The following is a 57,671-nucleotide window of genomic DNA, read 5'->3' on the forward strand; positions in this document are numbered from 1 at the left end:
GAGCCGACCTACTTCTGGCGGCTCCGCGAGGGCGAGTCGGCCCCCTCGATCACCCAGCGCCGCAAGGAGCCCCAGGCCATCCGCGACCGCGTCACCGCGGTGAGCATGGTCAGCGACTACCTCGGCCAGCAGTCGGAGCCCGAGTTCGCCGAATACAAGCGCCAGTACGACGACCGGGTGCTCCGCGACGATCTGCGGCTCTTCCTGCGGGTGCTGCCCGACGCGACGGCGGAGTTCCACGAGGCGTTCCTCGAAGCGACCAACCGCTACCTGGACACCATCGACCGGAAGATCGTCATGGCGCTTCCGACGGATCTGCGTGTCCAGTGGATCCTGGTGCGCAAGCGAGCCATGCCCGAGCTGATCGCCCTGCTGGCCTCACAGCGCCGCAAGGACCCGATCGAGGTGTCCGGCGCGTTCCGCAAGTACGCGAGCTTCCGCACCCTCGAGGAAAGCGGCCTTGAGCTGCCCAAGGCGGCGTTGCGCATCGACGGCGACCTCGATCTGCGCGCCCCGCTGCGCTCGGTGACCTGGGAGAACGGCAAGCTGCTGCTGTCCGGAGACGCCTGGATCGACAAGATCGACATGTCCGGCAGACGCAGCAGTCTCAAGATGATCCAGCTCAAGCGTGAGGGCTCCCGCCGGCGGATGTTCCTGTCCGCCAGGAACGTCTACCACCCCGAGTGCACCACCGACTCCGACCAGAAGCGCTACAACTACGACTGGGCCGGCTGGGAACTCGAACTGGACCCGGCCAAGCTGCGCAGGGGCGGCTCCTGGCACGAAGGTCTGTGGCACGTCGGCATCAACGTCTACGCCTCGGGGCTGGTACGCCGTAGTGGCATCTGGGCTCGCGGCGGTTCCGCCGCGAACTTCCCGCCCTACCAGTGGCTCGACTCCGACTTCCGACTGCTGCCGACCGTCGAGCGCGGCGCGTTCAAGCTGCGTGTCGAGAAGGTCCGCGCCCTCATCACCGACCGTCGGCTGACGGACGACGCGGTGGAGATCAGCGGTGAGATACGCGTCGCGCTGCGGTCCGACGAGACCGTGGCACTGCGGCTCACCAGCCCGAAGAGCGGCGAGGTCCGGAAGTACCCCGTCGACATGACGACGGACGCGGGACGAACCACGTTCCAGGTGCGGGTACCGATGGCCGACGTGGCCCTGCTGGCCAGCGACACCGTCGACGAACAGGCACAGCCGGAGCGCCGGCTGTGGAGCACGGCCCTGCTGGCCGTCGCCGAGGACGGTACGGAGCGCCAGTTCAGCAGCGTCGTGCGGGAAGGTCTGGAGGATCTCAGCTTCGACCTGCCGACGTCCTTCGGCGAGGCCGGTGCCCACCGGGAGATCGCCCTGGTCTCCGGTCACAACGGCTATCTGAAGATCATCGGCCGGACCCGCCGCGCCACGATCACCGAGATCGGGCTGGCGGACGGCCGGATCGTCGTCAAGGGCCGCGCCAGCCGCAGGCTGGCCGGTGCCGACCTCGTGCTCAAGGCCGCCAACCGCTACGACGAGCGCGTGGCCGCGGTGAACTGGCAGGGCGGCGACGGCACCTTCTCCGTGTCGTTCGACCCGTCCCTCATGGGTGGTTCGGGCCAGGTGCCGCTCAAGGCGGGGCGCTGGAACCTGCTGCTGCGCGTCCAGGACACCACCGTTCCCGACGCCGAGTTCGTCGTCGACCGGCTCGCCTTCCCCCATTTCCCGCTCCAGGCCGAACTGGGCGGGCGCCGTTACTGGTTCGAGAACCGCTGGGGCGATTTCCCCCAGCTGAACTGCCGCTCCGAGCTCAGCGACCTGGAGCGCGGCCCGTACCGCCAGCAACAGCTTCGCACCGAGGTCTACGACGCCGGGTGCCAAGAACCGCTGCGGGACCAGGTCTTCTTCCTCAGTTACAACGGCAAGCAGTACTCGGACAGCCCGCGCGCCATGCACGACGAACTGCTGCGGCGCGGCAGCGACATGAAGTTCCTGTGGGCCGTGCGCGACGGCCAGGTCATCCTGCCCCCGACGGCCGAGAAGGTCCGCATGTGGGGCAGGGAGTGGTTCGAAGCCCTCGCCACGTCGCGCTACATCGTCACCAACGGGCACCTGCCCGAGTGGGTGGTCCGCCGCCCCGGCCAGATCATCGTGCAGACGTGGCACGGCACCATGCTCAAGAAGATCGGCCACGACATCGAGACGCTGTACTTCGACCGCGAGTACCAGAACCGTCTGGCGCTGGAGGCGAAGAACTGGAGCCTGCTCGTCTCGTCCAACCGCTTCTCCACGCCCATTCTCAAGCGCGCGTTCTCCTTCGACGGGGAGATCCTCGAGGCCGGGTACCCGCGCAACGACTATCTGTACTCGCCGGACCGCGAGAAGATCGCGGAGAAGGTGCGCGAGACCCTGGGTGTGCCGGCGGACAAGAAGATCGTGCTGTACGCGCCGACCTGGCGCGACGACCAGTCGCACAGCGCCGGTCAGTATCTGTTCGATCTGCGCATCGAGCTGGACGACGCCCGGCGGCGCCTGGGCGACGACCACGTCCTGCTGATCCGCCGGCACTCCAACGTGGTCGACGCGGTACCCGGCGCGGGCAACGGCTTCGTATGGGACGCCTCGGAGTACCCGGACATCGCCGATCTGTACCTGGCCGCGGACATCCTGATCACCGACTACTCGTCCGTGATGTTCGACTACGCCCATCTGAAGCGCCCGATGCTCTTCTTCACGTACGACCTGGAGCACTACCGGGACAAGCTGCGGGGCTTCTACTTCGACTTCGAGAAGGACTCCCCCGGCCCGCTGATCTTCACCTCCAGGGAACTCGTCACGGCGATACGTGACATCGACACGGTCTCCGCCGAGTACGCGGACCGGTTCGAGCGGTTCCACCACCTCTTCTGCGACCTCGACGACGGCAACGCGTCGGCGCGGGTCGTGGACCGGATGCTGGAGCAGGCCCGGGAACTCTGAGCGGGACGACGGAGGGGGCCGGGTCCGGCGGGAGAACGACTCCGCCGGGCCCGGCCCCCTCTCCGTGCCGGTCCACTGTCCGGGCCCGCTCCCGGTCCTCGCGCTAACCCAGCTGCCGCAGCAGCCGTCTGACGGGCCGTACCATCCCCACCAGGACCCGCCTGGCGCGGGCGTTCCACGGCCGCCCGGACCGCGCCGGCACGACCTCGGGGGCCGCCTCGGGGGCCGGGACGGCCGCGGGATTCGGCACAGCCGGAGGACGTGGGGAGGCCACGGGACGCGGAACCAGCGTGGTGAGCGCCGTCAGCTCCTCCACGCGTCCCTGGGAGATCAGCAGACAGCGCAGCCGCGACAGCGGAGGCAGTTTCTCGACGAGCTCGCGCGGCATGTGGTCGGCGAGCAGTTCTGCGGCCAGCTTCACGTGCAAGGACCGCGTCTCGTCGGGCAGTTTCGCGAACGCCCCCTTGAAACGGCCGAGTACCTCCAGGGTGAGCCACCGCTCCAGAAGCAGGTTGCGCCGCTCACCGGGCGGAACGTGATCCGCCACGATGTCCAGGACGTTGCGCACGTTGTCGTAGAACGGCGCCGGGGCGGGCGGCTGCTTCGTCAGATGCGCGAACCCCTCGTGATGGACGAGGTAGTAGCAGTCGTAGTCGGCGACGACGGAGATCGCGCGGGCGCGCAGGTACGCGGGGACGACGAAGACCTGCTCCTCGGCCAGCCTCACCCCCTCCGCGAATCGCAGACGGTGCTCCTCGACGAAGGAACGCCGGAAGAGTTTGTGGGCGGTGAGCGTCCAAATGGCGTGAGTGGTGAAAATATCACCCGATTCGACGTTCCGCCGGAAAGGGGTGACCGGCGCCTTACGTCCCACTCCCTTGATTCTGCCCATCACGACGTCCGAGTCGTTTCGCTCGGCGACCGCCACCATGCGTTCCAACGCCTCGACGCCGAAATAGTCGTCGGGGTCCGCGAAGAACAGGAATTCCCCTTCGGCCAGCTCGATCCCCCGGTTGCGCGGCTGTCCAGGAGCCCCCGAATTCTCCTGATGCACCACCCGGACACGCTCCGGATACTTCTCCGACCAGCGGTCCAGCAACTCCGAACTACCGTCGGTCGAACCGTCGTCCACCGCGACTATCTCGATGTGCTCGAATCCGATCGACTGGTTCACGATGGATGTCAAGCAAGTGTCGAGGTGATCGGCGGTGTTGTAGATCGAAATGATGACCGAGACCTTCGGGCCCCGTTTGGAGCCTAAACCCATCTTCCCCCCACATCACGCTGTCACTGCAAAGGCGGAGGTGGCGTCGAGACACCTCCGCCTTGTCGATTCACCCATCATATTCACAGGGGCTCGGATAAAATCCGACTTTTCCCGCAATCGACAAAAGTGACCATGGTAACAGCGGAATTGAACAGGAAAGGGAACCTAGAACGGCTCGAAGTCGTCGAAGTCTCGCTGTGCCTCGTCCCGTTCGGCCTGTCGGTCCCGGCGGCGCTGCACCGCGGGACGCTGCTCCTCGAAGCGGTGGTCCTCACCGCGCCGGCCCAGCATCTCCGCGCCGGCCATCACCGTCGGCTCCCAGTCGAAGACGACCGCGTTGTCCTCGGGGCCGATGGCGACGCCGTCGCCCGTGCGGGCGCCCGCCTTCATCAGCTCCTCCTCGACACCGAGGCGGCCCAGCCGGTCGGCGAGGTAGCCCACGGCCTCGTCGTTGTTGAAGTCGGTCTGCCGCACCCAGCGCTCCGGCTTCTCGCCGCGCACCCGGTACAGCGGCTCGCCGTCGATCTCCTCGCGGCTGACCGTGAAGCCCGCGTCGTCCACGGCCTTGGGCCGGATGACGATGCGCGTCGCCTCCTCCTTCGGCCGCGCGGCCCGCGCCCGGCCGACCAACTCACCGAGCGCGAACGACAGTTCCCGCAGTCCGGTGTGCGCGACCGCCGACACCTCGAAGACGCGGTAGCCGCGCGCCTCCAGGTCGGGCCGCACCATCTCGGCGAGGTCCCTGCCGTCCGGCACGTCGATCTTGTTGAGGACGACCACCCGCGGGCGGTCGCCGAGGCCGCCGTACTGCTTCAGCTCCGCCTCGATGACGTCGAGGTCGGAGACCGGGTCGCGCTCGGACTCCAGGGTGGCCGTGTCCAGCACGTGCACCAGCACGCTGCACCGCTCCACGTGCCGCAGGAACTCCAGGCCGAGGCCCCGGCCCTGGCTGGCGCCCGGGATCAGACCCGGCACGTCGGCGACCGTATAGACGGTCGAACCCGCCGTGACCACACCGAGGTTGGGGACGAGCGTCGTGAACGGGTAGTCCGCGATCTTCGGCTTGGCCGCGGACAGCACGGAGATCAGCGACGACTTGCCGGCGCTCGGATAACCGACCAGCGCCACGTCGGCGACGGTCTTCAGCTCCAGCACCACGTCCTGGAGGTCACCGGGCTCGCCGAGCAGCGCGAAGCCGGGCGCCTTGCGGCGGGCGGAGGCCAGCGCCGCGTTGCCGAGCCCGCCCCGGCCGCCCTGCGCGGCCACGAACGACGTGCCGTGTCCGACCAGGTCGGCGAGCACGTTGCCCGCCCGGTCGAAGACGACCGTGCCGTCCGGCACCGGCAGCACCAGGTCCTGGCCGTCCTTGCCGGCGCGGTTGCCGCCCTCGCCGGGCTTGCCGTTGGTGGCCTTGCGGTGCGGGGAGTGGTGGTAGTCGAGCAGCGTGGTCACCGACTGGTCGACGGTGAGGATCACATCGCCGCCGCGCCCGCCGTTGCCGCCGTCGGGCCCGCCGAGCGGCTTGAACTTCTCGCGGTGGACGGAGGCACAGCCGTGACCTCCGTTACCCGCGGCGACATGCAGCTCGACGCGGTCCACGAAGGTGGTCATGGTGGGGTGCCTCCAGTGAAGTACGGGTGTTTCCTACGTAACACGCGAAAGGCGGACCCGCCTTCCCGACCGGGAAGTGAGGTCCGCCTCGCGAAGACTCGTCCGGGTCAGCCGACCGGAACGATGTTCACGACCTTGCGGCCACGGTGGGTACCGAACTCCACCGCGCCCGGCTGGAGGGCGAACAGCGTGTCGTCGCCGCCACGGCCGACGCCGGAGCCCGGGTGGAAGTGGGTGCCGCGCTGACGGACCAGGATCTCACCCGCGTTGACGACCTGACCGCCGAAGCGCTTCACGCCGAGCCGCTGGGCGTTGGAGTCGCGACCGTTCCGGGTGGACGATGCGCCCTTCTTGTGTGCCATTTCTCCTCAGTCCCTTACTTCGCAGCCGCGGGGATCTCAGTGACCTTGATCGCCGTGTACTGCTGGCGGTGGCCCTGACGACGGCGGTAGCCCGTCTTGTTCTTGTAGCGCAGAATGTCGATCTTCTGGCCCTTGTGGTGGTCCACGACCTCGGCCTGGACCTTGATGCCGGCCAGCACCCACGGGTCGCTGGTCACAGCGTCGCCGTCGACAACGAGCAGGGTCGAGAGCTCGACCGTGTCGCCAACCTTGGCGGTGGAAATCTTGTCAACCTCAACGATGTCGCCGACAGCAACCTTGTGCTGGCGACCACCGCTGCGCACGATGGCGTACACGCGGATCTCTCTTTCGCTCGGAACGGCACCCCCGCAGGCCAGCCACCCGGACGAATGCGCGAGCGACCTCTCCCGGCCAACCGTGTGCCCGGGAGGAAGAGGTTTACGGGAATGTGGCGTGCTCGAAGGACACGCCGACGGTCAAGGTTACGGGGCGGTGGCCGAGGGGGTCAAACCGGGCCGCGTCCCGCGGGAGTGCGGCCGGTCGCGGGGACCGGCCGCACTCCCCGGTGCGTCAGCTCTCGTCGGCGGAGGCGGAGCCCGCTGACACGGTCTTCTTCGCCGCCGACTTGGCGGTGGCCGTCTTCTTGACCGCCGCCTTCTTGGCCGTCGTCTTCTTCGCGACCGTCTTCTTGGCGGTCGCGGTCTTCTTGGTGGCGGCCTTCTTCGCCGTGGCCTTCTTGGCGGTCTTGCGGGCCGCCTTCTTGGCTGGGGCGGACGCCTCCGCCGGCTCCTCCTCCACCGTCTGCGCGGGGGCCTCCGCCTCCGGCGCGGCCGCGGGGAGGACCACGACGGCCGTCTCCTCGGAGGCGGTCGGCGCGGTGGCCTTGCGCACGGCGCGGCGGCGCGGGCGGGCCGGGGCGGCGCTCTCGGCGGGCGCCTCCTCGGCCGGGGCCTGCGCCTCGGCGGCGGGCTGGACGGCCGGCTCGGCGGGAGCCGGCGCGGTCTCGGCGACCGTCACCACGGCCGCCTCGGCGCCCGCGGGGGACCCGGCCGGCGCGGACACCTTGCGGGTGGCGCGACGGCGCGTACGGCCCTTGGGCGCGGCCTCGTCGGCCGCCGGGGCCGCGGCCTCGTCCGGCTCGGGCGCCGCGACCACGGCGTCCTCGACGGCGACGGGCTCGGCCTGTGCCTCGGTGGCGGGCACCGGCGTGACCGGACGCTCGGCCTCCGCGCGGGCACCGTCCTGCGCGGCCGGCGCGTCCGCCACGGCGGCGGCCGGGGGCTGCGCGGTCTCCGGGCGCGTGGCACCGCGGGGCGCGCCCGCGGGGGCGGAGGCCCGGCGGCTCGCCCGGCGGCGCGTACGACCGCGTACGGCCGCGGCCTCCGCCTCGGCGACGCTGCTGTACAGCTCCTCGTCCGGCGCGAACTCCGGCGCGGCCAGGGCCATGGGCTCGGCCACCGCGGCGGCGACCTCGGCCTCGCTCTCGGCCTCCTCCTCGGCGGTCTCCGCGACGGCGGTCTCCACCGCCTCGTGGGCCTCGTGCTCGTGGACGTGCCCGTCGCCACCGCGGCCGCGCTTCTTGCGCTTGCCGCCGCCCGCGGCGGACGGCTGTTCCATGTGGACGATGACACCGCGGCCGTTGCAGTGGACGCAGGTCTCGGAGAAGGACTCCAGCAGTCCCTGGCCGACACGCTTGCGGGTCATCTGCACCAGACCCAGCGAGGTCACCTCGGCCACCTGGTGCTTCGTACGGTCCCGGCCCAGGCATTCCAGCAGGCGCCGCAGCACCAGGTCCCGGTTGGACTCCAGCACCATGTCGATGAAGTCGATGACGATGATGCCGCCGAGGTCGCGCAGCCGCAGCTGGCGCACGATCTCCTCGGCCGCCTCCAGGTTGTTCCTGGTGACCGTCTCCTCCAGGTTGCCGCCCTGGCCGGTGAACTTGCCGGTGTTGACGTCGATGACGACCATCGCCTCGGTCCGGTCGATGACCAGCGAACCGCCGCTGGGCAGCCAGACCTTGCGGTCGAGCGCCTTGGCGAGCTGCTCGTCGATCCGGTACGTGGCGAAGACGTCGACCTCGCTGGTCCAGCGCTGGAGCCGGTCGGCCAGGTCGGGCGCGACGTGCGAGACGTATCCGTGGACGGTGCCCCAGGCCTCGTCACCGCTGACGATGACCTTGGAGAAGTCCTCGTTGAAGATGTCGCGCACGACCCGGACGGTCATGTCCGGCTCGCCGTAGAGCAGCGAGGGCGCGCTGGAGCCGCCGCCGTTGCGCGACTTCTTCCTGATGTCCTCCCACTGCCCCTGGAGCCGCTCGACGTCCCGGCGCAGCTCCTCCTCGCTCGCACCCTCGGCGGCGGTGCGCACGATGACGCCCGCGTCCTCGGGGACGATCTTCTTGAGGATGGTCTTCAGCCGCGCGCGCTCGGTGTCGGGCAGCTTGCGGCTGATGCCGGTCATGGAGCCCTCGGGCACGTACACGAGGTAGCGGCCCGGGAGGGAGACCTGGCTGGTCAGACGGGCGCCCTTGTGGCCGATCGGGTCCTTGGTCACCTGGACGAGCACGGACTGGCCGGACTTGAGGGCGGACTCGATGCGGCGCGGCCCGTTGGCCATGCCGAGCGCCTCGAAGTTGACCTCGCCGGCGTACAGGACGGCGTTGCGGCCCTTGCCGATGTCGATGAAGGCGGCCTCCATCGACGGCAGCACGTTCTGCACCTTGCCGAGGTAGACGTTGCCGACGTACGAGGTCGACTGCTCCTTGTTGACGTAGTGCTCGACGAGCACGCCGTCCTCGAGGACGCCGATCTGGGTGCGGTCGCCGTGCTGGCGCACGACCATCACGCGCTCGACGGCCTCGCGGCGGGCCAGGAACTCGGCCTCGGTGATGATCGGAACACGTCGGCGGCCCTGCTCGCGGCCCTCGCGGCGGCGCTGCTTCTTGGCCTCCAGGCGGGTCGAGCCCTTGATGGACTGCACCTCGTCGGACGGCTCGGCGGCCTTGCGGGGCTCGCGGACCTTGACGACCGTGCGCTCCGGGTCGCCGTCGCCGGGCTCGGCCTCGGTGGAGGAGTCACCGGCGCGGCGGCGGCGCCGACGGCGGCGACGGCTGCCGGCGCTGGATCCGCCGGCCTCGTCGCGGGCCTCCTCGGCGTCGTCCTCCTCCTGTTCGGCGGTGTCCTCGGCGTCCTGCGCGGCCTGTTCGGCGGCGAACTCGTCGGAGTCGTCGGCACCCTCGCCGTCGGCAGCGTCACCGCGGCGACGGCGACGGCCGCCCCGGCGGCGACGGCGGCGCGAGCCGGTCTCCTCGGAGTCGTCCCCGTCGGCGGAGTCGACCATGGAGTCCTCGGTGTCCTCGGACTCCTCGGTGTCCTCCGGCTCCTCGTCGTCCTCGACGTCCCCGGTGTCACCGGCGGCCCCGGTGTCCTCCGTCTCGTCCTCGGCGGCGGGCTCGACGGGCCGCTCGTCCTCGAAGGCGGCGCCCCGGCGGCGACGGCGGCGGCGCGCGCCCGTCTCGGGCTCGGCCTGCTCCTCCTCGACCGGCTCGACGGCGGGTTCGGCCCCGGCGGCCTCGGCCGCGGCCTCGGCGGCCGCGCGCTCGGGGGTCTGGAACCTCGGTTCGGTGAACACGGGGGCCTGGAAGACGGCCACGGCGGGCCGCGCGGGGCGGCGCGGTCCCTCGTCCTCGGCGTCCCGGGCGGATTCGGGCCGGGTGCGCTCGGGCTCGGAGAACCCGGACGCGGCCTGGCGTACGACCCGGCGGCGGCTGCGGCGCGGGGCAGCGCCCTCGCCGTCGGCCTCGGCGACGGGCGCGGGCACGACCGCGACGGGCTCGTCGGCGGCGACGGGCTGCGCGGTCACGGCCTCGGCCACCGTCTCGGCCGCGGTGTCGGGGGCGCCGACGGGCGCGGCGACGCGGCGCGTGGCACGACGGCGGGTCCGTCGGGGGGCGCCGTCCTCGACAACCTCGACGGGAGCGGCCTCGGCGGCCGTGACGTCGGTGGTGCCGGTGTCGGCGACCGCCACGGCGGGGGCCTCGGGCTCGGCGACGCTCACGGCGGCCTCGGGCGCGGACACCCGACGGGTGGCACGACGACGCGTACGCGGCGCGGGCTCCGGCTCCTCGGCCACGGCAGGGACCTCGGCGGCGACGGTCTCCGGTACGGGCTTCGCCTCCTCGGCGGGCGCGACGGCCGCGGTCTCGCTCACCGCGGTCTCGGCGGCCTGCGGCGCACCGGCGGGCGCGGACGCCCGGCGCGTGGCACGACGACGCGTACGCGGCGCGGGCTCCTCGACGACGGCCGGGGCCTCGGGTTCCGGGTCCTCTACGGACACGGTCACCACGGCCTCGTCCGTCTCCGGCGCGGCAGCGGCGGGCGCGGACACGCGGCGGGTCGCACGGCGGCGCGTACGGGCCGGTGCCGGTTCCTCGACGACGGCCGGGGCCTCGGACGGCTCCTCGGACGGGGACGTGTCCCCGGTCCCGGCGGCCACGGTCCCGACGGGCGCGGCGACCACGGTCTCGGCCACCGCGGTCTCGGCGGCCTGCGGCGCACCGGCGGGCGCGGACGCCCGGCGTGTGGCACGACGACGCGTGCGCGGCGCGGGCTCCTCGGCGACGGCCGGGGCCTCGGCGGCGACGGTCTCCGGCTGCGCGGCCTCCACCGCCTCCTCGGTCTCCTCCGTGAGGAGCACCTCGGCGGGTTCCGCGACCGCCACGGCGGGCGCGGTGACCTCGGCCGCGGCCTCGGCGCCCACGGGCGGACCCGCGGGCCGGGACGCGGCACGGCGACGCCTGCGCGGCGGCAGGGTGTCGCTGGGAGTGTTGAGTTCGGAACCCTCTGCGGGTTCGGTCGGTTCGAGCATGCGGGCGTTTCTCCCGTCAGGCTCCCGGGCGCCGCACCTGGTCCGGCACCGATCACCTAGACCGGCCGCCGTTGACGTCCGCGGCCCGCGCGATGCGCGATGGCCGCCGTCCGGGGCGCGGGCGCCACACGGGAGCTCTCTGTGTCCTGTCTCGCCGGTTCCGTACGCCATGTCGCGCACGGCCTGGCGAAAGTCTTCTGGTCGGTGCGCTGCCCGACCCAGGTGGCTCCCGAGTCCGAGGGCGGCGCTTTCGACGTGTCCTTACGCGGAACCTTCCGGCACCGGCGCCGTCGCGGCGGCCGTGACGACCGTGTGGGGCTCGGTCTCACCTGCCTCGCGGTCGGGCGCGAGCGGGTCGGTCACCGTGCCGGTCTCTTCATCGAGCAGCCCCTGCGCCAGCCTGGTCACCGCTGCGGGGACCGGCGGCGCCAGGTCGGCCACGGCGCGGAGACCGGACAGGACGTCGTCGGGTCGTACGGCAGGCGTCACGTGCCGAACAACCAGCCGCAGTATCGCACAGGGCTGGTCGGTCGGCCTATCAGCCGTCGAACTGTGTGTTTCTTCCCCGGTGAGACCGCGCAGACTCGCGACGGCGGAACGGGCGTCGAAACTGCGGACGCCGTTCTTGGTCGTGCGCTGCACCTCGACCGTGTCGGCCTCGTTGAAGGCCGCCACCGCGCGCTCGGCGTCGGCGGGGTCGACGCCGGCCAGCCGCAGCTCCCAGACGGAAGCGGTGAGCCGGTCGGCGAGGCCCGAGGTCCGTGCCTCGACGGCGTCGACGACGTCGAGCCCGGGGGGCAGCGACTCGTCGAGGAGGACGCGCAGCGCCTCCGGGTCGCGGGGCCGGGCGAGGGCGATCTCCAGGTACTCCGCCTCACTGCCCGTGCCGGTGGGTGCGGCATTGGCGTACGACACCTTCGGGTGCGGCGTGAATCCGGCCGAGTACGCCATCGGTACCTCGGCACGGCGCAACGCACGCTCGAAGGCGCGCTGGAAGTCACGGTGGCTGGTGAACCGGAGGCGGCCGCGCTTGGTGTAGCGCAGTCGGATGCGCTGCACCGCGGGTGCGGGCGGCGGGCCTTCGGGCTGTCGCTTGCCCAGTGTCGTCAGTCCTTAGTGAGTGCGGTCGTACTGCCATCAAGAGTACGTGTGCGGCGGCCTCCCGGTTCCCGGCCGACGAGAGCTCCCGGTCGTACCGGTGGGCGAACAGGGCACGGCGGACGTCGGCGCGGGCCTGCCGTACGCTCGCGCGGGCGGTGTCCGGCGCCTGCCGCGCGGTCCGGCCCACGGCGCGCGGCGGCGGCCGCGGGACGCAGGACGGTGGCCCGCACGGCGTGTCCGACGGGGGTGAGGACGAACCGGTACGCCCCGCGCGCGGGCTCGGCGACGGTCCACCGCAGAAGGGTCCCGAGGAACCGTCCGGCCGCGCGCGAGACGTGCCCGGCGATCCGCCAGGCGTGCCCGAGCGCCGTCCCGGTCTCGCGCGCGAGCAGCACGAGCAGCAGGCCGAGGGGTCCGAGGACCCGGCGCCACAGCACGCGCGCGGGCAGCACGAGCAGGACGCGCGCGAGCCAGTACAGGACGTGGCCGACACCGGTGACGACAAGGCCCGCGCACCGGGCCAGGGCCCGGCCGGCGGGTGCGAGGAGCCAGGTGCGCAGCAGCCGCGCGGGGACCACGAACAGCGTCAGCGCCCCGTGCCCGGCCGGGGTGAGCACACGCGCGTACAGCCACGCGAGACCGCCGCCGATGCCCTGCGCGAGCCGGACCAGACCGGCGCCGACCCTCCGCCCGAGCCACGCCAGGGCGGCACGAACCCTGCGCGCGAGCCACGCCAGGGCGGCGCCGGTCCCGCGCGCGAGCCGCGCGAGGGCGTGGCCCGGCGGGGTCGGCGCGTGCCGGTACGACCATCGCAGGGGGACGACGAGGAGAACGTGCCCGAGCAGGGCGAGTGCCGTGCCGGCGGGCACGAGGACGTACCGCCACACGGCGCGCGCGGGCCGCGCCGGCAGGGCCCGGCCGAGCCGCGGCAGGGCGCGTCCCAGGGGCCGCAGCGCCGCGGCGGCCAGGAACCGTCCGGTCACCACCAGCGCGTCCCACACCAGCCGTACCGGCACCACCAGCACGAGCGCGACGATCCGTACCGGCAGGCGCACCGCGACGACCAGGCACCCCTCCGGCCGCGCACGCCGCTGCGGCGCCTTCTCCCGCTCCATGTCCATCAGGACGCCCGAGCCCCCGTCCGTATCCGGCGCCCGGGCAGGAGGCGCCTGGCGAAAGGCTAGGTCACGCGGGCGGTGTAGCTAGGTCAAGCGGGCCGTGCAGGTGTCCGGGTAGCGCTCGGTGAACTTGACCGCCCACACCAACAGGGCGATGGGGACGACCCAGTTGAACCAGTCGCTCTGCGCGGGCAGGCGGATCGCGAGGTACGTCGAGAGGGCCATGAGGACGAACACCGCGCCCCAGGCGGTGGTGAGCACCACGTTGATGTGCTTGAAGACCGGTGAGTCCCACACCTCGGGCGGCGTCTGGCGGCGGGCGTACTGCGCGGTGAACGGATCGAACAGCAGCGAGCCGAACGCGACGGCGGCCACGACGGCGCTCGAGAGGACCTGCGCGTACGTCTCCAGCCAGATGAGCTCGTGGCGGTCCAGGGCGAGCGCGAGGACCGAGAGCACGGCGAAGAAGACGATGCCCGCCATGTCGAGGAGGTTGAGCCGCCCGTGCGCGACGTCCTGCCCGGACAGGCCGATCGAGGCGACCAGGGCGGCCAGCGCCGCGTACTCCCAGGTGCTGGGGCTCGCGACGACACCGAAGATGATCCACGGCACGAACGAGAGGAAGACGCCCGCGCCGCTGACCCTTCTGCGGGCCGGTGCCCTCGCCGCCGTCTGCTGTCCCATGGGAGGTCCTCCCAGCGCTTGTCGCGAGCGGCCCCTCCTCCATCGTGCCGTGACCGCGGACGGGCCGCACGCGGTCCGGAGTGCGTACCGCCGGGGGCGCTCCTACGGTGGGGAAAGGGCGTTCGGAAGGGGTGCGTGGACCGGGGAGCCTTCATGACGTATCGGTTCAGCAGGAACGACCAGTTCGACTACGAGATCCTGCTCGCGCTCGGCTCGGCCTGGCGGCAGGGCGCGGACGTCGGGCGAGGTGCTGTCCACCGCGGCCGGCGTCGCCGACGGGGACGGCCGGGCCTGGTGCACGGCCTGGGCCGAACTGGCCGACCGTACGGGGGAAATGGCCGGCCGCTGCGCCGCGGGGGGCCGTACGGTCAGCGCCCACGACGGCTGGCTGCGGGCCGCCGGATACCTCGGAACCGCCCTCGTCGGCGTCGACGCGTTCGACGAACCCGAGGCGCGGATCGCGGAGTTGTTCCCCCGCCACCGGGAGTACCTGGACCGCTTCCTGGCCGCCTGGGACCCGCCCGCCGAGCGGCTGTCCATCCCGTACGAGGACACGACCCTGCCGGGCTACCTGGTCTCGCCGCCCGGCGGCCAGGAGCCGCGTCCGGTGCTCGTCGTCAACAACGGCAGCGACGGGCCGCTCAGTTCGGTCTGGACCCTGCTCGCCGCGCCCGCCGTGCAACGCGGCTACCGGGCGCTGCTGTTCGACGGCCCCGGCCAGCAGTCGATGCTGTTCGAGCGGGGTGTCCCGTTCCGGCCCGACTGGGAGCGGGTGATCACCCCGGTCGTGGACTTCCTGCTCGCCCGTGCCGACGTCGATCCCCGGCGCCTCGCGCCGGCCGGCATCAGCCAGGGCGGCTACTGGGTGCCGCGCGCCCTCGCCTTCGAGCACCGCTTCGCCGCCGCGGTGGCCGACCCGGGTGTCGTGGCCGTGGCCGACAGCTGGTGGCACACCATGGGCCCGGACCTGCGCGCCCTGTGGGAGTCCGGCGACCGCGCGGCCTTCGACCAGGTCGTCGGCGCGGCCCTGGACGAGGACCCGGCGCCGGCCACCACCTGGCGATGGCGCGCCGAGCCGTACGGGATCGACTCGCCGTTCGACCTGCTCACGGAGGTGTCCCGGTACGACGTCACCCCGGTCGTGGACCGGATCACCACCCCGCTGCTCGTCACGGACCCGGAGGGCGAGCACTTCTGGCCGGGTGCCTCACGGCGGCTGTACGACGCCCTGCCCGGCCCGAAGCGGCTGGTCCCGTTCACCGAGGCGGAGGGGGCGCATCTGCACTGCGAGCCGATGGGCCGGGCGTTGTTCGAGCAGCGGGTCTTCGACTGGCTGGACGAGGTCCTGGAGCGGGCGGCGCGGAACTCCCCCTCCAGGACCGCCGGTTCGGTCCCGCCCGTGTGAACACCGGTACGGCGCTCAGACCTTGGGCGCGCTCCGCGGGGATCCGCCGGCGTGGGCGCCCTGTTGCCGGGTCCGGTACTTGGAGGAGACCTGGCCGATCAGCTCCCAGAAGCACACCAGCGCGGTGATCGGCGGGATGCCGAGCATCACGAACGCGAGGAGCGAGCGCGAGGAGTGGCTGACGCACAGCGCGACCGCCATCGCCGAGGCCGAGAGGATGACGCCCCAGGAGCGGCGTGCGCTGCGCCGCTGGACGGTGGCGCGCAGGATCGACAGGGCCGCGACGAACCACGGCCCGTACACGGTCAGCGGCCACCACTGGGCCAGCCCGCCGGGCAGCACCGACTCGGCGATCGTGCGGAGTTGGCCGTAGGAGTAGGTGATGGACCAGGCCAGCATGGACGCCGCGCACACCGCGATCGAGGCGATGAGGACGGTGACGTGGGTGATGCGCTGACCGCCGTCAAGGAAGTGCGAGTCGGCGCGCGTCCGGCGCCGGTTCGCCCTGCGGTGCGGGGGCCGTTCCAGGGGGACGGTGTCCGGCTGGCGTTCCGTCGCCGCGGACAGCATGTGGGCCAGCTCCTCGTCCAGGTCCCAGCTGCTCGGCGCGACGTCCGGCGCCGGGTCGGTCCAGGACTGCTGGGTCGGGAAGGTGACGGTGCCGTAGGAGGGCGTGCCGTAGGAAGGCGTGCCGTACGAGGGCGTTCCGTAGGTGGGTGTGCCGTACGAGGGCGTGCCGTACGGGGGCTGGCTCAGCGTTTCGTAGGAGGGCTGGCTGAGCGTTTCGTGTTCCGGTCTCAGGGCGTACTGGAGGTGGTAGTAATTCGCTTCTTCATTGTTCCTGTCCATCAGAAAAATTCCCTCCGTGCCCTCGTTCAGGATGTTCCGTCTGAAGCACGGGTTCCGGGAGGTGCCACCGATGCGCGACCGAACGCGCCGTACGACTCGCGGGCCGCCCGCAGATATTCGGTTTCCATGTCCCTGATCTTGTCGAGAAAATCGTCGAGCAGGTCCGAGCAGTCGCCGGGACGCACTCCACCGCCGGTCAACGGGGTCTCGATGCCGACCGGAGGCCGATTCATGGCTCCGTACCCTTCTTTCCCAGTCACGGTCACATAACGAGCGCCGTACGGGGGTAGATGTCGGGCGTTCGGGGGATTGGATCCCCCGAAAGGGTTGTCCGGAGCGTCGAACAGAATATTTGACCACTGAGCTGATGAAACGGCACGGCGATCCGATCCGGTGGTTCCGGACGACTCTTGACCGTGTCGATTCCGACGCGTCGGACTTTCCCCGGGCCGGGGCGGGACCCCCCTGCTGAAACGTTACATCCGTGCCGGGCCCCATCGGGTCCGCGGCGTCGCACGACAGGGTGCCGAACACGTTTCCGACGTGGGGTGGGCGCGTCGGGCCGGGGGGCGGCGCGCGCACGGTGTCCGTACGGGGCGTACGGGGCGGGGTGTCGGCACCGGGCCGTGCACGCGGCCTCACGCGCACCCGCACCCTCACCCGCCGCCTGCGAACTGCGGCGCCGCACCCTCACCCGCCTCCTACGAACGGCGGGACCGCACCCTCATCGGTCATCATCGGTCCGCGTACAGGGACTCCAAGTCGCCGGAGAGTGCGGCGCGTACGCGGCGGGTGGTGTCGTCGACCAGCACCTCGGACTCGTCGTCGAGCAGCGCGGTCATGGTCTTCTCGGCGACGTCGCTCGCGAGGATCTTCGGGGCGTCGACGGCCGAGGCGAGGTCGGTGTCGACGTACCCGGCGTGCACACCGACGACCAGCGTGCCCTGCTCGCGCAGCGCCATCCGGAAGGCGTTGGTCAGCGACCACTGGGCCGACTTGGACGCCGCGTAGCTCGGGAACTGCCGGTTGGCCACCCAGGAGGCCACGGACAGCATGGTGACCAGCGCTCCCCCGCCGTTGGCGGCCAGCACGGGCGCGAACGCGCGTGAGACGGCCCAGGTGCCGAAGTAGTTGACCTCCATCTCGCGCCGGGCCCCGTCGAACGACCCCTCCAGGAGGGACGGCCCGCCGGTGACCCCGGCGTTGTTGACGACGACGGAGACGTCTGCGGCGGTAAGGGCGGCCTCGGCCACCTGCTTCTCGTCGGTGACGTCGAGGGGCAGCGGCACGAGCCGGGGGTCACGTACGGTCTCCGGATCCCGCACCCCCGCGTACACCTTGGTGGCACCGTGCGCGAGCAGCGCGTCGGCGAAGGCCGACCCGATACCGCGATTGGCCCCGGTCACGAGCGCGACCGAACCGTTGATGTCCATGCCCGACCTCCCCACGAGGCGGATACGACCCCACCCTCCGACGCTAACGCGCCCCCACCGCACCCTCCACCGGACGCCTGCCTCCACCTCGATATCGCTAGGACGATTCCGCGGCCTCCGCTGCGCGGCGGTACCACTCTTGAGCCTCGTCATCGTCACCGTGTCGGGTCAGCCGATCCCCGAGCTTGACCATGGCGGGCGGAGATCCACGGTCGGCGGCGTGCCGGTAGACCACGTGGGCGCCATCCTGGTCACCGGCGCGATCGAGGGCGAGCCCGAGGTTGAACAGCTGAAGCCCGGCCCTGCGAGGCGCCAGCTTGGACAGATACTGCTGCTCGACAGCCTCCAACCCGTCCCGGCGGTAGGCCCTGAGCAGCAGGTTCGTCGCACTTCGGGTACCCAGCGGGGTGGAGAACCAGGCAAACGGAAAACCGACGAGGACCGCCAGAACCGCAACCGTCCAAGCCACCCAGACCGGTGCACCCACCACCGACCGACTCCACCCGGTGACAGCTCCAAGAACAAGCACCACCGGCACTCCCGCGGAGACCACGAAGAGCAGCACAAGCGAACGCCGACTCCACCCATAAGCCACGCCAAAAGATGAACACGCCCAACACCGGGCCACAAGGCCCGGTACCAGATGCCCGTCTGTGTCTGGGCCGACGACAGCACCATCGCGATGGTCCTCTTCACCGGACAGATGAGCCAAACCGTGCCCCACCCCGACTTCGCGGCACTCGACCAGCGACTGCTCGCCCTGCGCGCCGTCGCCGAAGTGAAGAAGTAACCGACGGAACACCGCTGCCCCGGTCTGGCCGGTGATGTCACCGATCGAGCGAGCTCTCGGCAACCGATCGCGCTGCCTGATCCGCAGCACACAGGAACTGATGGGCCGGCGTCACCAGTTCACCCGGGATCGGCTCGATGCCACGCACTCGAACCGCCACGACGTCGATCACCACGGGAGAGTGAAGGGGCTTGATCTCGACCAGCCGCCACCGGAAAGGCCGGGGAACGTCCTTGGCCGGTAGCTCCGTCGTCGCCAAACTGACCCATCGATCGTAGACAGTGGGATAAACACGCACGTCAGCGCCGCACAGGCGGCAAGTCGGCGGCTCCACGAACGTGACGTCGTCGGGGTCGAACTCAGGTCGGGGCGCCGCCGTCGCGCCCTCTTCCTCTGCCATGTCATTGGCGAGCCGATTCCAACAGCCGTCGCACAACACGGCCATGAGATCAATGCGCCCTCGGCTACGGACCGCAGGCCCGGCCTCCCCGCAGCGCTGGCACATGCGCTCGTCACGATCGCTGGTCGCCCCCATGAGTTCGAGTGTGAGTGAGTCCGAGCAAGTCGCAATAGAGCGCGATTTGGCCTTGTTCGAAGGTCCAACTCGCCTGTTCTACCCGGGTCGACGGCAAGCGGGCGGCTCTGATCGTTGCGGCGGGATCACGGTTCGGCCCATACGACGGCCGCGCCCGCACCGTGGCTCCGCGGTGTGATCAGATCGGTCCGTACCAGCAGGCAGCGGCTCGGGGAGGAGCCGCGAGGGAGGGGAAAACGTGATGCCCGCCGTCGCCAGAGAGACCACACGGCCGTGCCCGGAATGCGGCACCGAGATCCGCGGCGACAGCCGGTTCACCGTCTGGTGCGCCGCCTGCGACTGGAACGTGGCCCCCGAGGAGCCACAGCCGGACATGGGACGGCTGGAGCGAGCTGAGCGCGCCCTGGCCCAACGGCATGGCGAGCAGTTGCTTGCCGAGATACTGAGCGGGCGGGAAACACGCCCGCGGCGTGACGCCTCGGCGATGGCGGCCACCGCGCTCGCTCTGACCGTGCACGGCGTCACCCTCGCGTTCGCCGTCGGTGGTGTCTGGTGCGTGGTGGCGGCCTGGGGTGGCCTCGGCATGGTGGCGGGGCTGGTGTTCCTGGTGCTGGCCTGTGTGCTCGCCCCGAGGGTTCGCCGTCTGCCCGACGACCGGCCCGTGCTGTTCCGAGCCGACGCGCCCGAACTCTTCGCCCTGGTGGACGAGGTGGCGCGGACGGTCGGCACCCGAAGCGTGCACGCGATCGCCGTGGACGGGAGCATCAACGCCGGTGTCATGACGTACGGTGTGCGCGGCCGGCGGCTGCTGGTACTGGGCCTGCCGCTGTGGGAGGTCCTGACGCCCGGGGAGCGGATCGCGCTGCTCGGCCACGAGCTGGCCCACTACGCCAACGGCGACACGCGCAACGGCCTGGTGGTGGGCACAGCGGTGCGAACCCTGTCCCTCTGGCACCACACCCTCCAGCCGCTTCCGCACCCGTCCGCGATCGAGATGGTCGTCAATGCCTCCTACGTGCTGCCACGCCTGCTGGTCCGGGGGGCGCTGGCACTGCTCGTCCGGCTGACATCGCGGGCCGGGATACGGGCCGAGTACCTCGCCGACCGGCTGGCCGCCCGCACCGCTTCCACGCAGGCGGCGGTGGGCCTCATGGACCGGTTGCTCATCGCCGAGGCGCTAGGCGTCCTGCTGCGCACCGAGGCCAACCGCGCCGCCCTCGGTGGGTGGAGGGCCAGCCGGGAGGCCGAGGCCCGGACCGACGAACTGTGGGGGCTGCTGACCGCGTACGCGGCGTCCGTCCCGGAACACGAGTACGAACGGCGGCGGCGCGCCGGAGCCCGGCGCGGGCACCAGGTCGACACCACCCACCCGCCGACCCATCTACGGCGCGCCTGCCTGCTCGTCGGTGAGCCCGAGGCAGCCGCAGTGGTACCGGAGACCCGCCGGACGGAGCTGATCGCCACGGAACTGGCCACGGCCCGCACCGAGGTGGCCCGACGCCTGCTGCGCGACGGCCTCACAGACTGAGGCCATGACGAGCCGACGCCCTCAGGACTACTCCACTTCGATGCCGAAGTCCTGGAGGAGATGCTCCAGGCCGCCCGTGTAGCCCTTCCCGCCGAGCACGAAGTCCCAGTCGCCAGTGGCCCTACGTCTGAATGAGCCGAGTACCAAGGCCGTTTCACCGACGCGACCGTCGGAGACGTCCAGGCGACCGAGTTCGGTCATCGACGGATCGAGCAGGCGAATGCAGGCATCGGTGAATCCGGAAAGATCGGCGTTCGGGTTGGTTTCCGGGTCCACAGCCGCTACCAGAACGAATCGATCAGCACCCTCCGGCAGCGCGTCGAAGGTAACGCGAATGGCGGCCCTGTCCGGTGCAGACGCCGGCATCGCGCGCACCGAACCATCCGGGGTCTGCGGGTTGTTGAAAAAGACGAAATGGTCTTCGCTGAGGACTCGATTGCCATGGCAGACGAGGGCGCAGACGTCCAACGCCACGTTGCCGGACCACGTCATGCCCAACACGTTGTAGTCATCGGACGAAGTCGTGGGACGGGACGGTGCCGGCTGTGCGTGGGCAGGTTGGCCGCCCTCCCCCAGTCGTCCGCGAAGCCCGTGCCGGTGCAGCAGGTCGACGAGTTCACGGCCCGAGATCAGCTCCAGCGGCTTGCCGCGGGCGAAGGTGTGTGAGCCCGGGCCGAAGCCCGAAGTCGTCACCAGAACCCCCTTGTTGGCGCCGACGTCGTGGACCGTGCCGTACAAGTCGCGCACCGCGGTGGGTGGCACGGTGTTGCGGTAACGCTTCACCTGCACGACGATTTTGCCGCCCCGGATGGGGGCGGGGTCCATCGCGTCGACATCAACACCGCCGTCGTTCGAGCGCTGCGTGGTAACAGCCTGCATCCCCATTGCTCGGAACAGGTCGGCGACGAGGGATTCGAAGGCGATCGGGTCCATGTCGTACAGGTCCGGCTCCTCGTCACCACCTCCGTGGGTGACAACCTGGTTGCCGACGTCCTGCGGCTGCCGGCTCGGCCGTAGAGAGGTGAGCTGGTCAGGCCGGGGTGTGAGTTGTCCCCGCAGCGCGTCCGTGAGGCAACTGGTCGGGTCCACCTGTTCCAGATGCAGCCCGGTGAAGGTCGCCCGCTGTGCCATGACGGTGGCCAGGAAAATGTGGGCCTGCCTGCCCGTCGCGGGATCGGGAGCGTCCACGAAGCCGTTCAGTACCACCGAGTCGAGAATGCCGAACTCGTCCGCCCCGAAGAGCTGGTGCAGCACCAACAGCACGCTCTGTGCCAGCACCTCTCGGTACAAGGCGCGCCGCTGTGTCACGGGGCGCGCCGTCTCCTTGTCCTGGTCCTGGGCCGGTACGTACCTCACCGACTTCGCTTCCGGGACGACGTCGTACCCGGGCATCTCCCAGTCCAGCACCAACTGCCGCGCCGCCGCGTCGAAGGCCGCCGCCACCTGTCGGGGAAACCCTTCAGGCCATGCGGTCGACGAGTAGAGAGCAGCCGAGAAGTACTCGACCACGGCTTCGGGGTCGCCCCGCCTGACGCCCGCAATCGCCTCGGTGATGCCATCGTTGTGCCGTCGCACTTCAGCTCGCTGCGCTTCAGCCCTCTGGTCATGGTCCCGCTGGGCGGCGGCCAACCGCTGCAGTCGCTGTGTCTCCGCAGCCTGCGCCGCATGCCAGTCGTGCTCAAAGCGGGTCCGCGCCTCTGCCTGCGCTTGCGCACGCCGATTGGCCGTCCAGCCGCTCTGCGCCTGGTACTGGTTCGGATCAGGCATACGCACCGGCCACGCGAGCCGGCCAGGGTCGAACGGCGGAATCTCAGCCACGCGCGTCAACGACGAGACCCTGAACACCGGCGCCCGGCAACCCGTGGTCAGGACTCCCTGCAAGGTCGCGACCTGTGCGTCCAGCTCTGCCGTCCGTTGCCTGGCCGCTGCCTGCCGGTACTCCCGGTGCCCCTGAGCCGCACGTCGCTCGTAGTCCCGCGCTTGTCGCGCTTCTTCCCGACGTCGCCTCTGCTCGACCTCGATCTGCCGCTGGTACTGGCGCTGCGCTTCAGCCCAAGTGTTGACGAAACCAGCAGAGCGACGACTCATACGCTCAAGCCCTCCCCAGGACGTCGGCAGCGCCGACCAAGCTCTGGCTGTCCCCACAACCAGTTACGACAAACCGACTTTATCCAGCAATCACAGTCCTGGATATCAACTTGCCAAAGGCAACTGGAATCGATGCCCCATGCAGATCATCAGCGGGAAACAGCAAGGCGAGGGGCGCGCCGCGGTGCTGCCTGCATCGCCATCAATACGGCAAGAGCCCCTCCGAACCGAAGGGGCTCCAAGCCTGCGCCTCAACCACCCGGTACGAGCGCCTCGCCCACCTCAGTGGGAGTGAGCGCTCGGTGTCGGCGCCGTGTTTCTTGGATGTGGGTGTCCATCTGGAGCTATAGCAAAACAGCTCCACATCTAACCTGTACGCTCCGCGACCATGAAGACGTACGACATCGAGAGCGAGTGGAGCGCCTCGGACCTGGCTCTCCTGGAGGACCTGAAGCGGGCGGAGGCTCTGCTCCCCGAGGATGCTCCGCGCGCGCTCCTCTCCGTCCGCCTGTCCGTACTTACGGAAGACACCACCTCACCCGTACGACAGGAACTCGACCTGCGTCTCCTGGCCAGAGAGAAGGGGTACCGCGTCGTCGGTGTCGCCTCCGATCTGAACGTGTCGGCGACGAAGGTTCCGCCGTGGAAGCGGAAGGAGCTCGGCGAGTGGCTCAACAACCGGGCCCCGGAGTTCGATGCTCTGCTCTTCTGGAAGCTCGACCGCTTCATCCGTCGCATGACGGACCTGTCCACGATGATCGAGTGGTGCGAGCGGTACGGGAAGAACCTCGTGTCGGAAAACGACGCGATCGACCTCAGCACGACCGTGGGCCGGATCATGGTCACGCTCATCGGCGGCATCGCGGAGATCGAGGCGGCGAACACGTCGACCCGCGTCACGTCGCTGTGGGACTACGCCCGCACTCAGGACTCGTGGCTCGTCGGTAAGCCGACGTACGGATACGTCACGACGAAGGTGGACGGTAAACCCGCGCTCGCCATCGAGCCGAGCGCACACAAGGCACTGCACTGGGCCCGGCACATGGCGCTGCGGGGCGTCTCCGCCCGACGCATGGCCCTTTGTCTCGTCCGCTCCGGGCTCATGTCGACAAGGCTCACGACGTCGACTCTCCTTCGCCGCCTTCGCAACCCCGCACTTATGGGCTACCGGGTCGAGGAGAACAAGCAGGGCGGGAAGCGACGGAGCAGACTCGTCCTCGGCAACGACGGGAAGCCGATACGGGTCGGTCCTCCGATCTTCACCGAGGAGGAGTTCGAGACCCTTCAAGCGGCACTCGATCGCCGGGGCAAGAACCAGCCCACCCGGCAGGCGGGCGGAGCGACCCAGTTCCTCGGCGTACTCGTCTGCGTCGACTGCTCAACCAACATGACCGTGCAGAAGAACATGAGCAACGGCCGGAGCTACACGTACCTGCGCTGCGGCAAGTGCAAGGGCGGCGGGCTCGGCGCACCCAACCCGCAGGACGTGTACGACGTCCTCGTGGGCGACGTGCTGCGCGTCCTCGGCGACTTCCCCGTCCAGGTCCGGGAGTACGCAAAGGGAGCCGAGGCACGCGCCGAAGTCAAGCGGCTCGAAAATGCCATCTCCTATTACATGGCGGAGCTCGAACCAGAGGGCCGCTTCTCGAAGACTCGGTTCACTCGCGAGCGGGCGGAGAAGACGCTCGACCAGCTCACGGAAGAGTTGAGCGCTATCGATCCCGAGACCACGCAGGACCGTTGGGTACTCGTGCACAACGGCAAGACCTTCCGGGAGATGTGGGAAGCCGGCGGTATGGAGGCCATGGCTGAGGACCTGCGCCGCGTGGGCGTCACGTGCGATGTGACCCGTACGAAGGTGAAGGGGGTGCGAGCCCCGTCCGTACACCTGCGGCTCAAGATCCCGCGCGACGTTCGCGAACGCCTGGTCATCAAGGGTGACGACTTCGCGGCAAGGGTCTGACGAGGGAGCCGGGACAGGCATCTCCAGGCGGCTCGGCCAGCCATGCCCGGAGGTGTTCCGGCTTGACGGTCGGCCCGGGCTCCGGATAGGAAGACTCTCCCGCTCCTTCTGGGAGCGGGCACCGTAGGTCCCGCCGTTCAGCGGCGGTAGAGCTGGCCACTCCGTGAGGGGCCGCGATCCCGAGGGGCTCGCAGGGACGTCGAGGACGTCCCGAAGCGCAGGACGGTACTGCGCGACTTCCACCCAACGCTGAGGCGCGGCTCCGTGCTGCCCTCGGCCAGCGCCAGGAGTCGCCAGCCCTTGAACATCACGATCGAAGTCGTCTGGACCTGTGAGGTCTGCGCGTCGCCTCTTGTCGACAACGAAGCGCACGAGTGCAGCCGCTCCCCGCAGGAAGGGGGTAGCCGGTGACGATCAGCTTCGGCCACAACCGTCCGTGGGGTGGTGTCTCCCAGCACGAGTACCGGCGCATGGCACAGCACCCCGGGCACCCTCTCGCCTACCGTGTCCACTTCGCCGCCATCGGTTGGGCAGACCGGCAAGGACACGCAGCCTTCGAGCCCGGCCGGCTGGCCGTGCTGCTGGGCAAGGAGGGCAAACCACTGTCCGACCAGAGCACCCGTAACGCGGTGGCCCGCGCCAAGGAACTGGACCTCGTGTCGTCCCGTTCCGGGCCGCGTGCCTTGTGCTTCCGTCTCACCTGTTCCAGAAGGGCATGGGCGCGCCGATCCCCTACCGCCTCCACCAGGATCGGTGAGCACACGCGCTGTGTGTAGTCAGAGCACGTCCGGGGTGTACCGGCACAGTCTTCGACCTGCGAAAACGTTCGCGCCCTCTCTTATCTATTTGGCCCAGTCCGGCCTCTGTCGAGGCCGACTGAAGGAAGCAGCCTGCTTCAAGCGCAAGTAGGGGCGCGGCAGCGCCCCCATTAGGGAAAGACAACGGCGCAGAGAAAGGCAGCAAGGGGCGGCCTCCCGGCCGCCACAGTCGCAGTGCTCAACGACAGTGCGGCCCCGGAGGGGGCCGACAGGAGCAAGCCCTAGCTAGGGGGCGCTGCCGCGCCCCGCAGGTGCAGCCGTTAGGCCCTGTTCCTTGCAGCTTTCCGCCGCTGCGAGCAAGGCACGGTAGGTCTGTGACCAGGCCATACGCTCTCGCCGTGGCAGCCTGCGGGCAGGGAAGACGGACCCTGGAACCGTGGCGGAACCTTGGCTGCTATGGCATGGCGGTCGGGCTTGCCCCCTTCGAGGGGTCATACCCCACCCCCTGCCCCTGCCGTCACGTCTGCCTGCCATCGGCAGGCAGACGGCTGTGCGCTGGCGTGAGCGCCAGACGGGACGCACGCCTGGGCCTTGCCGGTCGAACACCGGGGCAGGCCGCGAGACGGGCGCAAGCGCCTTGCTGTGGACGAAGGGGCAAGTGTCTGCACGCACTTCTTTGGTCCCTGCCCACCAGAGTCTTCTGGCCCACGGAATACCCGGTTGATTCAGCTCCACCCGGAGTGCTCCAGTTGGCACCGCACGAAAGATAGGACCCATCCGTATGACGAACTCACCGCCTGAACGCACCCTCATCTACGCCGTCGATCTGACCCCCGAGAACGTCCGCGCCCTGGAGACCTTCCTCAACGCGCAGTTGGGGCGAGTGTCCGAGGATGTCGGTGAGACCGGCGAGACCTCTCCTCATGGTGGAGCGGCCCGAGCCGTGGCAGCGCGCTGCGATCGTGCGTGAGTGGCAGCGGCTACGCAGCACCGCCCTCGACTTCAACCACTGCGACGGCTACGACTACGACCGCTGGTGGAAGCAGATACGGCACTACGACGCCGCCGACGAAGCCGCCGAGCTGGAGCGAATCCGTCACTTCGCCACCCTGTACCCCTGGACGGACGATGAAGCTGACCAGGACAAGGAGGATTAGCGAGACACTCTGCCGCCTACCAGTGGAGTCACCCGATCAGAGTGGGGCCAGTAGAACTTGGAACCCTGGTCCCAAGAGAAGTGCGTACCGACGGGCAAGCGTTCCGACGGGTGCGACAGTCGCCCCACACGGGCAAGCGTGGACCGTCTCGAAAACCAAGGTTTGTGAGACGAGAGACGGAGCGCCCCTCACAGGGGCACAGCCCTGTTCAAAACCCGTCTCGAAATCCCCGTCTCGGACTTGATTTTTTGAGACGAGTTTTGAGACGGTCCGTGTCATGACGACGAACACGATCACTGGCCAGCTCATCGGTTACGCCCGCGTCTCCACTGGCGACCAGGAAGCGCAGCTTCAGCGCGACGCGCTCACGGCCGCAGGGTGCGTCCGCATCTTCGAGGACAAGGCCAGCGGGAAGGGCACAGACCGGCCGGGACTGACGGCCATACTGGACTACGCCCGACCGGGCGACGTCCTGTGCGTGTGGAAGCTTGACCGGCTCGGCCGGTCGCTCATCGACCTTGTGTCCATCGTCGACGGCCTGCGCGAGCGCGGCATAGGTTTCCGCGTGCTCGACGGTGCGCTCTCCTCTGTCGACACCACGTCGGCCGACGGACGCCTGTTCTTCCAGATCATCGCGGCCATGGCGGAGTTCGGGCGGTCACTCATCAAGGACCGCACGCGGGCCGGACTGGAAGCAGCCAAGGCGCAGGGCCGTACCGGCGGCCGGCCGTCTGTGGTGGACGAGGACGTAATCACCGTGGCCCGCGCCAGGAAGGCCAAGGGCGAGAGCGTCAGCGCCATCGCTAAGGCCCTCGGCGTCTCCCGCGCCACGTTGTACCGACACCTGGGAGAGAGCGCCTGAGGCAGGCGCACAGCAGTTCAGACAGACAGTGCCCCAGGAACGCCGAGAGGCGCCCGGACGGGATCGTCCGAACGCCTCTCTTCATCTACACCCACTCGACCGCCGAGACGATGCCCGAGTCCTGCCGAGGGGCGGGGAGCGGCGTGCGCCGCGCGGAGCCTGCTCGCACTCCTTCACGCCAAGCCCTCGCAGGGCTTCGGCGCGGTCCGCCTCGGATACGTCGGCAAGCGCCTCAGCCATCCGCTGGATGGCATCGCCGCTGCTCACGGCTACTTCTTGACCGTGAGCGGGAGCAGCTTCTTGCCGGTGGGGCCGATTTGTATGGCTGTGTCCATCTGGGGGCAGACTCCGCAGTCGAAGCACGGTGTCCAGCGGCAGTCGTCGACCTCTGTTTCGTCCAGGGCGTCCTGCCAGTCCTCCCAGAGCCAGTCCTTGTCGAGGCCCGAGTCGAGGTGGTCCCAGGGGAGGACCTCCTCGTAGGTGCGCTCGCGGGTGGTGTACCAGTCGACGTCCACGCCGAAGGGGGCGAGGGCCTTGTCGGCGCAGGCCATCCAGCGGTCGTACGAGAAGTGCTCGCGCCAGCCGTCGAAGCGGCCGCCGTCGTCGTACACCGCGCGGATCACCGCGCCCACCCGGCGGTCGCCCCGGGAGAGCAGGCCCTCGACGATGCCGGGCTTGCCGTCGTGGTAGCGGAAGCCGATCGAGCGGCCGTACTTCTTGTCGCCGCGGATCTTGTCCCGCAGCTTCTCCAGGCGCGCGTCCGTGTCGGCCGCCGACAGCTGCGGCGCCCACTGGAAGGGGGTGTGGGGCTTGGGGACGAAGCCGCCGATCGACACCGTGCAGCGGATGTCGTTCGCCCCCGACACCTCACGGCCCTTCTGGATGACCCGCATCGCCATGTCGGCGATCTGGAGGACGTCGTCGTCCGTCTCCGTCGGCAGACCGCACATGAAGTACAGCTTCACCTGGCGCCAGCCGTTGCCGTACGCCGTGGCGACCGTACGGATCAGGTCGTCCTCGGAGACCATCTTGTTGATGACCTTGCGGATGCGCTCCGAGCCGCCCTCGGGGGCGAACGTGAGGCCCGAGCGGCGGCCGTTGCGGGTCAGCTCGTTCGCCAGGTCGATGTTGAACGCGTCCACGCGGGTGGAGGGCAGGGAGAGGCCGATCTTGTCGTCCTCGTAGCGGTCCGCCAGGCCCTTGGCGACGTCCCCGATCTCGCTGTGGTCCGCCGAGGAGAGGGACAGGAGGCCCACCTCCTCGAAGCCCGTCGCCTTCAGGCCCCGGTCGACCATCTCGCCGATGCCCGTGATCGAGCGCTCGCGCACCGGGCGGGTGATCATGCCCGCCTGGCAGAAGCGGCAGCCGCGCGTGCAGCCGCGGAAGATCTCCACCGACATGCGCTCGTGCACCGTCTCGGCGAGCGGGACCAGCGGCTGCTTGGGGTAGGGCCACTCGTCCAGGTCCATGACCGTGTGCTTGGACACCCGCCACGGCACGCCCGACTTGTTGGGGACCACCCGGGCGATCCGGCCGTCGGCGAGGTACTCGACGTCGTAGAACGCCGGGACGTAGACGCCTCCCGTGCGCGCCAGGCGGAACAGGACCTCCTCGCGGCCGCCGGGGCGGCCCTCCGCCTTCCACTCGCGGATGATCCGCGTCATGTCGAGCACGGCCTGCTCGCCGTCGCCGATGACCGCGGCGTCGATGAAGTCCGCGATCGGCTCCGGGTTGAACGCCGCGTGGCCGCCCGCGAGCACGATCGGGTCGTCCAGGCCGCGGTCCTTCGACTCCAGGGGGATGCCGGCCAGGTCAAGGGCCGTGAGCATGTTGGTGTAGCCCAGCTCCGTGGAGAAGGACAGGCCGAACACGTCGAACGACCGCACCGGGCGGTGGCTGTCCACCGTGAACTGCGGGACGCCGTGCTCGCGCATCAGCGCCTCCAGGTCCGGCCACACGCTGTACGTGCGCTCGGCGAGGACGCCCTGCTGTTCGTTCAGCACCTCGTAGAGGATCATGACGCCCTGGTTGGGCAGGCCGACCTCGTACGCGTCCGGGTACATCAGTGCCCAGCGGACGTCGCACGACTCCCACGGTTTGACCGTGGAGTTGAGCTCTCCGCCGACGTACTGGATGGGCTTCTGCACGTGCGGGAGCAGTGCTTCGAGCTGCGGGAACACAGACTCGGCGGCCGCAGTGACTTCGGCAGGCATCTCGCGAACCTTCGTGAGCTGACAGGGCTGACCATCAAGCCTAACCCGCCCGGAAGGCTCCCCCGCACGCTCAGACGGACGCCCCGCCCCACCCCTCCCGCCAGATCTCCGGCAGCCGTGTCTCCACATCGGCCGCGCGCCACTCCTGGCGGGCGTAGAGGATCCCGTACGTGAACGTGTTCTCGCCGGCCGCGTGCGCCACCGCCGACAGCTCGCGCAGCGTCTGGCGGACCATGACGCTGTCCTGGTGGTCGCCGAGCAGGGTCTGGAGGCCCTTGGCGGCCTTGGTGAGGGCGGCGGCCGGGGCGCCGAGCGCGGGGGTGGCGGCCTCCGCCGCGTAGCGCGTGCGCTTGGCCTTCTTGCGGGCCTCGTGCAGGGCGAGGTCGCGGTCGTGGCCCGGGGGCAGCTCGATGGCCTGCTCGACCAGCGCGGACAGCTTGCCGACGTCCTTGCGTACGGCCTTGGCGACCGCCTTCTCCGGGTCGCGGGCGGCGGCCGGCAGGAGGGGCGGGGCGGCGACGAGGGCGTCCAGGGTGTCGAGGAGGTTCAGATAGCGCTGGGAGTCGAGGACGCCGACGAGCCGGCGGCGCGCGCCGCCGCGGCGGTCGGCGGCCCAGGTGCCCAGCCGGGTGCGGACCGGTCCCGAGACCAGGTCCTCGGGCAGGGCGTCGAGGGCGGTGGTGAGGTGCTCGGTGAGCACTTCGCGGTCGCGGTCGACGCCCAGCTCGGCGGCGAGCCACTTCAGCTCCGCGCCGATGGGGTCGGTGACGGCGCGGTCGAGGACGCCGCCGTAGGAGCGGAAGGCGCTGCGCATCCGGCGGGTGGCGACGCGCATGCGGTGCACGGAGTCGTACTCGTCGCGCCGTACGGCGGGGTCCAGCTCGACCACGGCGTCGCGCTGGGCGCGGACGTAGGCGAGGACGTGGTCGCCCGCGGTGAGCGGCGCGGCGGGGGGCTCGGGTGCGGGCCCGGCCGGGCCCGGCGAGGTCTCGGCGAGGGCGCGGGCGACCTTCGAGGCGGACTCGGAGGGGCGTACGCCGGCCTTGCGCAGCCGTTTCTCGACCTTGTCGAGGAAGGCGGGGGACATGTCGTCGCCGAGTTCGACCTCGATCTCGGTCCACTGGGCGGTGGTGCCGCGGCCGGGGCCGGAGAGCCGTTCGGCGGTGACGGCGTCCACGCTGACCTCGGCGAGGAGCGCGCCGTCGGCGTCGAGGAGGTGGCTCACGTCGCGGGCGGAGCGCAGGCGCATCACGGGGACGAGGTCGGCGTCGCGGACGCGGGAGCGCAGCAGGCCGGCGAGCTCGTCCGGGAGGTCGTCGGAGAGGGGGGCGCGGATCTCGTCGCGGACGTCGCGGGCGACCGGGAACTTCAGGTGCCAGCCGGCGTCGCCGCCGCCGGTGCGGCGGCGCAGGGTGAGGGCGTGCCGGGCCAGGCGTTCGTCGACGGTGTCGTAGTAGGTGGCGTCGAGGTGTGTGACGCCCTTGTCCAGGACGGTGGCAACCCTGCCGATGCCGGTCAGGTCGGGCAGCCCGCTGTCGTCGGATTCGTACTTGCGCTCGATCTCGCGTTTCTCATCCGCCATGAACCGAATCTAGTGGCCCACACGCCGGGAGGGCAGGGGCCGACCGGGGTGAATGAGAAAGAAACCCCAGGAAAAGGATGAATGGCCGGGAGGACAGATGGATGGCCGGGACGACAAGGGGGGCGGAGTGGCCCGCACCCCGCCCCCGTCGAAGCGCCGCGGGCCTACGCCGACATCGGCCGTTGCACCCGGATCGACTGCAGCAGCCCGACCGCCACCCAGACCGCGAACATCGACGAGCCGCCGTACGACACGAAGGGCAGCGGGAGGCCGGTGACCGGCATGATGCCCAGGGTCATGCCGATGTTCTCGAACGCCTGGAACGCGAACCAGGCGACGATCCCGGCGGCGACGACCGTGCCGTACAGCTCGGTCGTCTCGCGGGCGATGCGGCAGGCCCGCCACAGCACCACGCCGAGCAGGACCACGATCAGGCCCGCGCCGAGGAAGCCCAGCTCCTCGCCCGCGACCGTGAACACGAAGTCCGTCTGCTGCTCGGGCACGAACTGGCCGGTGGTCTGCGAGCCGTGGAACAGGCCCGCGCCGGTCAGCCCGCCCGAGCCGATCGCGATACGGGCCTGGTTGGTGTTGTAGCCGACGCCCGCCGGGTCGAGGTCGGGGTTGGCGAACGCGGCGAACCGGTTGATCTGGTACTCGTCCAGGATGTGCAGCTGCCACACCGCGATCGCGCCGAGGGCGCCCGCGCCGATCAGCCCGAACACCCAGCGGTTGGAGGCGCCGGAGGCGAGCAGCACGCCCAGGATGATGATGACCATGACCATGACCGAGCCGAGGTCGGGCATGAGCAGGACGATCATTATGGGGACGGCGGCCAGGCCGAGGGCCTGGAGGACCGTGCGGTGGTCGGGGTACTTCTTGTCCCCCGCGTCCACCCGGGCCGCCAGCAGCATCGCCATGCCCAGGATGATCGTGATCTTCACGAACTCGGAGGGCTGGAGCGAGAAGCCGCCGCCGAGCACGATCCAGGAGTGCGCGCCGTTGACCGTGGAGCCGAGCGGGGTGAGCACCAGCAGGATGCCGAGCACGGACAGGCCGTAGAGGACCGGCACGGCGTTGCGCAGCGAGCGGTGGCCGAGCCAGATCGTGCCGATCATCAGGGCGACCCCGATGCCGGTGTTCATGAGGTGGCGGAGCAGGAAGTAGTACTGGTCGCCCTGGTTGATCTCGGTGCGGTTGCGGGTCGCGGAGAACACCAGTACCGAGCCGAGGAACGACAGCGCCAGCGCGGCCAGCAGGATCGGCCAGTCCAGCCGGCGGGCCAGCGAGTCCCGGGCGAAGATCCGGGTCCAGCCGGCCCGCTGGGGGCCGTACCCGGAGACGGAGAAGCTGTTCACCCCGGTCATGCGGGCAGCCTCCGGCTCCCCCGTCGGCGCGGGCGCCTGCGGGTGTCGCGGTTGCCGGTCGTGGGGGTGCTCGTCGTGGCCGGGGGCAACGAGCCGTCGTCCGGGGAGGGCGAGCCCGACGGGGTGGCCAGGACGTCCTTGACCGGGTCGTCGGAGACCTTCGGGGACTTGATCGTGCCGTCGGTGCGGACCGTGGGCAGCTTGGCCTCGGGCGTGGGCAGCAGCGCCTTCTTCTTGTCGATGGCGCCGTCCGGCTGGACGCCGTACATCGCGCTGTAGATGTTGCGCACGGCCTCACCGGAGGCGCCGGAACCCGTACCGGCCTGGGCGATGGTCATGATGACCGTGTAGTCCTTGGAGTACGTGGCGAGCCAGGACGTGGTCTGCTTGCCGTAGACCTCGGCGGTACCGGTCTTGGCGTGCAGGGTGATCTTGTCCTGGGGCCAGCCGGTGAACTTCCAGGCGGCCGTACCGCGGGTGACGACGCCCTGGAGGGCCTCGCCCATGCCCTTGAGGGCGGCCTTGTTCACCGGCAGCCTGCCCTGCTTGGTGGGCTTGATCTCCTGGACGGACTTGCCGTCGGCGCTGACGATCGCCTTGCCGATGGTCGGCTGGTACATGGTGCCGCCGTTGGCGAGGGCCCCGTAGATCACGGCCTCCTGGACCGGCGTGACGAGGGTGTCGCCCTGGCCGATGGAGTAGTTGATCGAGTCGCCCTCACGCATCTTGTTGCCTTCGAGGCAGTTCTCGTAGGCGATCTTCTCGACGTAACTGCCGTCCTTCTTGCCGGACTTGCACCAGGCGTCCTTGTTGGCCTTCCAGTAGTCCTGCTTCCACTTGCGGTCGGGGACGCGGCCGGTGACCTCGTTGGGCAGGTCGATGCCGGTGGTCCTGCCGAGGCCGAACTGGTGGGCGGCCTTGTAGAAGTAGTCCTTGGGCTGGCCCTTCTTCGGGTTGATGCCGCCGTCCTTCTTCCACTCGCGGTCGGCGAGGCCGTAGAAGACCGTGTCGCAGGAGACCTCCAGGGCGCGGCCGAGCGAGATGGGGCCGAAGTTCTCGCCCTCGAAGTTCTTGAAGACCTGGCCGCCCACCGAGTACGAGCTGGTGCAGGGGTAGCCGCCGTCCCAGACGTAGCCGGCCTCGACCGCGGCGGCCGTGGAGACCACCTTGAACGTCGAACCCGGTGCGGACTGACCCTGTATGGCCCGGTTGAGCAGCGGGTAGTCGGACTTCTTGCCGGTGAGCTTCTTGTAGTCCTTCGCGGAGATGCCGCCCACCCAGACGTTCGGGTCGTACGTCGGCGCGGACGCCATGGCGACGATCCGGCCGGTCTTGGCCTCCATGACGACGACGGCGCCGGAGTCGGCCTTGTAGTACTCGTTGGTGATCTTGTCGAACTGCTGGCGGGCGACCTTCATCGCCTTGTCGAGCTCGTACTCGGCGACGCGCTGCACCCGGGAGTCGATGCTGGTGACGAGGTTGGAGCCGGGCTGCGCCGGGTCCGCCTCGGCCTTGCCGATGACCCGGCCGAGGTTGTCGACCTCGTAGCGGGTCACGCCGGCCTTGCCGCGCAGCTCCTTGTCGTACTGGCGCTCGAGACCCGAGCGGCCGACCTGGTCGGAGCGCAGGTAGGGCGAGTCGCTGTCCTTGGCCTTCTGGAGCTCGTCGTCGGTGACCGGCGAGAGGTAGCCGAGCACCTGGGAGGTGTTGGACTTGCCGGGGCCCGGGTAGCGGCGCACGGCCTCCGGCTCGGCGGTGATGCCGGGGAAGTCCTCGGAGCGCTCGCGGATCTGGAGGGCCTGCTTGGCGGTGGCCTCGTCGGTGATCGGGATGGGCTGGTACGGCGAGCCGTTCCAGCAGGGCTGCGGCGTCTGGGCGTCGCACAGCCGGACCTTCTGTATCACCTCCTCGGGGCTCATGCCGAGGACACCGGCCAGCTTGGTCAGCACCGCCTTGCCGTCGTCGTCCTGCTTGAGCAGGTCGGTGCGGGAGGCGGAGACGACCAGCCGGGTCTCGTTGTCGGCGAGCGGCACCCCGCGCGCGTCCAGGATCGAGCCGCGCACGGCGGGCTCCACGACCTGCTGGACGTGGTTGCCCGACGCCTCCTTCTGGTACTCGGCGCCCTCCCGGATCTGGAGGTACCACAGCCGGCCACCGAGGGTGCCGAGCAGGGAGAGGACGAGGATCTGGATGACGACGAGCCGGATCTGGACCCGCGGGGTCCGTCCGGTCTCGGGGATGTTAGTCATGGGCGGGGCCCACTCCGTTGAGGGTGGTGGTGGGAGACGGGTGGGACGTGGTCACTGCGGCTGCCGTCCCCTCTCAGCGCGTGTACGAGTCATATCCGACGGACCTGTGAACGTCCGCCCCGAACTCCGGTGCCGTCACAGTCGCTTGACCCCCTTGATGCGTCCGACGCGCGCGGTGCGGACGCGGGCCTTGCTCTTCAGGGCGCCGAGGCCGCCGCGCTGGCCGCCGATGCGCAGGCCCGTGCCGGAGGAGAGCCAGCCCGAGGAGATGTCGGTGCCCTTGCCGGCGGAGGCGGTCTCGGCGAGCGGGTCGTTGTCGGCGCGGCGAGCCAGGGCCATCACCCCGGGGACGACGAACGGCGCGAGCAGCAGGTCGTACAGGGCGGCCGTGAACAGCAGGCTGCCGAGGCCGACATGGCGGGCGGCGGTGTCGCCGACGAGGGCGCCGACGCCCGCGTACAGCAGGGTCGAGCCGATCGCGGCGGCGACCACCACGACCATGGGTCCGGTGGCCGACTTGATGCGTCCGTTCTCCGGCTTGATGAGGCCGGCGAGGTAGCCGATGACGCAGAGCACCAGCGCGTAGCGGCCGGCCGCGTGGTCGGCGGGCGGGGCGAGGTCGGCGAGCAGTCCGGCGCCGAAGCCGACGAGGGCGCCGCCCACATGGCCGTACACCATCGCCAGGCCGAGGACGGTCAGCAGCAGTATGTCGGGGACGGCGCCGGGCAGCCGCAGCCGGGACAGGACGCTCACCTGGACCACCAGGGCGACCACGATCAGCGCGGTGGAGAGCAGGATCCGGTTGACACGCATGGGGATTCAGCTCCTACTGCTGCGGCTCGTCGGTGGCGGGCGCGTCGGCGGACGGGGTGACCGTGACGGTCACCGTCGGGGTGGGTGTCGGCCGGGGCTTGGCCGGGAGCACCTCGTCGCGCGGGTCGCGCTTCGGGGGCTGGACGACGACACCGACGACGTCGAGCTTGCTGAAGCCGACGAACGGGGTGACGTAGAGGGTGCGGGTCAGGCCGCCGCCGGAGGGGTCGACCCGGGAGACGATGCCGACCGGGACGCCGGGTACGAACGGGCGGTCGGCCTGGGAGCCGAAGGTGACGAGCCGGTCGCCCTTCTTCACCTCGGCCTTGCCGTTGAGGAGTTCGACGCGCAGCGGACGGTCGCCCTGCCCGGAGGCGAAGCCGAGTTCGTCGCTGCCCTCCATGCGGGTGCCGACGGTGAAGTCGGGGTCGTTGGCCAGCAGCACGGTGGAGGTGTTGGGGCCGACGGTGGTGACCCGGCCGACGAGCCCGTCCCCGTTGAGGACGGTCATGTCGCGCCGGATGCCGTCGCCCGCGCCGACGTCGATGGTGATGGTCCAGGAGAAGCCCTGGGCCGCGCCTATGGCGATGACCTCGGCGCCCTTGATGCCGTACTGCCCCTCGCCGGCGACCTTGAGCATCTTGTCGAGCTGCTGGAGCCTGCTGCGGTTGCGGTCGTCGCTGCCGAGCTTCGCCTTGAGGGCGGCGTTCTCCGTCTCCAGCTTGGCGAGCCGGTCGTGGCGCTCGCCCGAGTCTCGGACGGCGGAGACGGCGTTGCCGACGGGATCGACCGCCGACGACACCCCGCTCTCGATCGGGCCGAAGACCGCCGCGGCGGCCTGCCGGGCCCCGTCGACCGGGGAGTTGCGCCCACCGCGGATGTCCACCGTGATCAGCGCGAACGCGATGGCGATCAGCAGTACCAGGAGCAGCCGGCTCTCTTTCGTGTCCCTCACGTGCGGCGGCCGTGCCCTTCCTCATAGGAATTCGGGTGGCCCCGGGAAGCGCAGACCCGATGCGCGATCCCAAGGGGCCCATTTGTGGGAGCTTATGCCTCTATATCAACGATCCGCCGTACGAGCGGGGTTCGTCTCGTACGGCGGAATCGAAGAGTTGTGTCACCTGCGCGGCTGGGCGTCCAGGACCTGCTGGAGCGCCTCGAACTCCTCGACGCACTTGCCGGAACCGAGCGCCACGCTGTCCAGCGGGTCCTCGGCGATGTGGATGGGCATGCCGGTCTCGCGCCGCAGCCGCTCGTCGAGCCCGCGCAGCAGCGCGCCGCCACCGGTCAGCACGATCCCCCGGTCCATGATGTCGCCGGACAGCTCCGGCGGGCACTTGTCGAGGGTGGTCTTCACGGCGTCGACGATCGCGTTGACCGGCTCCTCGATCGCCTTGCGCACCTCGGCGGCCGAGATGACGACGGTCTTGGGCAGCCCGGACACGAGGTCCCGGCCGCGGATCTCGGTGTGTTCGTCGTCGTCGAGGTCGTACGCCGAACCGATCGTGATCTTGATCTGTTCGGCCGTCCGCTCACCCAGGAGGAGCGAGTACTCCTTCTTGATGTGCTGGATGATCGCGTTGTCCAGCTCGTCGCCCGCCACCCGGATGGACTGGGCGGTGACGATGCCGCCGAGCGAGATGACCGCGACCTCCGTGGTGCCGCCGCCGATGTCCACCACCATGTTGCCGGTCGCCTCGTGGACCGGCAGGCCCGAGCCGATGGCCGCGGCCATGGGCTCCTCGATGATGTGCACCTGGCGGGCCCCGGCCTGGGACGACGCCTCGATGACCGCACGGCGCTCCACGCCCGTGATGCCCGACGGCACACAGACGACCACACGCGGCCGGGCGAGGTAGCGCCGCTTGTGGATCTTCAGGATGAAGTAGCGCAGCATCCGCTCGGTGATCTCGAAGTCGGCGATCACGCCGTCCTTCAGCGGACGCACGGCGACGATGTTGCCCGGCGTCCGTCCGATCATCTTCTTCGCCTCGGCGCCCACGGCCAGGATGCCACCGGTGTTGGTGTTGATCGCGACCACGGACGGCTCGTTGAGTACGATCCCGCGACCCCTGACGTACACCAGCGTGTTGGCGGTCCCGAGGTCGACAGCCATGTCACGGCCGATGAACGACATTGAGTTCCCCATCAGGATTCGTCTGGCCTTCCCGGGAGCTTCTGAGAGCTTTTCAGGACGGCGAAGTGGGTGCTGTGACGTGAAGGCTTACATGGTAGACGCGCCTGCACGAACACTGCGCGAGGGTCTTCGCCATTGTCAGCACGTACGCAGCCGCCTCGCTTGTGGAGACGGCCCATCGGGGGCACTCGTTCCCCCGATCGCCACGCATATGCCGAAGGACGGCCGAAAACGAACGGCCGTCCCAGGTCGGTCGCCCCGCCGAGCTGACGGGCCGTCAGAAAAAGACGCGAAAAATTTGCTCAGCCGCGTCCGGGGAAGAAGATCTTCACCTCGCGCTCGGCCGACTCCTCGGAGTCCGACGCGTGGATCAGGTTCTCCCGCACGATGACACCGAAGTCCCCCCGGATGGACCCGGGTGCCGCGGCGATCGGGTCGGTCGGACCCGCCAGGGCGCGCACACCCTCGACGACCCGCTCGCCCTCGACGATCAGCGCCACGACCGGACCCGACGACATGAACTCGATCAGCGGCTCGTAGAACGGCTTGCCCTTGTGCTCGCCGTAGTGCTGCTCCAGCGTCTCCAGCTCCAGGGTGCGCAGCTCCAGCGCGGTGATCCGCCAGTCCGCCTTGCGCTCGATACGGCTGATGATCTCGCCGGTCAGACCACGCCGTACGGCGTCGGGCTTGAGGAGGACGAGGGTGCGCTGGGTCATGGTGTGCAGCTCCTTGGGTGCCTTGGCATATGCGGTGGCACGAGGCTACAGGGCAGCCTCCGCCCCCCGTTACGCAGCGTCAGCTCCGGAGGCCCCGGCCTGCGCCGCGAAGCGGGCCTTCGCCTCCTCGATCTTGCGGCCGTAGTGCACCGACGCCCACCACAGGGCCGCGAAGACCACACCCATGAAGAACATCGTCGGTACGACGAACCCGGACGCGACCAGCGCGATCTGGAGGGCCCAGCCCAGCGCGACACCGCCAGGACGGGTCACCACGCCGCACAGCAGCAGGCACACGAGCATCGCGATCCCGCTGACCGTCCACACCGTCGACACCGACAGGTCCGGGTCCTTCATCGCGACCAGCCCGGCGAACCCGATGACGAAGAACTCGCCGATCAGCGTGGAGGAGCAGAGCGTACGCACCGGATCCTCAGCCCCTTCCCAGCAGCACGCGGGCCTCGCCCACGGTGATCACCGAGCCCGTGACCAGCACACCGCCGCCCGCGAACTCGCCCTCCTCCTCGGCCAGCGTGATCGCGGCCTCCAGCGCGTCCGGCAGCCGCGGCTCGACCTGCACCCGCTCCTCGCCGAACACCTCGACCGCGATCGCGGCCAGCTCGTCCGCGTCCATCGCCCGGTGACTGGAGTTCCGTGTCACCACGACCTCCGCGAACACCGGCTCGAACGCCTCCAGCAGTCCGCGCACGTTCTTGTCGGCGCTCGCGCCCACGACGCCGATCAGCCGGCTGAAGTCGAACGCCTCGCTCACCGCGTCGGCCGTGGCCCGCGCGCCCGCCGGGTTGTGCGCCGCGTCCAGCACGACCGTCGGCGAGCTGCGGACGACCTCCAGGCGGCCCGGCGAGGACACCGCCGCGAACGCCTTGCGGACCGTGCTGATGTCCAGCGGCTCCGCGCGCTGCGCGCCCACGCCGAAGAACGCCTCCACCGCGGCCAGCGCCACGGCGGCGTTGTGCGCCTGGTGGGCGCCGTACAGCGGCAGGTACACCTCCTGGTACTCGCCGCCGAGCCCGCGCAGGGTGAGCAGCTGGCCGCCGACGGCGACCTGCCGGCCCATCACGCCGAACTCCAGGCCCTCCCGGGCCACGGTCGCGTCGACCTCGACCGCCTTCTTCAGCAGGACCTGCGCGGCGTCGACCGGCTGCTGCGCCATGATGACCGTGGCGCCCTGCTTGACGATGCCGGACTTCTCCCCGGCGATCTCCCCGGGCGTCTCGCCGAGCCGGTCCGTGTGGTCCAGGTCGATCGGGGTGACCACGGCGACGTCGCCGTCGATGACGTTGGTCGCGTCCCAGCTGCCGCCCATGCCGACCTCGACGACGGCCACGTCGACGGGCGCGTCCGCGAACGCGGCGTACGCCATGCCCGTGAGCACCTCGAAGAACGACAGCCGGTACTCCTGCTGGGCGTCGACCAGCTCGATGTACGGCTTGACGTCCTGGTACGTCTCGATGAACCGCTCGGCGGAGATCGGCGCCCCGTCCAGGCTGATCCGCTCGGTGATCGACTGCACGTGCGGCGAGGTGTAGCGCCCGGTGCGCAGGTCGAAGGCGCCGAGCAGGGCCTCGATCATGCGTGCGGTGGAGGTCTTGCCGTTGGTACCGGTGATGTGGATGGAGGGGTACGACCGCTGCGGGTCGCCGAGGACGTCCATCAGGGCGGAGATGCGGGCGACCGACGGCTCCAGCTTGGTCTCGCCCCAGCGGGTGGCCAGCTCGGCCTCGACCTCGCGCAGCGCCTTGTCGACCTCGGGGTCCTCGGGCCGGACCGGGACGTGCGCCTCCGGCGGTCCGCCCTGGGTACGGAGGGTTCGGCTGCCTGCCTCGATGACGGCGAGGTCGGGGTCGCGGTCGGTCTCGGCCGCGACGATCTCGTCGAAGGGGTCGCTTTCACTCACGGGCCCAGTGTACGGAGCGGGGCCGACGCGGTGCCCGGGGAGTGCGGTGCCCACGGAGTGGGAGCGGCCGCCGCCGGGCGGGCGCGGGAAACGTCGTGACCGGTCACGACTGGTCGCGCCCGCGCGGCGGAGCCGCACATCGACGGCGCCCCGCGCCCCTCCGGGGCTCTGCCCGGCGCTGCCTACGCCTGCGGCAGCCTCTCCAGCTGTGTGGTGATCCTCGTGATGTCCTCGTCCGCCTTGGCCAGGCGGGTGCGGATCTTGTCGACCACCTGATCGGGGGCCTTCGCGAGGAACGCCTCGTTGCCGAGCTTGGCCGTGGCCTGGGCCTTCTCCTTCTCTGCCGCCGCCAGGTCCTTCGCGAGGCGCTTGCGCTCGGCGGCCACGTCGATGGTGCCGGAGAGGTCGAGGGCGACCTCGGCGCCGGCGACCGGGAGCGTGGCCGTCGCCGTGAAGGCGTCGCCCTCCGGCTGGAGGCGCAGCAACTGGCGGATGGCCGCCTCGTGCGGCGCCAGGGCCGTACCGTCCAGGGTGAGGCGGGCCGGGACGCGCTGGCCGGGCTGGAGTCCCTGGTCGGCGCGGAAGCGGCGGACCTCGGTGATGACGGACTGGAGCGTCTCGATCTCCCGCTCGGCGGCGGCGTCACGGAAGCCGCTGTCGGTGGGCCACTCGGCGACGACGACCGACTCGCCGCCCGTGAGGGTGGTCCACAGGGTCTCCGTGACGAACGGGACCACGGGGTGCAGCAGCTTCAGCGTGACGTCCAGGACCTCGCCCAGGACCCGCTGCGAGACCTTCGCCGCCTCGCCGCCCGCCTGGAAGGTGGTCTTGGACAGCTCGACGTACCAGTCGAAGACCTCGTCCCACGCGAAGTGGAAGAGGGCGTCGGACAGCTTGGCGAACTGGAAGTCGTCGTAGTGGGCGTCGACTTCGGCGACGGTCTCGTTCAGCCGGGACAGGATCCAGCGGTCGGTGGCCGACATCTCCTCCGGGTCCGGCAGCGGGCCCTCGACCGTGGCGCCGTTCATGAGGGCGAAGCGGGTGGCGTTCCAGATCTTGTTGGCGAAGTTCCTGGAACCCTGGACCCAGTCCTCGCCGATCGGGACGTCGACACCGGGGTTGGCGCCGCGGGCGAGGGTGAACCGGAGCGCGTCGGAGCCGTACTTGTCCATCCAGTCCAGCGGATTGACCGCGTTGCCGAAGGACTTGGACATCTTCTTGCCGAACTGGTCGCGGACCATGCCGTGCAGGGCGATGGTGTGGAACGGCGGGGTGCCGTCCATCGCGTACAGGCCGAACATCATCATCCGGGCGACCCAGAAGAAGAGGATGTCGTAGCCGGTGACCAGGACGGAGTTCGGGTAGAACTTCGCGAGCGACTCGGTCTGTTCGGGCCAGCCGAGCGTGGAGAACGGCCACAGGCCGGAGGAGAACCAGGTGTCGAGGACGTCGGTCTCCTGGTGCCAGCCCTCGCCGGTCGGCGGCTCGTCGTCGGGGCCGACGCAGACGACCTCGCCGTCCGGGCCGTACCAGACCGGGATGCGGTGGCCCCACCACAACTGCCGTGAGATGCACCAGTCGTGGAGGTTGTCGACCCAGTCGAAGTAGCGCTTCTCCATCTCCTGCGGGTGGATGGTGACCTTGCCCTCGCGGACCGCGTCGCCGGCGGCCTTGGCGAGCGGGCCGACCTTGACCCACCACTGCATGGAAAGGCGCGGCTCGATGGTCGTCTTGCAGCGCGAGCAGTGGCCGACCGAATGGACGTACGGCCGCTTCTCGGCGACGATCCGGCCCTCGGCGCGCAGCGCGGCGACGATCGCCGAGCGGGCCTCCAGGCGGTCCAGGCCCTGGAAGGGGCCGTGCGCGGTGATGACGGCGTGCTCGTCCATCACGGTGAGGGACGGCAGGCCGTGACGCTGGCCGATCTCGAAGTCGTTCGGGTCGTGGGCCGGGGTGACCTTGACGGCGCCCGTGCCGAACTCGGGGTCGACATGCTCGTCCGCGACGACCGGGATGGAACGGTCGGTCAGCGGGAGCTTGATGAGCTTGCCGACGAGGTGCTTGTAGCGCTCGTCGTCGGGGTGGACGGCGACGGCCGTGTCACCGAGCATCGTCTCGGCACGGGTGGTGGCGACGACGATGGTGTCGTCCCCCTCGCCGTACTTCATCGAGACCAGCTCGCCGTCGTCGTCCTGGTACTCGACCTCGATGTCCGAGATGGCGGTCAGACAGCGCGGGCACCAGTTGATGATGCGCTCGGCGCGGTAGATCAGCTCGTCGTCGTAAAGGCGCTTGAAGATGGTCTGGACGGCCTGGGACAGGCCCTCGTCCATGGTGAAGCGCTCGCGGGACCAGGCGACGCCGTCGCCGAGGCGGCGCATCTGGCCGGAGATCTGTCCGCCGGACTCGCCCTTCCACCGCCAGACGCGCTCGACGAACGCCTCACGGCCCAGGTCGTGCCGGGACTTGCCCTCCTTGGCCAGTTCGCGCTCGACGACGTTCTGCGTGGCGATGCCGGCGTGGTCCATGCCGGGCTGCCACAGCGTCTCATGGCCCTGCATGCGCTTGCGGCGGGTCAAGGCGTCGATGAGCGTGTGCTCGAAGGCGTGCCCGAGGTGGAGCGAGCCCGTGACGTTCGGCGGCGGAATGACGATCGTGTACGGCGGCTTGTCGCTCTTCGCGTCCGCCTCGAAGTAACCGCGCTCCACCCAGCGCTCGTACAGCGGCCCCTCTACATCGGCCGGCGCGTACTGGGTCGGCAGTTCGGTGTCGGGCGCTGGTGGCTGCTGCTGAGCGTTCTCGGTCACGAGGGTCAGTTTAGAGGTGTCACGACCCAGTCCCGAAACGCGTTTGTTCTGTAACGGTGCGGGACCCGGCGGTCTGCGGTTTCCCCGGCTGGGCCAGGATGTCAGGAACACATAAGCGTCTGTAGGGGGAGCACACCGATGAGCTACAACCAGCCGGGCCCGTACGGCGGGCCGCCGCAGCAGCCCGGACCGTACGGGCAGCCGGGTCCCTACGGCCAGCAGCCGCAGGTGCCTCAGCCCGGCTACGGCTACCCCCAGCAGGCCCCTCCTCCGCCCCAGCCCGGCTACGCCTACCCGCAGCAGCCCCCGGCCCCGCCCTACGGCCAGCAGCCGTACGGGCAGCCCCCGTACGGTCAGCCGCCCTACGGCGCGCCGCAGCCGCCGCCGTCCGGCGGCGGGAAGAAGACCGGGCTGATCATCGGGGCGGTGGCCGTGGTGGCGGCGATCGCCGTGGGCGCCTACTTCGTGATCGGTTACGGCGGCGGGGGCTCGGACGTCGCGGACGACGGCCCGCACAAGCTGACGGCGCCGGCGACGATCCTCGACGGCGAGTACAAGAAGAGCGACTCCGGCACCGGCAAGATGAGCGCCGACGACCTCCAGGACGCCGAGACCTGGGGCGTGCACGACCCGAAGGACGTCAGCGCGGGGTACACCGCCGGGTCCGGTCTGACGGCGAAGCAGGTGCTGCTCTCCGGTGTGTACGGCACGGTCGACGACCCGGAGAAGGTGGTCGACGCCATGTTCGCGCAGCTGAAGAAGGACTCGGAGAAGGACCCCTCCGACGGCCGACTCGTGGGCAGCCCGCAGGAGTTCACGCCCGCCGGGTTCAGCAACGGCGTCATGAAGTGCCAGGCGATCGAGAGCACCACGTCGGGGCAGACCGCGACGATGCCCTTCTGTATCTGGGGTGACCACAGCACGCTCGCGTACGTGCTCTCGTACGACGTGGCCGCCCTGGCGACGGGCAAGGGCGGCTCGCTGGACAGTGCGGCCGCGCTGGCCGCCAAGGTGCGGGGCGAGGTGCGCGTCAAGGCCTGACGCGCCGGGCGCAACGCGAGAGGCCCAGGTCGGTCGACCTGGGCCTCTTCCGTGTGCTGTGTGCTGTCCCCCCCCGGGGGGGTCAGGCCGTCTTCTGCTCCCCGGTGCCGCGCCCGCGGGCGTCGCGGGGGATCAGGGTCGGGTTGACGTTGGAGTGGACGACGTCGGCGGTGATGACGACGCGGGCCACGTCCTTGCGGGACGGGACCTCGTACATCACCGACATCAGGACCTCCTCCATGATGGCGCGCAGACCGCGTGCGCCGGTCTGGCGGAGGATGGCCTGGTCGGCGATGGCCTCCAGCGCCTCGCGCTCGAAGTCCAGTTCCACGCCGTCGAGTTCGAACAGGCGCTGGTACTGCTTCACCAGCGCGTTGCGGGGCTCCACCAGGATCTGGAGCAGGGCCTCGCGGTCCAGGTTGTGGACGCTCGTGATCACCGGGAGACGGCCGATGAACTCGGGGATCATGCCGAACTTGACCAGGTCCTCCGGCATGACGTCCTCGAAGACGTCCTTGGACTCCAGCTCGCGCTTGGAGCGGATCGTCGCGCCGAAGCCGATGCCCTTGGCTCCCGCCCGGGCCTCGATGATCTTGTCCAGACCGGCGAAGGCGCCGCCCACGATGAACAGCACGTTCGTGGTGTCGATCTGGATGAACTCCTGGTGGGGGTGCTTGCGCCCGCCCTGCGGCGGGACGGAGGCCGTGGTGCCCTCCAGGATCTTCAGCAGCGCCTGCTGCACGCCCTCGCCCGACACGTCACGGGTGATGGAGGGGTTCTCGCTCTTCCGCGCGACCTTGTCGATCTCGTCGATGTAGATGATCCCGGTCTCGGCCTTCTTGACGTCGTAGTCGGCCGCCTGGATCAGCTTGAGCAGGATGTTCTCGACGTCCTCGCCGACGTATCCCGCCTCCGTGAGCGCCGTGGCGTCGGCGATCGCGAAGGGGACGTTCAGCATGCGCGCCAGCGTCTGGGCGAGAAGCGTCTTGCCGGAGCCCGTGGGGCCCAGCAGGAGGATGTTGGACTTCGCCAACTCGATGGCGTCGTCGCGGCCCTGGGCTCCGCCGTTCTCACCGGCCTGGACCCGCTTGTAGTGGTTGTACACCGCGACCGAGAGGGCCTTCTTGGCCGGCTCCTGGCCGACCACGTAGCCCTCCAGGAACTCGTAGATCTCGCGGGGCTTGGGAAGTTCCTCCCAGCGCACCTCGCTCGTCTCGGCGAGCTCCTCCTCGATGATTTCGTTGCAGAGGTCGATGCACTCGTCGCAGATGTACACACCGGGCCCTGCGATGAGCTTCTTGACCTGCTTCTGGCTCTTGCCGCAGAACGAGCACTTGAGCAGATCGCCGCCGTCACCGATGCGTGCCACGGTGTGCTTCCCCTTCGCCTGGGAGACGCCTGGACGCTATGAGTCCAGCGGCTCCTGGTGCTGCCTTGTATCCGACGGTACCTTGCCGGGCCCCCCGTACGGGCCCCCCTTGGCACGGTTCACTTTGACGTGCACGGTGCCAAGGGCGGGAAAATTTACCCGCTTCGCGTCAGCGGACCGACTCGTTGTTCATCTTGCGGGTGGAGATGATCTGGTCGACGAGGCCGTACTCCAGCGCCTCCTCGGCCGTGAGGATCTTGTCACGCTCGATGTCCTCGCGGACCTTCTCGATCGGCTGGTTGGAGTGCTTGGCCAGCATCTCCTCCAGCTGCGTGCGCATCCGGGCGAACTCGTTGGCGATGATCTCCAGGTCGGAGAGCTGACCGCGGCCGGTGGAGCCGGCCGGCTGGTGGATCAGCACGCGGGAGTTGGGCAGCGCCATGCGCTTGCCGGGGGTGCCGGCGGCGAGCAGGATGGCCGCCGCGGAGGCCGCCTGGCCCATGCACACGGTCTGGATGTCGGGCTTCACGAACTGCATCGTGTCGTAGATCGCCGTCAGGGCGGTCATGTCGCCGCCCGGGCTGTTGATGTAGATCGAGATGTCCCGGTCGGGGTCCATCGACTCCAGGCACAGCAGCTGCGCCATGACGTCGTTGGCGGAGGCGTCGTCGATCTGGACGCCGAGGAAGATCACGCGCTCCTCGAAGAGCTTCGCGTACGGGTCGTACTCGCGGATGCCCTGGGAGGTGCGCTCGACGAAGCGCGGGATGACGTAGCGGCTGTCGGGGCGGGGGCCCTCGTACTGGCCGCTGGCGGCGCCGGGGATGTTGTTCATGGGGTTCACCGTCCTGGTGGCGTTCTGGGAGCTGGGGTCTCGGCGGTGCGTGGCGTGGCCGGGCCGGTCAGGCACCGGTGCCACCGCCTCCCGGAACACCCGAGGCGTGCGTGATGATCTCGTCGATGAGACCGTACTCCTTGGCCTCTTCCGGGGTGAACCAGCGGTCACGGTCACCGTCGCGGACGATCGCCTCGACGGTCTGGCCGGAGTGCAGCGCGGTCAGCTCGGACATGCGCCTCTTGGTGCGCAGCAGATATTCGGCCTGGATCTTGATGTCCGAGACGGTGCCGCCGAGACCCGCGGAGCCCTGGTGCATCATGATGTCGGCGTGCGGCAGCGCGAAGCGCTTGCCCGCGGCGCCGCCGGTGAGCAGGAACTGGCCCATCGAGGCTGCCATGCCCATGGCGATCGTGACGACGTCGTTCGGGATGTACTGCATGGTGTCGTAGATGGCCATGCCGGCCGTCACCGAGCCACCGGGGCTGTTGATGTAGAGGAAGATGTCCTTGCCCGGGTCGGCGGCGAGGAGCAGCAACTGTGCGGTGATCTTGTTGGCGATGTCGTCGTCAACCTGCTGGCCGAGGAAGATGATCCGCTCGTTGAGCAGCCGGTTGTAGACCTGGTCGCCGAGGCCGCCACCGAAGGGAGCTTCGCCGGCGGCGGAGGGCATCAGATTCGTCACGTATCCACCTGCTCGTCTTGCGACGGCGCCGGGCCGTCTCTCGTCGTCCTGCCGGAGGTCTCAGGGGACTCCCCTGCCCTCGTATTCATGGACCCTAACGCGCGGGTGCCTTCGGCGAATCCCGGAGATGGGGGTGTTCGCCGGGGGCGTAGCGGCTCCGCCGGGGGCCGGGGCGGTTCGGGGAGGTGCGTGAGGTGTGATTCGGGCTGACCGGCCGGTGGGGGCTTGTCGCGCCGTTCCTCGCGCCCCTTCGGGGCGCCGCCCGCTGTCGCCCGATGCATCGGGCCCCCGGGGTTGCAGTCCCCAGGGGCCCGGTGTGCGCTTGTGGCGGCGCCGAGGGTCAGTCCTCGGTCTTCTCCTCGGCCGGGGCCTCGGTGGACGCCTCCGCGGCCTCAGGGGCCTCGGTCTCGTCGTCCTCGTCGTCCAGGTCGACGATCTCGCCGTTGGTGTCCTTCACCGTGGCGGCCTCGACCACGACGGCCAGGGCCTTGCCCCGGGCGACCTCGCCGACCAGGAGCGGGACCTGGCCGCCCTCGACGACGGCCTGGGCGAACTGGTCGGGGGACATGCCGGAGGAGGCCGCGCGCCGCATGAGGTGCTCGGTCAGCTCCTCCTGGTTGACGTTGAGCTTCTCCACCTTGACCAGCTCGTCCAGGACGAACTGGGTCTTGATGCCCTTGACCGCGGCCTCGCGGGTCTCGGTCTCGAACTCCTCGGCGGTCTTGCCCTGGATCTCCAGGTACTTGTCGAGGGCGAGGCCCATCTGCGGGAGCTGGTGGTGCTCCAGGTTGTGCTTGCGGGTGTTGATCTCGTCCTCGAGCAGCTTCTCGGGGACCGGGACCTCGACCAGCTCGAGCAGCTTGTCCAGGACACGCTCCTGGGCCTGCGTGGCCTGGTCGTACTGCTTCATGTTCTCGAGGCGCTTGCGGCTGTCCGCGCGCAGCTCCTCCAGGGTGTCGAACTCGGAGGCGAGCTGCGCGAAGTCGTCGTCCAGCTCGGGGAGTTCGCGGGCGGCGACCTGGGTGACCTTGACGGTGACCTCGGCATCCTTGCCGGCCGCGGAGCCGCCCTTGAGCTCGGAGGCGAAGGTGGCCTCGCCACCGGCCTCCAGGCCCTTCACGGCGTCGTCGATGCCGTCGAGCAGCTCGCCGGAGCCGATGGTGTACGACACACCGCTGGCGATGCCGTCCTCCAGGACCTCGCCGTCGACCTTGGCCTCCAGGTCGATGGTGACGACGTCGCCGTCCTCGGCGGCGCGCTCCACCGGGGAGGTGGACGCGAAGCGCTCGCGGAGCTGCTCGACCGACTTCTCGAGGTCCTCGTCGGTGACCTCGACGGCGTCGACCTCGACCTCGATGCCGGAGTAGTCCGGGATCTCCAGGGCGGGGCGGACGTCGACCTCGGCGGTGAAGTTCAGCGTCTCGCCGTCCTTCAGCTCCGTGATGTCGACCTCGGGCTGGCCCAGCACGCTCAGCTCGGCCTCGTCGACCGCGTCCTGGTAGAACTTCGGCAGCGCGTCGTTGACGGCCTCCTCCAGGACCGCGCCGCGGCCGAACCGCTGGTCGATGACCCGGGCCGGGATCTTGCCCTTGCGGAAGCCCTTCACCGTGACCTGCTGGTTGATCTTCTTGTACGCCGCGTCGAGGCTGTCCTTGAGCTCCTCGAAGGGCACCTCGACAGTGAGCCGAACCCGAGTCGGGTTCAGGGTCTCCACGGCGCTCTTCACGGTTCGGTCTCCTTGTGGCTGACTTCTTGGTGTTCGCCGGGGCCGTACGGGTCCGGCGGATCTGCCGCCCGGAGGAGTTCACAGGCCGAGTGGGCCAGGACACACGGGCGCGCAGCTTGCATAGTAACCGCAGCCGGTCAGGGCCCCAAAAGGCGATCTTGCGGGACGATGTCGTCGTTGGTCGGGGTGGCGGGATTTGAACCCACGGCCTTCCGCTCCCAAAGCGGACGCGCTACCAAGCTGCGCCACACCCCGTCTGGTGCGACACGTAGGGTACATGCCCGCACGCCGTGCGGCCTCCGCGTTACGGGGGCGCGCGGAAGCTCTCGGGGAACGTCCGGCGGGCGGGGTGTGCGGCGACGGGGGGCGACCCGCTACGATGCTCCTCGTGCCACGGTCACCGACCTGCGGCGCGACACACGCGGGCGTAGCTCAATGGTAGAGCCCTAGTCTTCCAAACTAGCTACGCGGGTTCGATTCCCGTCGCCCGCTCCGGAATGCACGAAGGCCCAGGCGAGGGGCTTGTCCCCTCCTCCTGGGCCTTCGGCCGTCCCGGTGGGGGGAAGCAGTGCTGTCGATCTCCGAGTCCGGCTGGTACGCGATCGCGATCGCCGGGGCGGTGCTGGCGATGAGCCTGCTCCGGGCGGAACCGGCGCCGGTCCTGTTCCTCTACAGCGTCGCGTTCGTCTCCGTGCCGATCGCCGCGTTCCCGCTCGTGTACCCGGCGATCAGGCAGGGGGACGCCCGGCCGGCCGATTCCGGCGCCCAGGTGAAGCCGGGCAGGCTCGCCAAGGCGTGGGCGGTGGGTGTCGCGTCGGTGGCGGTCGTCGTGGCGACAGGCGTCGTGATGGCGTCACCGTACGGCCGGGTCTAGGGTTCGGCGGCCCGGCGCGGCCGGGTCAGAAGCTGATCGAGTTGATCGTGTCCGCTATCGAGTCGAGGAAGCGGTTGATCGACGGGGCCATGCCCGTCGAGGCGAGGAAGAAGCCGAAGAGCACCGCGACGATCGCCGGCCCGGGTTTGATGCTGCCGCCACGCATCAACACCACCAGGATGATCGCCAACAGCAGCACCACGGACAGTGAAATGGCCACAACTGATCACACCCTCGGTCGGTTCGCTCTCCCGGCCCGGGGTACGACCCGCACCCCCGCCAGAACCATCGTGCCACCAACGAGACCGTCCTATGCGGCCAGTGACGGATCGTCGGGCGACGGCTTGTGCGGGGTGACCCTCCGCACAGCAATTCGACGGCCGGTACGGCGAGTTCGCGCCTGATTCTCCACCCGTCCGCGCGAGGGTAATTGGCATAGATCGTTTCCACGTCCACACAACGCGTGCTCAGGTAATTCAAATTGTTGGCACAGACACAGTGTTATGCACCAATTAGTCATGACGAATCGGGACATCAAGGGTAACTTGCCGGGGTCGATGTGCCGACCGTCACGTGAACGACGATGTCGACTTCAGTGAATATGGGGGTAGCCGAAGCGCTTAACCAGGAAAACGTGAGGGGTTTTACGGAATCCCGCGGACAACGCTAAGGTGCCTCAGATGTTTGACGCCGCCTCGTCCTCCGGTCAGAAACGAAGGCCGCTCCCCCCGGCAGAGTCGCCGACGGGTGCCGTGCCGAGCCCCCGCGCTCCGATGGGCTCGCGGGAACGGCCGAAGCGGGAGCCGAGACCGGACAAACGGCGTGACGCGTTCTTCGACAACGCCAAGTACCTGGCGATCGTGCTCGTGGCCGTGGGTCACTCCTGGGAGCCCGTGAAGGGCGGCAGCCGCCTCCTGGAGAGCCTCTACTGGGTCGTCTACGCCTTCCACATGCCGGCGTTCATCGTCATCTCGGGCTACTTCTCGCGCAGTTTCGCCATGCGCCCCGACCAGCTGAAACGGCTGATCACCTCCGTCGCCGTGCCGTACGTCGTCTTCGAGACCGCCTATCCCCTCTTCAAGCGGTTCGTCGACCACGACCCGACCATGGACGTCAGTCTCCTCGACCCCTGGTTCCTGACCTGGTTCCTGGTCGCCCTGTTCGTGTGGCGGCTCACCACGCCGATCTGGAAGCTGGTGCGGCACCCGGTCGCGGTGGCCATGGTCATCGCCATGCTGGCGTCGGTCGGCCCCAGCATCAGCAACGACCTGGACTTCCAGCGGCTGCTCCAGTTCCTGCCGTACTTCGTGCTGGGCCTGTGCCTGAAGCCGGAGCACTTCCGGATGGTGCGCCGCCGTGCGGTGCGGATAGCGGCGGTTCCGGTGTTCGCGGTCGCGCTCGCCGTCAGCTGGTGGCTGGTGGCGCGCACGGACATGACCTGGTTCTACCACCGTGACTCGGCGCAGGAGATGGGCGTGCCCTGGTGGTGCGGCCCGCTCATGATGATCGCGATGTTCGGCTGCTCGCTGCTGCTCACGGCCTGCTTCTTCTCGTGGGTGCCGGGCCGCCGGATGTGGTTCACCACGCTGGGCGCCGGCACGCTGTACGGCTACCTGCTGCACGGGTTCGTCATCAAGCTGGGCATCTACGAGCACTGGTTCAACGCGCCGTTCCTGCACCGTGCGCCCGGCCAGTTGCTGGTGACGGTCCTCGCGGCCACCGCCGTGACGCTGCTGTGCACCGCGCCGGTCCGGAGGGTGTTCCGCTGCGTGGTCGAGCCGAAGATGGAGTGGGCGTTCAAACAGGACGCCGCCGAGCTCGCCCGGGAACGGCGGACGACGGAACGCGAGCGCGAGCAGGGGAAGGCGAAGGAGAAGGCCGCCGTCTGAAGGCCGCCGTCTAGGGCGTGTTTCGAAAGTCCCGCCTGGCCCGCGACGCCTGGCACGCACACTCGCCGCGTTGTCGGAACGCCCAAGTACATCCAGTACGAGGGCGATCCTCCGCCTCGCGACTGCACGCACCAGACGCCGCGGGCCCCGCCCTCCGGGCGGACGGCGCCACTTTCGAAACACGCCCTAGCGGGCCGGCCCGGAAGGACCGCCGCCGGGTCTCCCGAGGCCGAGGAGCGCGCGCATCCGCGTGTACTTCTCGGTCAGCCGTTCCCGGGTCGGCGCGTCGAGGACGGCGAGCCGGTCCGGGTCCGCGTTGTGCGCCAGGTCGGCCTCCTTCACCAGCAGCGCGCCGGGGGTGGCGAGGATGCGCCCGGCGTACGCCTCCGGGTCCTCCCCGGCCCGTTTGGTGACCGCGAGCACGATGTCCTTCGTACGGCGGGTGAGCGGCGCCGCGGCCAGCCACTCGGGGGTCAGCGCGTCGTCCTCGACGGAGTCGTGCAGCCAGGCCGCAGCGATCTGCTCGGCGTCGCCGCCACGGGCGCGGACGCCCTCGGCGACGGCCCGCAGGTGTTCGGCGTAGGGGCGGCCCGCCTTGTCGGTCTGCCCCTCGTGGGCGGCGCGGGCGACGGCCTCGACCTCGGGCAGGGTGAGCGGGGCGGGGGTGTCGGTCACCGCCCCAGTGTCCCCCGGTGCGGCGCCGTCCGGGCGGGGAACCGGCGGACGGCGGGCCCGATGGGGTGCGGGAGCGCTCTCAGCGGGGTGCCGGATGGGCCTCACGGCAGATGAGCAGGAGGGCGCGGTCGTCGTTGACGTCCTTGGCTACGGCCTCGATCAGGTGCCAGGCGGCACCGTGGAAGCCGCCCGCCACATAGCGGTCCGCCTCACCGGTGAGCCGGTCGATGCCCTCGACGATGTCCCGGTCGGACGTCTCCACCAGACCGTCCGTGAACAGCATCAACACGTCTCCCGGCCTCAGCGCTCCCTTCACGGGGTCGAACTGGGCGCCGTCGTACACACCGAGCAGCGGGCCCTCGGCCGCCTTCTCCTCCCAGCGTCCGCTGCCCGCGCAGAGCTGGAGGCCCGGCGGATGGCCCGCCGAGTACAGCTCGTAGTCCCCGGAGTCGAGGTCCAGGACCAGGTGGATGGAGGTCGCGAAGCCCTCGTCCCAGTCCTGGCGCAGCAGATAGCCGTTGGCAGCCGGCAGGAAGGCGTGCGGGGGCAGCGAGCCGAGCAGACCGCCGAACGCGCCGGACAGCAGCAGCGCGCGGGAGGCGGCGTCCATGCCCTTGCCGGAGACGTCGGTGAGGACGGCCTCCAGGGTGCGGCCGTTGTTGGTGCGGGCGGCGACGACGAAGTCCCCGGAGAAGGACTGGCCGCCGGCGGGCCGCAGCGCCATCTCCCGGTGCCAGCCGTGCGGCAGCTTGGGCAGCTTGCTCTGGACGCGGATGCGCTCGCGCAGGTCGAACAGCATCGTGCCGCCGCGCCGCCAGGGCACACCGACCCGGCTGCGGAACTGGGCGGTGAGCAGCCCGAAGAAGCCGCAGGCGGCGACGACCAGGACCACGCCCGGGGTGACCCGGGAGGGGCCCTCGGTGTACGGGCCGAGCTGCACGGACTCCACGATCAGGGCCGTGGCCGCAGCCGCGTACAGCCCCAGCAGGCTGGCCGGGCGCAGCAGCAGTCCGCCCACGACGATCGGCAGCACCAGGGTGGCGGGGGAGCACCAGACCGAGTTGGCGAGGGTCATGCCCGCCAGGACCGGGACGGTCAGCAGCAGCCCGGCGAGGGCGATCCAGTCCGAGCCGTCGCCGCGGAAGTAGTCCACGGCACTTCTGCGCAGGCCGACGCGGGCCCGGTGCCACTGCATCCTGCACCGGGCCGTGAACGTGTCGGCCTTCGCACGCCGTTCTCGTTCTGCTGCCATTAGTTCGGGACCCTATCCATCGGACCAGGTGCTTGGCACGGGAGGTCCCACTTGTCCCCCGTCCGAGGCTGAACTTCACAGTGAACTTCACAAACCGGCCGCACGCTGGCCTCCGGGAGAAATTCACTGGCCCGTCCGGTATGTGCCCTGGTACGCATGCGACATGGTGAAGGACCGGGGTCCGGTGCGCGGCAGTGCGATGGACGATCGTGCGGCGGACGGTGGTGCGGTGGAGCTGCGGGCGCCGCGGCGGGACGAGCTGGGCGGCTGGTACGACAGTGTGCTGCGGGCGTTCGGCGGGATGCCGGAGTCCGCGGAGGAGCGGGCGGCGTGGCTCGCGCTGATCGATCCCGCGCTGGCCATCGGCGCCCGGGACGGGGGCGGTTGGGTCGGCACGGCGGGGGTGTACCCCTTCCGGCTGACCGTGCCGGGCGGTGCGGCGGTGCCGGCGGCGGGCGTGACGATGGTCGGGGTGGCGGCGACGCACCGCAGGCGCGGGGTGCTGACGTCCATGATGCGGCGGCAGTTGGACGATGTGCGGTCCTCGGGCCGGCCGCTCGCCGTGCTGACGGCGTCGGAGCCGGACATCTACGGGCGGTTCGGGTACGGCGCCGCGACCCACGACCTCAACGCCGAGATCGACACGGTGCGGGTACGGCTGTCCGTGCCGCCCGGCACGGACGACGTACGGCTGCGGTACGCCGATCCGGCCGACGTCCTCGACGCGTGCGAGGAGTTGTACGCGCGCCAGGTGCCGCTGCGGCCCGGGATGGTGGCGCGGCTGCCCGGCTGGGCCCGGCTCCCGCTGATCGACCCGGAGGGCGAGCGGGGTGGGGCGTCGCCGTTGCAGTGCGTGGTGGCCGAGCGGGACGGGGAGTTCGTGGGGTTCGCGCGGTTCCGGGTGCGGCCGGAGTGGGAGGCGGCCGGGCCCCGGGGCACGGTGCTGCTGAACGACATGGGGGCGGCGGATCCGCTCGCGCACGCGGCGGTGTGGCGGTTCCTGTTCGGGATCGACCTGACGTGTGTGCTCGACGTGCGGCGGCGGCCGGTGGACGAGCCGTGGTTGTACCTGGTGTCGGACCTGCGGCGGTGCCGGGTGACGGTGCGGGACGCGCTGTACGTGCGTCTGGTGGACGTCGGGGCGGCGCTGGCGGCGCGGACGTACCAGGCGCCGGTGGACGTCGTGCTGGCGGTGGAGGACGTCTTCTGCCCCTGGAACTCGGGGCGTTGGCGGCTCAGCGGGGACGCCTCGGGGGCGGTGTGCGAACGGACCGGGGATCCGGCGGATCTGGCGCTGTCCGTACGGGAGTTGGGGGCGGCGTATCTCGGGGGCGTGCCGCTGGCGGTGCTGGCCGGGGCCGGGCGGGTGCGGGAGGCGCGGGCCGGCGCGCTCGCGGGCGCCTCCCTGGCGTTCGGGTCGGCCGTGGCGCCGTGGCTGCCGCACGGGTTCTGACGGCGGCGCGGGCGGTGGCGGAGGTTCAGCCGCGCTGGCAGGTGGGGCACCAGAAGAGGTTGCGGGCGGCCAGGTCCGCGGTGCGGATCGGGGTGCCGCAGATGTGGCAGGGCTGGTGGGCGCGGCGGTAGACGTACACCTCGCCGCCGTGGTCGTCGACGCGGGGCGGGCGGCCCATCGCCTCCGGGGTGTGTTCGGGGCGGACGGTGTCGATGCGGTTGTTGCGGACGCCCTCGCGCATGAGGGCGACCAGGTCGGTCCAGATCGCGTCCCACTCGGCGGGGGTGATGTCGCGGCCCGCGCGGTACGGGTCGATGCGGTGCCGGAAGAGGACCTCGGCGCGGTAGACGTTGCCGACGCCGGCGATGACCTTCTGGTCCATGAGGAGTGCGGCGACGGTGGTGCGGCTGCGGCGGACGCGGGTGTAGGCGGCCGTGGGGTCGGGGTCCGGGCGGAGGGGGTCGGGGCCGAGGCGGTCGTGTATCGCCTGCTTCTCGGCGTCCGTGATGAGGGCGCAGGTGGTGGGGCCGCGGAGGTCCACGTAGTGGGTGGGTCCCGACAGGCGGAGGCGGACCGTGTCGGTGGGTGGGGGTGCGGGGGCGTCGCCGAAGTTGACCTTGCCGAAGAGGCCGAGGTGGATGTGGACCCAGTCGGTGTCCTCCGGGTCGCGGAAGCCCAGGAAGAGGTGTTTGCCGTGGGCTTCCGTGCGGGTGAGGGGGGTGCCGTCGAGGAGGGCGGCGGCGTCGGAGAACTTGCCCTGGGGGCTTGTCACCCGGGGGGACGTGTCCCTGAAGCGGTGGGCGTAGTCCTGGGCCAAGCGGTGGATCGTGTGCCCTTCTGGCACGGCGCACCTTCTTTTATCGCGGTTATCTTTCCCACCCACCCGACTCGGCAAGTCAAAGGGTGACCCCCTCCGGGGCTCCGCCCCGCACCCCGGCGCGGAACTCCCCCGGCAGAACGAAGGGTGACCCCCGCCGAGGCTCCACCCCGGTCTCCCGAGGCGTCACCCCAGGCCAGGAAGCTTCGTCCCCCTGCGGGTTCAGCCGGGGTGTCCCCCGGGGTTCGCACCCGGCTGTCGCTGTGGGCCGCCCGGTGAGCGGAGATGTCGGCGGGTGAGATGCCGGTCCCCGTCCGAGCGGCGAGTCCGGCTCGCCCGTCCCCGTCGGGGCCGACGCGCCCCCCGGAGCGGAGCGTCACGCCCCCCGTCAAGCCGTCGGGCGTTGTCCTTGCTGGGGGCTGCCGTCCTGGGGTCGGGTCAGGGCTGGGGGTGGTGGGGCGGGATCGGGGGGAGTTCGGACGTGGATTCGTAGGTGGTCAGCATGGCGATGCGGCGGGCGTGGCGGGGCTCGTCCGTGAAGGGGGTGTTGAGGAAGGTCTCGACGAACTTCGTCGCCTCCTCCGTCGTGTGCATGCGCGCGCCCACCGCGATGACGTTGGCGTTGTTGTGCTCGCGGCCGAGCGCCGCCGTCTCCTCGCTCCAGGCGAGCACCGCGCGCACGCCCTTCACCTTGTTCGCGGCGATCTGCTCACCGTTGCCGGAACCGCCGATGACGATGCCGAGGGAGCCGGGGTCGGCGACCGTGCCCTCCGCGGCGCGGAGGCAGAAGAGCGGGTAGTCGTCCTGGGCGTCGTAGATGTGGGGGCCGCAGTCGACGGGCTCGTGCCCCGCCTCCTTCAGCCACTCGACGAGGTGGTTCTTGAGTTCGAAGCCCGCATGGTCGGAGCCGAGATACACGCGCATGGGACGAGTGTGGCACGCCGCGTCCGGGGCAGCAGCTTCGGGTGTGAGGCAAGGAAAAGTGTGGGGGAAACCATAGAAGCTCAAGGGAACCTCAAGTAACGATCCGAAATCAAAGGTTCCCGATTTTGTTCACCTCCGATTCACTGGTCCGGCCCGTACACCGCTCGTACGGGAGACCGCTCCCCCAGGCGCAAAGGACTCCGACCATGACCCCTGGTTCCGGACTTCAGGCCGGCCTCAAGAACCGACATCTGTCGATGATCGCCATCGGCGGTGTCATCGGCGCGGGACTCTTCGTCGGGTCCAGTTCCGGCATCGCGGCCGCAGGCCCCGGCATCCTCCTGTCGTACGCCCTCGTCGGCACCCTCGTCGTCCTCGTGATGCGCATGCTCGGCGAGATGTCCGCCGCCGATCCCGCCTCCGGCTCGTTCTCGGCGCACGCCGACCGCGCGCTCGGCCGCTGGGCCGGCTTCTCCATCGGCTGGCTGTACTGGTTCTTCTGGGTGGTCGTCCTCGCGGTGGAGGCGACCGCGGGCGCCACCATCCTCGAAGGGTGGGTGCCCGCCGTACCGCAGTGGGGCTGGGCGCTGATCGTGATGGTGGTGCTCACCGCCACCAACCTGATCTCCGTCGGCTCCTACGGCGAGTTCGAGTTCTGGTTCGCCGGGATCAAGGTCGTGGCGATCGGCGCGTTCATCGTCGTCGGCCTGCTGGCCGTCTTCGGTGTGCTGCCCGGTGTCGACGCGCCGCAGGCGGGCTTCGGCAACCTCTCCGGTGAGGGCGGCTTCCTGCCGAACGGCCCCGGCGCCGTGCTCACCGGTGTGCTGCTCGTCGTCTTCTCCTTCATGGGCAGCGAGATCGCGACGCTCGCCGCCGGTGAGTCGGAGGACCCGCAGCGGGCCGTCACCAAGTCGACCAACAGCATCATCTGGCGGATCGGCGTCTTCTACCTCGGCTCGATCCTGGTGGTCGTCACCCTGGTCCCCTGGAACGA

48 protein-coding genes and 2 tRNA genes (2 of these 50 only partly in view) are annotated in these 57,671 nt (G+C 70.1%); 15 read left to right on the forward strand and 35 right to left on the reverse strand.

The genetic code is table 11. From position 1 onward, the window contains the following. A protein-coding gene (locus tag AB0F77_RS14210) for a CDP-glycerol glycerophosphotransferase family protein (RefSeq protein WP_361946781.1) crosses the window boundary here: on the forward strand, positions 1 to 2,958 show its 3' portion. It extends 609 nt beyond the left edge of the window; 2,958 of the gene's 3,567 nt are visible here — the last part of the coding sequence; the start codon falls outside the window, past its left edge; its stop codon occupies positions 2,956 to 2,958. A 103-nt stretch (positions 2,959 to 3,061) separates the two neighbouring features. Here AB0F77_RS14210 and AB0F77_RS14215 read toward each other — a convergent pair whose 3' ends face one another. The 8 genes from AB0F77_RS14215 to AB0F77_RS14250 all read right to left on the reverse strand — a co-directional run bounded on the left by AB0F77_RS14215 (position 3,062) and on the right by AB0F77_RS14250 (position 13,970). Continuing rightward, positions 3,062 to 4,225: a glycosyltransferase gene (locus AB0F77_RS14215; protein ID WP_361946784.1), complete on the reverse strand. Its 1,164-nt coding sequence runs from the start codon at positions 4,223 to 4,225 to the stop codon at positions 3,062 to 3,064. Between the two features lie 165 nt (positions 4,226 to 4,390). Further along, on the reverse strand, positions 4,391 to 5,836 hold the full coding sequence (obgE, locus tag AB0F77_RS14220; protein WP_361946787.1) for a GTPase ObgE: 1,446 nt from the start codon (positions 5,834 to 5,836) through the stop codon (positions 4,391 to 4,393). A 107-nt stretch (positions 5,837 to 5,943) separates the two neighbouring features. Next, positions 5,944 to 6,198, reverse strand: coding sequence for a 50S ribosomal protein L27 (rpmA, locus tag AB0F77_RS14225; protein ID WP_361946790.1), 255 nt, complete (start codon positions 6,196 to 6,198; stop codon positions 5,944 to 5,946). A gap of 14 nt (positions 6,199 to 6,212) precedes the next feature. Next, on the reverse strand, positions 6,213 to 6,533 hold the full coding sequence (rplU, locus tag AB0F77_RS14230) for a 50S ribosomal protein L21 (RefSeq protein WP_004931419.1): 321 nt from the start codon (positions 6,531 to 6,533) through the stop codon (positions 6,213 to 6,215). A 235-nt stretch (positions 6,534 to 6,768) separates the two neighbouring features. Continuing rightward, a complete protein-coding gene (locus tag AB0F77_RS14235) occupies positions 6,769 to 11,067 on the reverse strand; it encodes an Rne/Rng family ribonuclease (RefSeq protein ID WP_361946793.1) in 4,299 nt (1,432 codons plus the stop codon). A 261-nt stretch (positions 11,068 to 11,328) separates the two neighbouring features. Then, the gene (locus tag AB0F77_RS14240; protein WP_361946796.1) at positions 11,329 to 12,126 is read right to left on the reverse strand and encodes a TIGR03936 family radical SAM-associated protein; all 798 of its coding nucleotides are present in this window, start codon (positions 12,124 to 12,126) and stop codon (positions 11,329 to 11,331) included. Between the two features lie 47 nt (positions 12,127 to 12,173). After that, on the reverse strand, positions 12,174 to 13,289 hold the full coding sequence (locus AB0F77_RS14245) for a hypothetical protein (RefSeq protein WP_361946799.1): 1,116 nt from the start codon (positions 13,287 to 13,289) through the stop codon (positions 12,174 to 12,176). An 81-nt stretch (positions 13,290 to 13,370) separates the two neighbouring features. Next, positions 13,371 to 13,970, reverse strand: a complete 600-nt coding sequence (locus AB0F77_RS14250; RefSeq protein WP_361946802.1) for a hypothetical protein — start codon at positions 13,968 to 13,970, stop codon at positions 13,371 to 13,373. Positions 13,971 to 14,217: 247 nt separating this feature from the next. Between AB0F77_RS14250 and AB0F77_RS14255 the strand changes: the two genes are divergently transcribed. Then, a complete protein-coding gene (locus tag AB0F77_RS14255) occupies positions 14,218 to 15,375 on the forward strand; it encodes a prolyl oligopeptidase family serine peptidase (RefSeq protein WP_361946805.1) in 1,158 nt (385 codons plus the stop codon). 15 nt (positions 15,376 to 15,390) lie between these two features. Here AB0F77_RS14255 and AB0F77_RS14260 read toward each other — a convergent pair whose 3' ends face one another. From AB0F77_RS14260 to AB0F77_RS14275, 4 genes are all read right to left on the reverse strand, one after another. Further along, positions 15,391 to 16,224 carry a DUF2637 domain-containing protein gene (locus AB0F77_RS14260; protein WP_361946807.1) on the reverse strand — a complete coding sequence of 278 codons (834 nt, stop codon included), beginning with the start codon at positions 16,222 to 16,224 and terminating at the stop codon, positions 15,391 to 15,393. A 26-nt stretch (positions 16,225 to 16,250) separates the two neighbouring features. Further along, entirely contained in the window at positions 16,251 to 16,457 is a 207-nt protein-coding gene (locus AB0F77_RS14265; protein ID WP_361946810.1) for a hypothetical protein, read from the reverse strand. Positions 16,458 to 16,958: 501 nt separating this feature from the next. After that, positions 16,959 to 17,657, reverse strand: coding sequence for an SDR family oxidoreductase (locus AB0F77_RS14270; protein WP_361946813.1), 699 nt, complete (start codon positions 17,655 to 17,657; stop codon positions 16,959 to 16,961). A gap of 97 nt (positions 17,658 to 17,754) precedes the next feature. Then, positions 17,755 to 18,222 carry a tetratricopeptide repeat protein gene (locus AB0F77_RS14275; RefSeq protein ID WP_361946816.1) on the reverse strand — a complete coding sequence of 156 codons (468 nt, stop codon included), beginning with the start codon at positions 18,220 to 18,222 and terminating at the stop codon, positions 17,755 to 17,757. A gap of 78 nt (positions 18,223 to 18,300) precedes the next feature. On the opposite strand from AB0F77_RS14275, the gene AB0F77_RS14280 reads away from it, so the two are divergent. Beyond that, a complete protein-coding gene (locus tag AB0F77_RS14280; protein ID WP_361946819.1) occupies positions 18,301 to 18,447 on the forward strand; it encodes a hypothetical protein in 147 nt (48 codons plus the stop codon). Between the two features lie 37 nt (positions 18,448 to 18,484). Here AB0F77_RS14280 and AB0F77_RS14285 read toward each other — a convergent pair whose 3' ends face one another. Continuing rightward, positions 18,485 to 18,982: a DUF6083 domain-containing protein gene (locus AB0F77_RS14285; RefSeq protein WP_361946822.1), complete on the reverse strand. Its 498-nt coding sequence runs from the start codon at positions 18,980 to 18,982 to the stop codon at positions 18,485 to 18,487. 241 nt (positions 18,983 to 19,223) lie between these two features. Between AB0F77_RS14285 and AB0F77_RS14290 the strand changes: the two genes are divergently transcribed. Next, complete coding sequence (locus tag AB0F77_RS14290; RefSeq protein ID WP_361946825.1) at positions 19,224 to 20,510, forward strand: M48 family metallopeptidase; 1,287 nt, start codon at positions 19,224 to 19,226, stop codon at positions 20,508 to 20,510. Between the two features lie 27 nt (positions 20,511 to 20,537). Here the strand turns inward: AB0F77_RS14290 and AB0F77_RS14295 are convergent, their stop codons facing one another. Further along, positions 20,538 to 22,598, reverse strand: a complete 2,061-nt coding sequence (locus AB0F77_RS14295) for a restriction endonuclease (protein WP_361946828.1) — start codon at positions 22,596 to 22,598, stop codon at positions 20,538 to 20,540. Between the two features lie 388 nt (positions 22,599 to 22,986). Here AB0F77_RS14295 and AB0F77_RS14300 point away from each other — a divergent pair, with 388 nt between their 5' ends. From AB0F77_RS14300 to AB0F77_RS14320, 5 genes are all read left to right on the forward strand, one after another. Next, a complete protein-coding gene (locus AB0F77_RS14300) occupies positions 22,987 to 24,561 on the forward strand; it encodes a recombinase family protein (RefSeq protein ID WP_361946831.1) in 1,575 nt (524 codons plus the stop codon). A 407-nt stretch (positions 24,562 to 24,968) separates the two neighbouring features. After that, on the forward strand, positions 24,969 to 25,337 hold the full coding sequence (locus AB0F77_RS14305; RefSeq protein WP_361946834.1) for a hypothetical protein: 369 nt from the start codon (positions 24,969 to 24,971) through the stop codon (positions 25,335 to 25,337). A 763-nt stretch (positions 25,338 to 26,100) separates the two neighbouring features. Beyond that, the gene (locus tag AB0F77_RS14310) at positions 26,101 to 26,289 is read left to right on the forward strand and encodes a hypothetical protein (RefSeq protein ID WP_361946837.1); all 189 of its coding nucleotides are present in this window, start codon (positions 26,101 to 26,103) and stop codon (positions 26,287 to 26,289) included. Continuing rightward, positions 26,282 to 26,476 carry a hypothetical protein gene (locus tag AB0F77_RS14315; RefSeq protein ID WP_361946840.1) on the forward strand — a complete coding sequence of 65 codons (195 nt, stop codon included), beginning with the start codon at positions 26,282 to 26,284 and terminating at the stop codon, positions 26,474 to 26,476. The genes AB0F77_RS14310 and AB0F77_RS14315 overlap by 8 nt, the downstream gene beginning before the upstream one ends. 277 nt (positions 26,477 to 26,753) lie before the next feature. After that, the gene (locus AB0F77_RS14320) at positions 26,754 to 27,338 is read left to right on the forward strand and encodes a recombinase family protein (RefSeq protein WP_361946843.1); all 585 of its coding nucleotides are present in this window, start codon (positions 26,754 to 26,756) and stop codon (positions 27,336 to 27,338) included. Positions 27,339 to 27,607: 269 nt separating this feature from the next. On the opposite strand, the gene AB0F77_RS14325 is transcribed toward AB0F77_RS14320, so the two are convergent. From AB0F77_RS14325 to AB0F77_RS14375, 11 genes are all read right to left on the reverse strand, one after another. Beyond that, the gene (locus AB0F77_RS14325; RefSeq protein ID WP_361946846.1) at positions 27,608 to 29,551 is read right to left on the reverse strand and encodes a TIGR03960 family B12-binding radical SAM protein; all 1,944 of its coding nucleotides are present in this window, start codon (positions 29,549 to 29,551) and stop codon (positions 27,608 to 27,610) included. 70 nt (positions 29,552 to 29,621) lie between these two features. Further along, complete coding sequence (locus AB0F77_RS14330; protein WP_361946849.1) at positions 29,622 to 31,133, reverse strand: CYTH and CHAD domain-containing protein; 1,512 nt, start codon at positions 31,131 to 31,133, stop codon at positions 29,622 to 29,624. Positions 31,134 to 31,297: 164 nt separating this feature from the next. Next, positions 31,298 to 32,497, reverse strand: coding sequence for a rod shape-determining protein RodA (rodA, locus tag AB0F77_RS14335; protein WP_361946852.1), 1,200 nt, complete (start codon positions 32,495 to 32,497; stop codon positions 31,298 to 31,300). Continuing rightward, on the reverse strand, positions 32,494 to 34,746 hold the full coding sequence (gene mrdA, locus AB0F77_RS14340; protein WP_361946855.1) for a penicillin-binding protein 2: 2,253 nt from the start codon (positions 34,744 to 34,746) through the stop codon (positions 32,494 to 32,496). Before mrdA ends, rodA begins: the two co-directional genes overlap by 4 nt. A gap of 135 nt (positions 34,747 to 34,881) precedes the next feature. Continuing rightward, on the reverse strand, positions 34,882 to 35,559 hold the full coding sequence (mreD, locus tag AB0F77_RS14345; protein WP_361946858.1) for a rod shape-determining protein MreD: 678 nt from the start codon (positions 35,557 to 35,559) through the stop codon (positions 34,882 to 34,884). Positions 35,560 to 35,572: 13 nt separating this feature from the next. Further along, positions 35,573 to 36,514 carry a rod shape-determining protein MreC gene (gene mreC, locus AB0F77_RS14350; protein ID WP_361946861.1) on the reverse strand — a complete coding sequence of 314 codons (942 nt, stop codon included), beginning with the start codon at positions 36,512 to 36,514 and terminating at the stop codon, positions 35,573 to 35,575. A gap of 162 nt (positions 36,515 to 36,676) precedes the next feature. Continuing rightward, entirely contained in the window at positions 36,677 to 37,696 is a 1,020-nt protein-coding gene (locus tag AB0F77_RS14355) for a rod shape-determining protein (protein WP_189314032.1), read from the reverse strand. A 302-nt stretch (positions 37,697 to 37,998) separates the two neighbouring features. Beyond that, a complete protein-coding gene (gene ndk / locus AB0F77_RS14360) occupies positions 37,999 to 38,412 on the reverse strand; it encodes a nucleoside-diphosphate kinase (RefSeq protein WP_361946864.1) in 414 nt (137 codons plus the stop codon). A gap of 69 nt (positions 38,413 to 38,481) precedes the next feature. After that, entirely contained in the window at positions 38,482 to 38,838 is a 357-nt protein-coding gene (locus tag AB0F77_RS14365) for a DUF4233 domain-containing protein (protein ID WP_361946867.1), read from the reverse strand. A gap of 7 nt (positions 38,839 to 38,845) precedes the next feature. Continuing rightward, on the reverse strand, positions 38,846 to 40,330 hold the full coding sequence (locus tag AB0F77_RS14370; protein ID WP_361946870.1) for a folylpolyglutamate synthase/dihydrofolate synthase family protein: 1,485 nt from the start codon (positions 40,328 to 40,330) through the stop codon (positions 38,846 to 38,848). A 182-nt stretch (positions 40,331 to 40,512) separates the two neighbouring features. Next, positions 40,513 to 43,137 carry a valine--tRNA ligase gene (locus AB0F77_RS14375; RefSeq protein ID WP_361946873.1) on the reverse strand — a complete coding sequence of 875 codons (2,625 nt, stop codon included), beginning with the start codon at positions 43,135 to 43,137 and terminating at the stop codon, positions 40,513 to 40,515. A 138-nt stretch (positions 43,138 to 43,275) separates the two neighbouring features. Here AB0F77_RS14375 and AB0F77_RS14380 point away from each other — a divergent pair, with 138 nt between their 5' ends. Then, on the forward strand, positions 43,276 to 44,178 hold the full coding sequence (locus tag AB0F77_RS14380; protein ID WP_361946876.1) for a hypothetical protein: 903 nt from the start codon (positions 43,276 to 43,278) through the stop codon (positions 44,176 to 44,178). Positions 44,179 to 44,260: 82 nt separating this feature from the next. Here AB0F77_RS14380 and clpX read toward each other — a convergent pair whose 3' ends face one another. The 5 genes from clpX to AB0F77_RS14405 all read right to left on the reverse strand — a co-directional run bounded on the left by clpX (position 44,261) and on the right by AB0F77_RS14405 (position 49,048). After that, positions 44,261 to 45,547, reverse strand: coding sequence for an ATP-dependent Clp protease ATP-binding subunit ClpX (gene clpX / locus AB0F77_RS14385; RefSeq protein ID WP_361946879.1), 1,287 nt, complete (start codon positions 45,545 to 45,547; stop codon positions 44,261 to 44,263). A 169-nt stretch (positions 45,548 to 45,716) separates the two neighbouring features. Then, complete coding sequence (locus AB0F77_RS14390) at positions 45,717 to 46,382, reverse strand: ATP-dependent Clp protease proteolytic subunit (protein WP_361946882.1); 666 nt, start codon at positions 46,380 to 46,382, stop codon at positions 45,717 to 45,719. Positions 46,383 to 46,449: 67 nt separating this feature from the next. Then, positions 46,450 to 47,055, reverse strand: coding sequence for an ATP-dependent Clp protease proteolytic subunit (locus AB0F77_RS14395; RefSeq protein ID WP_361947104.1), 606 nt, complete (start codon positions 47,053 to 47,055; stop codon positions 46,450 to 46,452). Positions 47,056 to 47,407: 352 nt separating this feature from the next. Further along, complete coding sequence (tig, locus tag AB0F77_RS14400; RefSeq protein WP_361946885.1) at positions 47,408 to 48,793, reverse strand: trigger factor; 1,386 nt, start codon at positions 48,791 to 48,793, stop codon at positions 47,408 to 47,410. A 178-nt stretch (positions 48,794 to 48,971) separates the two neighbouring features. Further along, positions 48,972 to 49,048 (reverse strand) — tRNA-Pro (locus tag AB0F77_RS14405). Positions 49,049 to 49,214: 166 nt separating this feature from the next. Here AB0F77_RS14405 and AB0F77_RS14410 point away from each other — a divergent pair. Beyond that, positions 49,215 to 49,285, forward strand: a tRNA-Gly gene (locus tag AB0F77_RS14410). A 76-nt stretch (positions 49,286 to 49,361) separates the two neighbouring features. Further along, positions 49,362 to 49,667: a hypothetical protein gene (locus tag AB0F77_RS14415; protein ID WP_361946888.1), complete on the forward strand. Its 306-nt coding sequence runs from the start codon at positions 49,362 to 49,364 to the stop codon at positions 49,665 to 49,667. Between the two features lie 25 nt (positions 49,668 to 49,692). On the opposite strand, the gene AB0F77_RS14420 is transcribed toward AB0F77_RS14415, so the two are convergent. After that, positions 49,693 to 49,887: a hypothetical protein gene (locus AB0F77_RS14420; RefSeq protein ID WP_361946891.1), complete on the reverse strand. Its 195-nt coding sequence runs from the start codon at positions 49,885 to 49,887 to the stop codon at positions 49,693 to 49,695. Between the two features lie 553 nt (positions 49,888 to 50,440). Between AB0F77_RS14420 and AB0F77_RS14425 the strand changes: the two genes are divergently transcribed. Then, entirely contained in the window at positions 50,441 to 51,556 is a 1,116-nt protein-coding gene (locus AB0F77_RS14425) for an acyltransferase family protein (protein ID WP_361947107.1), read from the forward strand. Between the two features lie 186 nt (positions 51,557 to 51,742). Here AB0F77_RS14425 and AB0F77_RS14430 read toward each other — a convergent pair whose 3' ends face one another. Both AB0F77_RS14430 and AB0F77_RS14435 read right to left on the reverse strand, forming a co-directional pair. Continuing rightward, positions 51,743 to 52,231 carry an HD domain-containing protein gene (locus tag AB0F77_RS14430; protein WP_361946894.1) on the reverse strand — a complete coding sequence of 163 codons (489 nt, stop codon included), beginning with the start codon at positions 52,229 to 52,231 and terminating at the stop codon, positions 51,743 to 51,745. Positions 52,232 to 52,310: 79 nt separating this feature from the next. After that, entirely contained in the window at positions 52,311 to 53,483 is a 1,173-nt protein-coding gene (locus tag AB0F77_RS14435; RefSeq protein WP_361946897.1) for a PP2C family protein-serine/threonine phosphatase, read from the reverse strand. Between the two features lie 199 nt (positions 53,484 to 53,682). Between AB0F77_RS14435 and AB0F77_RS14440 the strand changes: the two genes are divergently transcribed. After that, on the forward strand, positions 53,683 to 54,936 hold the full coding sequence (locus tag AB0F77_RS14440) for a GNAT family N-acetyltransferase (RefSeq protein ID WP_361947110.1): 1,254 nt from the start codon (positions 53,683 to 53,685) through the stop codon (positions 54,934 to 54,936). Positions 54,937 to 54,961: 25 nt separating this feature from the next. On the opposite strand, the gene AB0F77_RS14445 is transcribed toward AB0F77_RS14440, so the two are convergent. Then, the gene (locus tag AB0F77_RS14445) at positions 54,962 to 55,780 is read right to left on the reverse strand and encodes a DNA-formamidopyrimidine glycosylase family protein (RefSeq protein WP_361946900.1); all 819 of its coding nucleotides are present in this window, start codon (positions 55,778 to 55,780) and stop codon (positions 54,962 to 54,964) included. A gap of 411 nt (positions 55,781 to 56,191) precedes the next feature. Then, complete coding sequence (locus tag AB0F77_RS14450; protein ID WP_361946903.1) at positions 56,192 to 56,677, reverse strand: ribose-5-phosphate isomerase; 486 nt, start codon at positions 56,675 to 56,677, stop codon at positions 56,192 to 56,194. A 206-nt stretch (positions 56,678 to 56,883) separates the two neighbouring features. Here AB0F77_RS14450 and AB0F77_RS14455 point away from each other — a divergent pair, with 206 nt between their 5' ends. After that, positions 56,884 to 57,671, forward strand: partial view of an amino acid permease gene (locus AB0F77_RS14455; protein ID WP_361946906.1) — the 5' portion only. Its footprint extends 643 nt past the window's final position; the window shows 788 of its 1,431 coding nt (coding positions 1–788); its start codon is at positions 56,884 to 56,886; its stop codon lies off the right edge, out of view.

It is taken from the genome of Streptomyces sp. NPDC026672, assembly GCF_040638185.1.
Classification (GTDB): Bacteria; Actinomycetota; Actinomycetes; order Streptomycetales; family Streptomycetaceae; genus Streptomyces.

Bases quoted from the DNA above. Each gene is read 5' to 3' on its own strand.
- mreD (WP_361946858.1), bottom strand. From the start codon at position 35,559: ATGCGTGTCAACCGGATCCTGCTCTCCACCGCGCTGATCGTGGTCGCC.
- obgE (WP_361946787.1), bottom strand. From the start codon at position 5,836: ATGACCACCTTCGTGGACCGCGTCGAGCTGCATGTCGCCGCGGGTAAC.
- AB0F77_RS14260 (WP_361946807.1), bottom strand. From the start codon at position 16,224: ATGGACAGGAACAATGAAGAAGCGAATTACTACCACCTCCAGTACGCC.
- AB0F77_RS14395 (WP_361947104.1), bottom strand. From the start codon at position 47,055: ATGCCCTCCGCCGCCGGCGAAGCTCCCTTCGGTGGCGGCCTCGGCGAC.
- AB0F77_RS14215 (WP_361946784.1), bottom strand. From the start codon at position 4,225: ATGGGTTTAGGCTCCAAACGGGGCCCGAAGGTCTCGGTCATCATTTCG.
- AB0F77_RS14265 (WP_361946810.1), bottom strand. From the start codon at position 16,457: ATGAATCGGCCTCCGGTCGGCATCGAGACCCCGTTGACCGGCGGTGGA.
- AB0F77_RS14310 (WP_361946837.1), top strand. From the start codon at position 26,101: ATGACGAACTCACCGCCTGAACGCACCCTCATCTACGCCGTCGATCTG.
- AB0F77_RS14250 (WP_361946802.1), bottom strand. From the start codon at position 13,970: ATGGGACAGCAGACGGCGGCGAGGGCACCGGCCCGCAGAAGGGTCAGC.
- AB0F77_RS14380 (WP_361946876.1), top strand. From the start codon at position 43,276: ATGAGCTACAACCAGCCGGGCCCGTACGGCGGGCCGCCGCAGCAGCCC.
- ndk (WP_361946864.1), bottom strand. From the start codon at position 38,412: ATGACCCAGCGCACCCTCGTCCTCCTCAAGCCCGACGCCGTACGGCGT.
- AB0F77_RS14320 (WP_361946843.1), top strand. From the start codon at position 26,754: ATGACGACGAACACGATCACTGGCCAGCTCATCGGTTACGCCCGCGTC.
- AB0F77_RS14425 (WP_361947107.1), top strand. From the start codon at position 50,441: ATGGGCTCGCGGGAACGGCCGAAGCGGGAGCCGAGACCGGACAAACGG.
- AB0F77_RS14330 (WP_361946849.1), bottom strand. From the start codon at position 31,133: ATGGCGGATGAGAAACGCGAGATCGAGCGCAAGTACGAATCCGACGAC.
- mrdA (WP_361946855.1), bottom strand. From the start codon at position 34,746: ATGACTAACATCCCCGAGACCGGACGGACCCCGCGGGTCCAGATCCGG.
- AB0F77_RS14290 (WP_361946825.1), top strand. From the start codon at position 19,224: ATGCCCGCCGTCGCCAGAGAGACCACACGGCCGTGCCCGGAATGCGGC.
- AB0F77_RS14390 (WP_361946882.1), bottom strand. From the start codon at position 46,382: ATGAACAACATCCCCGGCGCCGCCAGCGGCCAGTACGAGGGCCCCCGC.
- rpmA (WP_361946790.1), bottom strand. From the start codon at position 6,198: ATGGCACACAAGAAGGGCGCATCGTCCACCCGGAACGGTCGCGACTCC.
- AB0F77_RS14435 (WP_361946897.1), bottom strand. From the start codon at position 53,483: ATGGCAGCAGAACGAGAACGGCGTGCGAAGGCCGACACGTTCACGGCC.
- AB0F77_RS14300 (WP_361946831.1), top strand. From the start codon at position 22,987: ATGAAGACGTACGACATCGAGAGCGAGTGGAGCGCCTCGGACCTGGCT.
- AB0F77_RS14325 (WP_361946846.1), bottom strand. From the start codon at position 29,551: ATGCCTGCCGAAGTCACTGCGGCCGCCGAGTCTGTGTTCCCGCAGCTC.
- AB0F77_RS14235 (WP_361946793.1), bottom strand. From the start codon at position 11,067: ATGCTCGAACCGACCGAACCCGCAGAGGGTTCCGAACTCAACACTCCC.
- AB0F77_RS14280 (WP_361946819.1), top strand. From the start codon at position 18,301: ATGCCCGTCTGTGTCTGGGCCGACGACAGCACCATCGCGATGGTCCTC.
- AB0F77_RS14295 (WP_361946828.1), bottom strand. From the start codon at position 22,598: ATGAGTCGTCGCTCTGCTGGTTTCGTCAACACTTGGGCTGAAGCGCAG.
- rodA (WP_361946852.1), bottom strand. From the start codon at position 32,497: ATGACCGGGGTGAACAGCTTCTCCGTCTCCGGGTACGGCCCCCAGCGG.
- AB0F77_RS14245 (WP_361946799.1), bottom strand. From the start codon at position 13,289: ATGGACATGGAGCGGGAGAAGGCGCCGCAGCGGCGTGCGCGGCCGGAG.
- AB0F77_RS14270 (WP_361946813.1), bottom strand. From the start codon at position 17,657: ATGGACATCAACGGTTCGGTCGCGCTCGTGACCGGGGCCAATCGCGGT.
- AB0F77_RS14440 (WP_361947110.1), top strand. From the start codon at position 53,683: ATGGACGATCGTGCGGCGGACGGTGGTGCGGTGGAGCTGCGGGCGCCG.
- AB0F77_RS14450 (WP_361946903.1), bottom strand. From the start codon at position 56,677: ATGCGCGTGTATCTCGGCTCCGACCATGCGGGCTTCGAACTCAAGAAC.
- AB0F77_RS14355 (WP_189314032.1), bottom strand. From the start codon at position 37,696: ATGTCGTTCATCGGCCGTGACATGGCTGTCGACCTCGGGACCGCCAAC.
- AB0F77_RS14285 (WP_361946822.1), bottom strand. From the start codon at position 18,982: ATGGGGGCGACCAGCGATCGTGACGAGCGCATGTGCCAGCGCTGCGGG.